General features: G+C 63.1%; 52 protein-coding genes, 1 tRNA gene and 3 pseudogenes (1 of these 56 only partly in view). 35 read left to right on the top strand and 21 right to left on the bottom strand.

Annotated features, from left to right (window positions below):
- Positions 1-8 precede the first annotated feature (8 nt).
- The 9 genes from IVB18_RS45915 to IVB18_RS45875 all read left to right on the top strand — a co-directional run bounded on the left by IVB18_RS45915 (position 9) and on the right by IVB18_RS45875 (position 6037).
- The gene (locus tag IVB18_RS45915; RefSeq protein WP_247986642.1) at positions 9-947 is read left to right on the top strand and encodes an SDR family oxidoreductase; all 939 of its coding nucleotides are present in this window, start codon (positions 9-11) and stop codon (positions 945-947) included.
- Between the two features lie 26 nt (positions 948-973).
- The gene (locus tag IVB18_RS45910; RefSeq protein ID WP_247986641.1) at positions 974-1633 is read left to right on the top strand and encodes an epimerase; all 660 of its coding nucleotides are present in this window, start codon (positions 974-976) and stop codon (positions 1631-1633) included.
- Positions 1634-1718: 85 nt separating this feature from the next.
- Positions 1719-2168 (top strand): DUF2948 family protein, encoded by a 450-nt coding sequence (locus IVB18_RS45905; protein WP_247986640.1) that lies wholly within the window; start codon positions 1719-1721, stop codon positions 2166-2168.
- A 144-nt stretch (positions 2169-2312) separates the two neighbouring features.
- Positions 2313-3608 (top strand): histidinol dehydrogenase, encoded by a 1296-nt coding sequence (hisD, locus tag IVB18_RS45900; RefSeq protein WP_247986639.1) that lies wholly within the window; start codon positions 2313-2315, stop codon positions 3606-3608.
- Complete coding sequence (locus tag IVB18_RS45895; RefSeq protein WP_247986638.1) at positions 3605-4102, top strand: UPF0262 family protein; 498 nt, start codon at positions 3605-3607, stop codon at positions 4100-4102. The genes hisD and IVB18_RS45895 overlap by 4 nt, the downstream gene beginning before the upstream one ends.
- Before the next feature lie 92 nt (positions 4103-4194).
- The gene (locus tag IVB18_RS45890) at positions 4195-4662 is read left to right on the top strand and encodes a low molecular weight phosphatase family protein (RefSeq protein WP_247986637.1); all 468 of its coding nucleotides are present in this window, start codon (positions 4195-4197) and stop codon (positions 4660-4662) included.
- 146 nt (positions 4663-4808) lie between these two features.
- The gene (locus IVB18_RS45885; protein ID WP_247986636.1) at positions 4809-5438 is read left to right on the top strand and encodes a Maf-like protein; all 630 of its coding nucleotides are present in this window, start codon (positions 4809-4811) and stop codon (positions 5436-5438) included.
- A gap of 154 nt (positions 5439-5592) precedes the next feature.
- Entirely contained in the window at positions 5593-5775 is a 183-nt protein-coding gene (gene yacG, locus IVB18_RS45880) for a DNA gyrase inhibitor YacG (protein WP_247986635.1), read from the top strand.
- A 186-nt stretch (positions 5776-5961) separates the two neighbouring features.
- Positions 5962-6037, top strand: a tRNA-Phe gene (locus IVB18_RS45875).
- Positions 6038-6304: 267 nt separating this feature from the next.
- On the opposite strand, the gene chrA is transcribed toward IVB18_RS45875, so the two are convergent.
- Positions 6305-7507, bottom strand: a complete 1203-nt coding sequence (chrA, locus tag IVB18_RS45870) for a chromate efflux transporter (protein ID WP_247986634.1) — start codon at positions 7505-7507, stop codon at positions 6305-6307.
- Positions 7508-7529: 22 nt separating this feature from the next.
- Positions 7530-7832 (bottom strand): PadR family transcriptional regulator, encoded by a 303-nt coding sequence (locus IVB18_RS45865; protein ID WP_247986633.1) that lies wholly within the window; start codon positions 7830-7832, stop codon positions 7530-7532.
- A 154-nt stretch (positions 7833-7986) separates the two neighbouring features.
- Here IVB18_RS45865 and IVB18_RS45860 point away from each other — a divergent pair, with 154 nt between their 5' ends.
- The gene (locus IVB18_RS45860; protein WP_247986632.1) at positions 7987-8463 is read left to right on the top strand and encodes a DoxX family protein; all 477 of its coding nucleotides are present in this window, start codon (positions 7987-7989) and stop codon (positions 8461-8463) included.
- 6 nt (positions 8464-8469) lie between these two features.
- The gene (locus IVB18_RS45855) at positions 8470-9660 is read left to right on the top strand and encodes an MFS transporter (protein ID WP_247986631.1); all 1191 of its coding nucleotides are present in this window, start codon (positions 8470-8472) and stop codon (positions 9658-9660) included.
- On the opposite strand, the gene IVB18_RS45850 is transcribed toward IVB18_RS45855, so the two are convergent.
- Positions 9657-11102 (bottom strand): multicopper oxidase domain-containing protein, encoded by a 1446-nt coding sequence (locus IVB18_RS45850; RefSeq protein WP_247986630.1) that lies wholly within the window; start codon positions 11100-11102, stop codon positions 9657-9659. The two genes, IVB18_RS45855 and IVB18_RS45850, sit on opposite strands and share 4 nt — an antisense overlap.
- 183 nt (positions 11103-11285) lie before the next feature.
- Between IVB18_RS45850 and IVB18_RS45845 the strand changes: the two genes are divergently transcribed.
- Positions 11286-12767: a multicopper oxidase domain-containing protein gene (locus IVB18_RS45845; protein WP_247991889.1), complete on the top strand. Its 1482-nt coding sequence runs from the start codon at positions 11286-11288 to the stop codon at positions 12765-12767.
- 12 nt (positions 12768-12779) lie between these two features.
- Positions 12780-13154: a VOC family protein gene (locus IVB18_RS45840; protein WP_247986629.1), complete on the top strand. Its 375-nt coding sequence runs from the start codon at positions 12780-12782 to the stop codon at positions 13152-13154.
- 717 nt (positions 13155-13871) lie between these two features.
- Here IVB18_RS45840 and IVB18_RS45835 read toward each other — a convergent pair.
- The 3 genes from IVB18_RS45835 to IVB18_RS45825 form a co-directional block, all read right to left on the bottom strand.
- Entirely contained in the window at positions 13872-15623 is a 1752-nt protein-coding gene (locus tag IVB18_RS45835; RefSeq protein ID WP_247986628.1) for a TRAP transporter large permease subunit, read from the bottom strand.
- The gene (locus tag IVB18_RS45830; protein ID WP_247986627.1) at positions 15620-16288 is read right to left on the bottom strand and encodes a TRAP transporter small permease subunit; all 669 of its coding nucleotides are present in this window, start codon (positions 16286-16288) and stop codon (positions 15620-15622) included. Before IVB18_RS45830 ends, IVB18_RS45835 begins: the two co-directional genes overlap by 4 nt.
- 92 nt (positions 16289-16380) lie before the next feature.
- Positions 16381-17520: a twin-arginine translocation signal domain-containing protein gene (locus IVB18_RS45825; RefSeq protein WP_247986626.1), complete on the bottom strand. Its 1140-nt coding sequence runs from the start codon at positions 17518-17520 to the stop codon at positions 16381-16383.
- Between the two features lie 179 nt (positions 17521-17699).
- On the opposite strand from IVB18_RS45825, the pseudogene IVB18_RS45820 reads away from it, so the two are divergent.
- The 3 genes and pseudogenes from IVB18_RS45820 to IVB18_RS45810 all read left to right on the top strand — a co-directional run.
- Positions 17700-17889: pseudogene (locus IVB18_RS45820) on the top strand (transposase); the annotation flags it as partial.
- A 367-nt stretch (positions 17890-18256) separates the two neighbouring features.
- Positions 18257-18889 carry a DUF1326 domain-containing protein gene (locus tag IVB18_RS45815; RefSeq protein ID WP_247986625.1) on the top strand — a complete coding sequence of 211 codons (633 nt, stop codon included), beginning with the start codon at positions 18257-18259 and terminating at the stop codon, positions 18887-18889.
- Between the two features lie 67 nt (positions 18890-18956).
- Positions 18957-19736: a DUF2182 domain-containing protein gene (locus IVB18_RS45810; protein WP_247986624.1), complete on the top strand. Its 780-nt coding sequence runs from the start codon at positions 18957-18959 to the stop codon at positions 19734-19736.
- Positions 19737-19939: 203 nt separating this feature from the next.
- Here the strand turns inward: IVB18_RS45810 and IVB18_RS45805 are convergent, their stop codons facing one another.
- A complete protein-coding gene (locus IVB18_RS45805) occupies positions 19940-20824 on the bottom strand; it encodes an EamA family transporter (RefSeq protein WP_247986623.1) in 885 nt (294 codons plus the stop codon).
- 100 nt (positions 20825-20924) lie between these two features.
- Here IVB18_RS45805 and IVB18_RS45800 point away from each other — a divergent pair, with 100 nt between their 5' ends.
- The 4 genes from IVB18_RS45800 to IVB18_RS45785 all read left to right on the top strand — a co-directional run bounded on the left by IVB18_RS45800 (position 20925) and on the right by IVB18_RS45785 (position 28339).
- Positions 20925-21404, top strand: a complete 480-nt coding sequence (locus IVB18_RS45800; RefSeq protein WP_247986622.1) for an Lrp/AsnC family transcriptional regulator — start codon at positions 20925-20927, stop codon at positions 21402-21404.
- A 473-nt stretch (positions 21405-21877) separates the two neighbouring features.
- Positions 21878-22726 carry a phosphate ABC transporter substrate-binding protein gene (locus IVB18_RS45795; protein ID WP_247986621.1) on the top strand — a complete coding sequence of 283 codons (849 nt, stop codon included), beginning with the start codon at positions 21878-21880 and terminating at the stop codon, positions 22724-22726.
- 7 nt (positions 22727-22733) lie between these two features.
- A complete protein-coding gene (locus IVB18_RS45790; RefSeq protein WP_247986620.1) occupies positions 22734-25247 on the top strand; it encodes an EAL domain-containing protein in 2514 nt (837 codons plus the stop codon).
- Positions 25248-25699: 452 nt separating this feature from the next.
- Entirely contained in the window at positions 25700-28339 is a 2640-nt protein-coding gene (locus IVB18_RS45785; protein WP_247986619.1) for an EAL domain-containing protein, read from the top strand.
- A 116-nt stretch (positions 28340-28455) separates the two neighbouring features.
- On the opposite strand, the gene IVB18_RS45780 is transcribed toward IVB18_RS45785, so the two are convergent.
- Together IVB18_RS45780 and IVB18_RS45775 are read right to left on the bottom strand one after the other, a co-directional pair.
- A complete protein-coding gene (locus IVB18_RS45780; protein WP_247986618.1) occupies positions 28456-29598 on the bottom strand; it encodes a helix-turn-helix transcriptional regulator in 1143 nt (380 codons plus the stop codon).
- Between the two features lie 511 nt (positions 29599-30109).
- On the bottom strand, positions 30110-30334 hold the full coding sequence (locus IVB18_RS45775) for a hypothetical protein (protein WP_247986617.1): 225 nt from the start codon (positions 30332-30334) through the stop codon (positions 30110-30112).
- 265 nt (positions 30335-30599) lie between these two features.
- On the opposite strand from IVB18_RS45775, the gene IVB18_RS45770 reads away from it, so the two are divergent.
- The 3 genes from IVB18_RS45770 to IVB18_RS45760 are packed head-to-tail and all read left to right on the top strand — an operon-like array spanning position 30600 to position 33298.
- On the top strand, positions 30600-31274 hold the full coding sequence (locus tag IVB18_RS45770) for a heme-binding beta-barrel domain-containing protein (RefSeq protein WP_247986616.1): 675 nt from the start codon (positions 30600-30602) through the stop codon (positions 31272-31274).
- Positions 31275-31297: 23 nt separating this feature from the next.
- On the top strand, positions 31298-32017 hold the full coding sequence (locus tag IVB18_RS45765; protein ID WP_247986615.1) for a RibD family protein: 720 nt from the start codon (positions 31298-31300) through the stop codon (positions 32015-32017).
- A gap of 9 nt (positions 32018-32026) precedes the next feature.
- The gene (locus IVB18_RS45760) at positions 32027-33298 is read left to right on the top strand and encodes an NAD(P)/FAD-dependent oxidoreductase (protein WP_247986614.1); all 1272 of its coding nucleotides are present in this window, start codon (positions 32027-32029) and stop codon (positions 33296-33298) included.
- 49 nt (positions 33299-33347) lie between these two features.
- Here the strand turns inward: IVB18_RS45760 and IVB18_RS45755 are convergent, their stop codons facing one another.
- The 7 genes and pseudogenes from IVB18_RS45755 to IVB18_RS45725 form a co-directional block, all read right to left on the bottom strand.
- Positions 33348-33665 carry a hypothetical protein gene (locus tag IVB18_RS45755; RefSeq protein WP_247986613.1) on the bottom strand — a complete coding sequence of 106 codons (318 nt, stop codon included), beginning with the start codon at positions 33663-33665 and terminating at the stop codon, positions 33348-33350.
- A gap of 108 nt (positions 33666-33773) precedes the next feature.
- Positions 33774-34348, bottom strand: a pseudogene (locus IVB18_RS45750) (cysteine hydrolase family protein).
- A gap of 209 nt (positions 34349-34557) precedes the next feature.
- Positions 34558-34905, bottom strand: a complete 348-nt coding sequence (locus tag IVB18_RS45745; RefSeq protein WP_247986612.1) for a DUF3088 domain-containing protein — start codon at positions 34903-34905, stop codon at positions 34558-34560.
- A 36-nt stretch (positions 34906-34941) separates the two neighbouring features.
- Positions 34942-35523, bottom strand: a complete 582-nt coding sequence (locus IVB18_RS45740) for a hypothetical protein (protein ID WP_247986611.1) — start codon at positions 35521-35523, stop codon at positions 34942-34944.
- Positions 35524-35726: 203 nt separating this feature from the next.
- The gene (locus IVB18_RS45735; RefSeq protein WP_247986610.1) at positions 35727-37040 is read right to left on the bottom strand and encodes a tetratricopeptide repeat protein; all 1314 of its coding nucleotides are present in this window, start codon (positions 37038-37040) and stop codon (positions 35727-35729) included.
- Positions 37041-37054: 14 nt separating this feature from the next.
- Entirely contained in the window at positions 37055-38065 is a 1011-nt protein-coding gene (locus tag IVB18_RS45730) for an aldo/keto reductase (protein ID WP_247986609.1), read from the bottom strand.
- 283 nt (positions 38066-38348) lie between these two features.
- On the bottom strand, positions 38349-38774 hold the full coding sequence (locus IVB18_RS45725) for a PaaI family thioesterase (RefSeq protein ID WP_247986608.1): 426 nt from the start codon (positions 38772-38774) through the stop codon (positions 38349-38351).
- A gap of 70 nt (positions 38775-38844) precedes the next feature.
- Between IVB18_RS45725 and IVB18_RS45720 the strand changes: the two genes are divergently transcribed.
- Both IVB18_RS45720 and IVB18_RS45715 read left to right on the top strand, forming a co-directional pair.
- Positions 38845-39471 carry a CoA pyrophosphatase gene (locus tag IVB18_RS45720; RefSeq protein ID WP_247986607.1) on the top strand — a complete coding sequence of 209 codons (627 nt, stop codon included), beginning with the start codon at positions 38845-38847 and terminating at the stop codon, positions 39469-39471.
- A 56-nt stretch (positions 39472-39527) separates the two neighbouring features.
- Positions 39528-40712, top strand: a complete 1185-nt coding sequence (locus tag IVB18_RS45715) for a hypothetical protein (protein WP_247986606.1) — start codon at positions 39528-39530, stop codon at positions 40710-40712.
- A 150-nt stretch (positions 40713-40862) separates the two neighbouring features.
- On the opposite strand, the gene IVB18_RS45710 is transcribed toward IVB18_RS45715, so the two are convergent.
- Positions 40863-41165, bottom strand: coding sequence for a hypothetical protein (locus tag IVB18_RS45710; protein WP_247986605.1), 303 nt, complete (start codon positions 41163-41165; stop codon positions 40863-40865).
- 192 nt (positions 41166-41357) lie between these two features.
- Here IVB18_RS45710 and IVB18_RS45705 point away from each other — a divergent pair, with 192 nt between their 5' ends.
- From IVB18_RS45705 to IVB18_RS45685, 5 genes are all read left to right on the top strand, one after another.
- A complete protein-coding gene (locus IVB18_RS45705; RefSeq protein WP_247986604.1) occupies positions 41358-41837 on the top strand; it encodes a hypothetical protein in 480 nt (159 codons plus the stop codon).
- 209 nt (positions 41838-42046) lie between these two features.
- Positions 42047-42994: a TAXI family TRAP transporter solute-binding subunit gene (locus IVB18_RS45700; RefSeq protein ID WP_247986603.1), complete on the top strand. Its 948-nt coding sequence runs from the start codon at positions 42047-42049 to the stop codon at positions 42992-42994.
- Between the two features lie 162 nt (positions 42995-43156).
- The gene (locus IVB18_RS45695; protein ID WP_247986602.1) at positions 43157-45271 is read left to right on the top strand and encodes a TRAP transporter permease; all 2115 of its coding nucleotides are present in this window, start codon (positions 43157-43159) and stop codon (positions 45269-45271) included.
- On the top strand, positions 45268-45645 hold the full coding sequence (locus IVB18_RS45690) for a DUF1850 domain-containing protein (protein ID WP_247986601.1): 378 nt from the start codon (positions 45268-45270) through the stop codon (positions 45643-45645). The genes IVB18_RS45695 and IVB18_RS45690 overlap by 4 nt, the downstream gene beginning before the upstream one ends.
- Before the next feature lie 92 nt (positions 45646-45737).
- A complete protein-coding gene (locus IVB18_RS45685; protein WP_247986600.1) occupies positions 45738-46544 on the top strand; it encodes a glucose 1-dehydrogenase in 807 nt (268 codons plus the stop codon).
- Positions 46545-46731: 187 nt separating this feature from the next.
- Here the strand turns inward: IVB18_RS45685 and IVB18_RS45680 are convergent, their stop codons facing one another.
- From IVB18_RS45680 to IVB18_RS45670, 3 genes and pseudogenes are all read right to left on the bottom strand, one after another.
- The gene (locus IVB18_RS45680) at positions 46732-47502 is read right to left on the bottom strand and encodes a hypothetical protein (RefSeq protein ID WP_247986599.1); all 771 of its coding nucleotides are present in this window, start codon (positions 47500-47502) and stop codon (positions 46732-46734) included.
- A 369-nt stretch (positions 47503-47871) separates the two neighbouring features.
- Positions 47872-48917: pseudogene (locus tag IVB18_RS45675) on the bottom strand (IS110 family transposase).
- 214 nt (positions 48918-49131) lie between these two features.
- Entirely contained in the window at positions 49132-50676 is a 1545-nt protein-coding gene (locus IVB18_RS45670; protein WP_247986598.1) for a sodium:proton antiporter, read from the bottom strand.
- Between the two features lie 100 nt (positions 50677-50776).
- Between IVB18_RS45670 and IVB18_RS45665 the strand changes: the two genes are divergently transcribed.
- From IVB18_RS45665 to IVB18_RS45655, 3 genes are all read left to right on the top strand, one after another.
- A complete protein-coding gene (locus tag IVB18_RS45665; RefSeq protein WP_247986597.1) occupies positions 50777-51541 on the top strand; it encodes a tetratricopeptide repeat protein in 765 nt (254 codons plus the stop codon).
- 168 nt (positions 51542-51709) lie between these two features.
- Entirely contained in the window at positions 51710-53632 is a 1923-nt protein-coding gene (locus tag IVB18_RS45660; protein ID WP_247986596.1) for a propionyl-CoA synthetase, read from the top strand.
- A gap of 230 nt (positions 53633-53862) precedes the next feature.
- Positions 53863-54132: a hypothetical protein gene (locus IVB18_RS45655; protein ID WP_247986595.1), complete on the top strand. Its 270-nt coding sequence runs from the start codon at positions 53863-53865 to the stop codon at positions 54130-54132.
- Between the two features lie 105 nt (positions 54133-54237).
- Here the strand turns inward: IVB18_RS45655 and IVB18_RS45650 are convergent, their stop codons facing one another.
- Positions 54238-54933: a cell cycle transcriptional regulator TrcR gene (locus tag IVB18_RS45650; RefSeq protein ID WP_247986594.1), complete on the bottom strand. Its 696-nt coding sequence runs from the start codon at positions 54931-54933 to the stop codon at positions 54238-54240.
- A gap of 244 nt (positions 54934-55177) precedes the next feature.
- On the opposite strand from IVB18_RS45650, the gene ispH reads away from it, so the two are divergent.
- Together ispH and IVB18_RS45640 are read left to right on the top strand one after the other, a co-directional pair.
- Entirely contained in the window at positions 55178-56146 is a 969-nt protein-coding gene (ispH, locus tag IVB18_RS45645; protein ID WP_247986593.1) for a 4-hydroxy-3-methylbut-2-enyl diphosphate reductase, read from the top strand.
- 6 nt (positions 56147-56152) lie between these two features.
- Positions 56153-56458, top strand: the 5' portion of a protein-coding gene (locus tag IVB18_RS45640; protein WP_247986592.1) for a homoserine kinase. Its footprint extends 678 nt past the window's final position; 306 of the gene's 984 nt are visible here — the first part of the coding sequence; the start codon lies at positions 56153-56155; its stop codon lies off the right edge, out of view.

Below are 56458 nucleotides of genomic sequence, written 5' to 3'. Positions count from 1 at the left end.
GATATGGAATGACGGACTGGACCACGGCGGACATCCCCTCCCTCAGCGGCAAGACCGCCGTCGTCACCGGGGCCACGGGCGGCCTCGGCTACGAGACGGCACTGGCGCTGGCGGGCGCCGGTGCCATCGTCATACTCACCGGGCGCAACGACGCAAAGGGCCTGCGGGCGATCGAGGGCATTTGCAACCGCTTTCCCAACGCGCTGATCGCCTATGAGCATCTGGATCTCGCAAGTCTCGCTTCCGTGGCCGATTTCGCCAGGCGCTTTGCCGCCGGCAACGAGCAGCTCGATCTCCTCGTCAACAATGCCGGTGTGATGGCGCTGCCGAAACGGCAGCAGACGGAGGACGGTTTCGAGATGCAGCTCGGCATCAACTATTTTGGCCATTACGCGCTGACGGCGCGCCTGTTGCCGCAGCTTCGCCGTGCGAGGGCCGCGCGCATCGTCAATCTGTCCAGCCTTGCCCACCGCTCCGGCGCGATCAATTTCGACGATCTGCAAAGCAAGCATTCCTATCGTCCCTGGCGCGCCTATTGCCAGTCCAAGCTAGCGATGCTGATGTTTTCGCTTGAGTTGCAGCGCCACAGCGACGCCGCAGGCTGGGGTGTGATGAGCCTCGCCGCGCATCCCGGCTACGCGCGCACCGATCTCATTCCGAACGGTCCGGGCGCCAACACCCTGTCGTGGCGGGTCGGCCGGCTGTTGCAACCCTATATCAGCCAGTCCGCCACGGAGGGCGCGCTGCCCACCCTGTTCGCTGCGACCTCTCCGGCCGCGGAGCCCGGCGGCTATTACGGTCCGAACTGGTTCTATGAACTGAAAGGACCGCCGGTGCCGGCGAAGATCATGCCGCAGGCGAAGGATTTCGCCGCCGCCGCGATGCTGTGGGATGTCTCGACGACGCTGACCGGTGTATCCTTCGACGAGATCGTGGCCGCCGCATGAGCCGCGACGCCGTTGGGGACGTCCCGATGCAGGTGATCATCTTCGGCGCGACCGGCATGGTCGGGCAGGGCGTTTTGCGCGAGTGCCTGATCGATCCCGGCATCGACCGCGTGCTCGTGGTCGGCCGCAGCCTGACCGGCGTGCGTAATGCCAAGCTCGTCGAGATCATCCACGACAACTTCCTGGATTATTCGGCGATCGAAGCGCAGCTCACCGGCTTCGATGCCTGCTTCTTCTGCCTCGGCGTCTCCTCGATCGGCATGAGCGAGGAACGCTACCGCCGTCTCACTTACGACCTCACGCTCGCCGCGGCGACGACGCTGGCCAGGCTCAATCCGCAGATGATTTTCACCTACGTTACCGGCGCCGGCACCGATTCCACCGAGCAGGGATCGCGGATGTGGGCGCGGATCAAGGGCAAGACCGAGAACGACCTCCTCAAGCTGCCGTTCAAGGCTGCCTACATGTTCCGGCCCGGCGCGATCCAGCCTTTGCACGGCGCCCGCTCCAGGACCGCCTGGGTGCAGGCCGTCTACGCAGCGACCTGGCCGCTGTGGTCGGTATTGCGCCGTCTCTCGCCCAGGCTCGTCACCTCGACCGAGCAGATCGGCCGCGCCATGATCCATGTCGCCCGGGAAGGCTATCCGCGGAAGATGCTGGAGATGGAGGATATCAATAGCCTCTAGGTAGTTTTCGCGGATATTTCCGCGCTGGCGCGCGTTGAGTCCTATCCGCCACCGAACCCACCGTCTCCGAAAGAGAGTCCCGGCGATGTCTCCCCAGCTCAAACTGATTGCGCTCGACGCCGACGACCTCGCCGTGATCTCCACCCAAGTCCAGGACGCCCGGGTCCAGACCTCGGACATCATCTGGCGGCAGGGCGAGAAGCGGCTGGTGGTCGGCATGAGCCGGCTGGACTGGGAACAGACTCTGGAAGGCGAGGCCGAACCACGCCGGCTGGTCGCAGCGCTCCGCTTCGACCGCGTGCTCGCCTGCAAATCGCGCAATATCGACCTTGCCGCGCCGGACAAGGTCCTGGACCTCGTCGGCATCGAGTTTCACCCCGAGGGCGGCCGCGACGATGAGCCCGGCGGCAGCGCGCTGCTCCTGTTTGCCCAAGGCGGCGCCGTCCGCCTCGACGTCGAGTGCCTGGAATGCGCGCTGACCGATCTTGGGGCGGATGAGCTGGGGACGGGGCTAGGGATCGAGGGGGAGGCATAAGGGGCGCATACCGTATGCCACAATCCAGCCCTGGCCGAGACGACACCTCCCAAGGGTTGACGGCGGAGGGCCGCCGCGCCATTGAGCAGGGGGTCTTGTGACGCCGATCCGCCCCCAAGAAACCAGCCAAAAGACCATTGCAAAATGCCCGTTCGCCTCGACCGCAGCAGCGCCGATTTTGACCAGCGATTTGCGGCCTTCCTCGCCGCCAAGCGCGAGATCTCGGCTGACGTCGAGGCCGCCGCGCGTGCCATCGTCGATGACGTGGCGAAGCGGGGCGATGCCGCCCTGCTCGAGGCGACGCAAAAATTCGACCGGCTGACGCTGGATGCGGCCTCCTTGCGCGTCACGGCCGGCGAGATCGAGGCTGCGGTGAAGGCCTGCGATGCCGCGACGCTGGATGCGCTCAACCTCGCGCGCGACCGCATCGAGACCTATCACGCCCGCCAGCTGCCGAAGGACGAGCGCTTCACCGACCCGCTCGGCGTCGAGCTCGGCTGGCGCTACACTGCGATCGAATCCGCCGGCCTCTACGTGCCCGGCGGCACCGCGGCCTATCCGTCCTCGGTGCTGATGAACGCGGTGCCCGCAAAAGTCGCCGGCGTTGCGCGCCTGGTGATGGTGGTGCCGTCGCCCGACGGCAAGCTCAATCCGCTGGTGCTGGCGGCAGCAAAGCTCGGTGGCGTCACCGAGATCTATCGCGTCGGCGGGGCGCAGGCGGTGGCCGCGCTCGCCCATGGCACCGCGACCATCGCGCCGGTCGCAAAGATCGTCGGCCCCGGCAATGCCTATGTTGCCGCCGCGAAACGGCTGGTGTTCGGCAAAGTTGGCATCGACATGATCGCCGGTCCCTCCGAGGTGCTGGTCATCGCCGACGACACCGGCAACGCCGACTGGATCGCCGCGGATCTGCTGGCGCAGGCCGAGCACGATGCCAGCGCGCAATCGATCCTGATCACCGATTCCGCGCGCCTCGCCGCCGACGTCGAGAAGGCCGTCGAAGCGCAGCTGAAGACGCTGCCTCGCGCCGTGATCGCCGGCGCCTCCTGGGCCGATTTCGGCGCCATCATCATGGTGAAGAATCTTGCCGACGCTATCCCGCTGGCCGACGCCATCGCAGCCGAGCATCTCGAGATCATGACGGCGGATCCGGACGCGCTCGCCGCAAAGATCCGCAACGCCGGCGCGGTCTTCCTCGGCGCGCATACACCGGAGGCGATCGGCGATTATGTCGGCGGCTCCAACCACGTGCTGCCGACGGCGCGCTCGGCGCGGTTCTCCTCGGGGCTCTCGGTGCACGATTTCATCAAGCGTACCTCGATCCTGAAATGCGGCCCGGATCAGCTTCGTGCGCTGGGCCCGGCCGCGATGATTCTCGGCAAGGCGGAGGGGTTAGATGCCCATTCGCGCTCGATTGGATTGCGCCTCAATCTGTCATGACCAAGCCGCCCGAACAGGACGACTCGAACAATCGCATCGTCGCGGTCACTCTCGACGAGGACTCGATCGGCCGTTCCGGGCCCGACATCGAGCACGAGCGCGCGATTGCGATCTACGATTTGATCGAGCAGAACCTGTTCGCGCCCGATGGTGCGGATGGGCAGGGCCCGTTCACGCTTCATATCGGCATCACCGGCAACCGGTTGATGTTCGACATCCGCCGCGAGGACGCTACGCCCGTGGTCGCGCATCTGTTGTCGCTGACGCCGTTCCGGCGGATCGTGAAGGACTATTTCATGATCTGCGACAGCTACTACCAGGCGATCCGCACCGCGACGCCGGACAAGATCGAAGCCATCGACATGGGCCGCCGCGGCATCCATGACGAGGGATCGCGCACGCTGCAGGAGCGGCTGAAGGGCAAGGTGCGGGTCGATTTCGAGACCTCGCGCCGGCTGTTCACGCTCATCACTGTTCTGCACTGGAAGGGCTAGGGCATGGCCGGGACCAGCATGGCCGCGTTAGCGCAAAGTGTGCAGCGGTTTTCCGACAAGGCCATGCCCTCTATTAAAGAAGGCTAAGCGCGATGGCGGGTCCGCCACGCGCACGCGATCCGCAATCGGTGCTGTTCGCCTGCGCGATGAACAGCGTGCGCTCGCCGATGGCCGAGAGCCTGTTGCGGCACATGTTCCCGCAAGGCCTCTACGTGAAGTCGGCCGGCGCCAGGAAGGGCGAGCTCGATCCCTTCGCGGTCACCGTGATGGCCGAGCTCGGTCAGGACATCTCCACCCACAAGGCAATGACCTTCGAGGAGCTGGAAGACTGGGAGGGGCTGAATTTCGACCTCATCATCACGCTGTCGCCGGAGGCGCACCATAAGGCGCTGGAGCTGACCCGCACGCTCGCCGCCGACGTCGAATACTGGCCGACGCAGGATCCGACCGGCATCGAAGGCAGCCGCGACCAGAAGCTCGCCGCCTACCGCGACGTCTGCGACCAGCTCCTGCTGCGCATCCGCAAGCGGTTCGCCAAGGTGGGCGCGGCGAGCGAGTGAAAGCCGTGCCGGCGTCGCAGACGGCAGGCACACGCATCCTGGGCCCGTCGAATCAGTAAAGTCCGGGTTCCCGGGTTGTGAAATCAGCCCCCTTCCGATAGGTTCCGCGCGCAATTCACCCCCTGCTTCATCCCCCAAATCACCTGATGCTTGGCCGCCCCAAATTCGTTCTTGCCTCCGGTTCGCCGCGGCGCCTGTCGCTGCTCAACCAGGCCGGCATCGAGCCGGACGCGCTCCGGCCCGCCGACGTCGATGAGACGCCGAAGCGGGGGGAGCTGCCGCGCGCCTGCGCCAACCGCCTCGCCCGCGCCAAGGCCGACGCGGCGCTGAAATCGGTCCAGCTCGACGACGAGCTGCGCGGCGCCTTCATCCTCTCCTCCGACACTGTTGTGGCGGTCGGCCGCCGCATCCTGCCCAAGGCCAACCTCGTCGACGAGGCCGCGCAGTGCCTGCGACTGCTATCGGGCCGCAACCACCGCGTCTACACCGCGATCTGTCTCGTCACGCCGCGCGAGGCCTTCCGCCAGCGCCTGGTCGAGACCCGCGTGCGCTTCAAGCGCCTCTCGGAAGACGACATCCAGGCCTATATCGGCTCCGGCGAATGGCGCGGCAAAGCCGGCGGCTACGCCGTGCAGGGCATCGCCGGCTCCTTCGTGGTGAAGATGGTCGGCTCCTACACCAACGTCGTCGGCCTGCCGCTCTACGAGACCACCACGCTGCTCGGCGGCGAAGGCTTCCCGATCCGTTTCGGCTGGCTCAACGCCGTCGGCGTGTGAGCGCGAAGCGGCGCCAACAAAAATCTCGAAAACAACCCCATGCAAAGTAGAATTGGCCCGCGGGGAGGCGGCCTCGGATCGATCTGCCGCCGCCCTGGAACCCCTTTGCCGACAGGCGCTTGGACTCCCTCACCTCGTGTACGCTGCCCCGATCATGAACGACCAAGCCAAAACGCCCGCTAGTCCCCTCAAAACCTGCCCGATCTGCGGCAAGCCGCAGGCGCAGGCCACCCGTCCGTTCTGCTCGCCCCGCTGCCGCGACGTCGACCTGAACCGCTGGCTGAAAGGCTCCTACGTCATCCCGGGCCGGGATGACGAGACGGACGACGTTGAATAACTCCGTATTATCATATGGTTATTGGGCCGCAGCGACGCTTCCGGCCACGCCATCCCGGCCCCGCCCCAGCTTGTGCACAGCCGGGCCGCGCCCGGCGAAGCGACAAGCGAAGCGTGGGTGGACAGGCAGCCTTCGGCCCACTATAAACCGCCCGCTCGATGGGCCTTGGCCCCTCTCTTGGAGCACGCCCAGGTAGCTCAGTTGGTAGAGCATGCGACTGAAAATCGCAGTGTCGGTGGTTCGATTCCGCCCCTGGGCACCAAACTACGCTTTTCCACGCCGGAGCACGATCTTGTACGATTAGCGGCTATGGCGTGTTCCGAATAGCCAATGTTCTCGAAGGAGGTCTCTCCCGACTTCGCCGCAGCTTCCCAGACTTCGATTGGGACACGCGTCGCATCTTTTCGATGAGCCGCCTCGAAGCTTGCCGCTTCCCGCAGGTCAAGAACGCGGACCATGCCGAGATCGGGCAGCGCGGCGGGTTCAATCACGGGATCGCTGGCCATGGAATCTCCATTAAGAACGATGTTCAGATGAGCTGCGACAAGGTGCCGGCACCAGCCAGGAGCACCACCACGATCCATGGCGGCAGCTTCCAAACGGTGAGCAGCAGGAAGCCCGTGAGCGCGAGCGCAAAATCGCGCGGGGTCAAGACTGCGCTGGTCCAGACCGGGTTGTAGAGTGCCGCACCGAGAATGCCGACCACGGCTGCGTTGGTGCCGCGCATGGCGGCCTGAGCGGCGGGCCGTGTGCGCATCGCATCCCAAAACGGCAACATGCCATAGACGAGCAGCATGCCCGGAAGGAGCAGCGCGACGAGGGCAATGGCAGCACCGGCAGGACCGTTCGGCGGAGGGCCCATCACTGCCCCAAGATAGGCGGCAAAGGTGAAGAGCGGTCCCGGCACCGCTTGCGCCAGCCCATAACCGGCGAGAAAAGCCTCGTTGCTGACCCATCCCGGCGTAACGACTTGAGCCTGAAGCAGAGGCAGCACAACGTGGCCGCCGCCAAAGACGAGTGCGCCCGAGCGGTAGAATGCATCGAACAGGGCGAGCGCCTGAGAGCCGGTCGCAGTGACGACGAATGGAGGGATCAAGAGAAGCGCTGCGAACAGAAAGAGCGTGATGATGCCTGCTCGCCGGCTGACCGGAAAATTCAAATGTCCGGAAACCGGCGCGACATCTCCCCGGCAGAGCCAAAGACCTAAGCACGCACCAAGCCCGATCGCCGCGATCTGCCCGAACGATCCAGCGAAAAGCATGACGATCGCAACCGCGGCAAGCGCAATGCCAGTGCGGGATCGATCGGGTGTGAGGCTCCGCGCCATGCCCCAGATGGCTTGCGCGACCACTGCGACAGCGACGAGCTTGAGGCCGTGCAGGAAACCTTCGGCGACCGGTCCTGTTAACGCGGCTGCGCCCATCGCAAAGGCGAACAGGATCAGGGCCGAGGGCGTGGTGAAGGCGACCCACGCCGCAAGGCCCCCCAAGATGCCATTGCCGCGCAAAATGCCGAGGGAAAAGCCGACTTGGCTGGAGGCCGGTCCGGGCAGAAACTGACAGAGCGCAACCAGGTCGGCATAGGCCGTCTCGTCAAGCCATTTGCGCCGCACCACCAACTCGTCGCGGAAGTATCCGAGATGGGCGATGGGGCCGCCAAAAGACGTCAGGCCCAGCTTCAGGAATGCTGTGAAGACCTCACTGAGGCGACCTTCGGAAGCGTCACCGCTCATTGCGAAGCACCGACAATGAGCGTCAACGCTTCATTGCTTCGCCCGTAAATTCCCGAACCCGAACCTTTGCAAGCGCAAGTCCCTGCTTGCCCAGTTTGGTTGCTTTGTACAGCTTCCTCGCGACGCGCCCCTCGCGCTGCACGCGCGATGTGAGATACCCCTTGCGTTCCATCCGATGAAGCATCGGGTAGAGGGTTCCGGGGCTGAGCCGGTAGCCATGGCGCGCCAACTCGTCGATCATCCACTGCCCGTAGATTTCCATCTCTGCCGCGTGATGCAGGATGTGAAGCCGGATAAAGCCTGTAAGGAGGTCGTCGAACTTCATTGTCCAGATTCATGCGATTCTTCCCAAATATCGACGGACGATATCGGGAACCGATACTGTAGCCAAGCGTTTCCGCCCTTAGCGTAGACGATATTGGGTTCATTAACCGGCAGAAAAGACCTCTGGCAGTGAAAATCAAATTGCGACATCACGGATGACAATAAAATGGGCTGATATCTTCCACTCCGACGCTTCCGGCTGGACCATCGTGGTGCGGCTTTCGGTCGGTCTTGCCGTCTTCCTGCCGGAAGGCATTCAGAAGTTGGTTTTCCCGGACATCTTGGGAGCGGGACGCTTCGCCAGGATCGGGATTCCCTTGCCCGATTTGATGGGGCCTTTTGTCGGCGTCGTCGAGACCGTATGCGGCTTGCTCATCATCATTGGGCTTTTCACCCGTCTCGCCGCAATTCCACTGATCATCATCATGATCGTGGCGCTGATCTCAACCAAACTTCCGATCCTGCTCGGACACGATGTCTGGATTTTCCATCTGGCCAGCGACATCAATCGCACCGGCTTCTGGAGCATGATGCACGAAGCGCGCGCCGATCTCACCATGCTGCTCGGCTGCATCTATCTTGCCATGGTGGGCGCCGGGCCGTGGTCGATTGATGGGCTAAGGACGGGATAGGGCGCCATGGCCAGATCCCGCCTCTCGATCGGCTCGTCGCCTGCCTTCAACTTCGTGCTGACGATGGGCGTGGTGAACTTGTTCGGCGACATGACCTATGAGGGCGGCGGGGCCATCAATGGCCAATTCATGGCTTCGCTCGGAGCGAGTGCCACCGTCGTCAGCATCACCGCGGGTCTCGGCGAATTTCTGGGCTATGCCTTACGTTCCGTCTCCGGCTACATCGCCGACAGGACCGGGCGCTACTGGCTTGTCACGTTTGTCGGCTACGCCATCAACTTGCTCGCCGTTCCCGCCATGGCGCTCGTCGGCAACTGGCAGGTCGCGGCTCTCCTTGTCCTTGCCGAGCGCATCGGCCGCGCCATCCGCAAGCCCACCGTCGAGGCCATGCTCTCCTATACGACCGGCAAGCACGGCAAAGGATGGGTATATGCGGTCAACACCGCGCTCGATGAGACCGGCGCCACGCTTGGCCCCCTGATCATCGCGCTGGTCCTTTTGTTGCACGGGGACTATCGGACCGGATACGCGCTGCTTTTGACTTCGAGTGTGCTCGCGCTCGGCGCATTGACCGTCGCGCGCATCAACTTTCCGGTCCCATCACGCCTGGAAGAGGGAAGGACGGCGCAGGCGAGCGGATTGAACCGGTCATACTGGCTCTACATGGTCGCGGCAGCATGCTTCGCTGCCGGCCTGATGAGCTACGAACTGGTTGCCTATCACCTGGCCAACGCCAAGGTTGTCGGCGGACCTTCGATACCGGTTCTTCTGGCGTTCTCCACGGGATGCGGCGTGATCGCCAGTCTCGTTCTCGGGAAACTCTACGACAGAGCCCCACTGTCAACCCTGCTGGTCGCCGTCTTTTTGTCTTCGCTCTTTTCGCCCCTTGTGTTCCTCGGCGGCTTCCCGGCGCTCCTCTCAGGCATGGTGTTGTGGGGCATCGGATATGCGACCCAGGACACCTTGTTCAAGGCGGTGGTGGCCAGCGTGCTGCCGGAAGGCAAACGCAACTTTGCTTTCGGTCTCTTTTATACGGGGTATGGAGCGGGATGGCTGATCGGCAGCGTCGCGACAGGGCTGCTCTATGACCAATCGCGTGTGGCGCTGGTCGCATTTGCGGTCTTCGCCCAGCTCATCTCCTTGCCGCTGTTTGTGATCGCCAAACGACAGGAGCCATCGCCGCGCCAAGAGGCTTAGCTCTTCACATAGGTGATCAGTCCTGCAAAACCCTCGTCCATGTGGTCCTGATGATGGCAATGGAACAGGGTATTGCCGGGATTGTCGGCCACAAAGTCGATCTCCGCCGTGGAGTAGCGCTGCATGCTGATCGTGTCCTTCATGAGCCCTGACGTGGATTTGCCGCCAACCTTGGTGACCTCGAAACTGTGCCGATGCAGGTGAACGGGATGCTCATCGCCGCTGTTATTGTTCATGACAAGGCGATAGCGCTTGCCGCGCTGCACGGTGAATAACGGGTTGGTATCCGGCCAGGATTTGCCGTTGATGGTCCAGCGGTTGTAGCCGCCGCGGCCGCCCGGGATCTTCTCGAATTTCAAGTCGATGGTCTCGTCCGGTGCAGCGGCCGGACCGCTTCGACCGAATGTGGTGTAGTCCCAAGCTGTCTTTGGGGGAGGGGACCAGACCGGCCCTCCGCTTCGATTCTGATACTCCACGATGACGCCCATACCCATGTTGCGGTCTTCGTCGTCCGTCGATCCAAAGACCCAAACGCCAGGATTGTTCATTTCCACGATGACGTCCGCACGCTCGGCCACGTCCAGCTTCAAGACGTCGACGGTTGTTGGCGCCGGCACGGGGTTGCCGTCCAGCGCGACAACCGTGAACCAGTGCCCTGACAGCGCAAGTGAAATGCCCATGCTGCCGCTGGCGTTCAGCACGCGGAACAGCACCCGTTCTCCCTGGCGCACGCGAATAGGCTCACCGTGCCCCAGCATCCGGTCCCCGAGAGTAGCCGAACGGTACATAGCCTCCAATCCGTTGTCGGGCGGTGGCCCCTTGTGCATGTCCTGCATACTCACCCAGGAGCCTTCCCAATGATGGGCGGCGAGCATGACCTCACGGTCATATCGACCGGGATCGCCCGCCGCCGGATCGATGATGAGGAAACCGAACTCGCCCGAATACGTGCTGCGATTGAGATCAGTCATCGCCATGGCGTGGCTGTGGTACCATCGCGTGCCGGCCGGTTTCGGTGTGAAGCTGTAAAGCAGCGCTTCCCCCGGCGGGATAATCGGCGAACCCTCTTCTACTGCGCCGTCCTGAAGGGGTGGGACGAACAGTCCATGCCAGTGGATCAGATTAGCATAGCCGGAATCGTTGACCACGTTGATGGCCACCGGGGAGCCTTCCTTGAGACGAAGCGGCGGTCCTGGCACCGTATTGTTGTAGCCTGTGGTCTGGATGACCTTGTTCGGCCCTATTTCCAGCGAGATCGGGGCAATCCGGATGGTGTGGTCGGCAGACGGCGCCGCGGCTTGCGGGTAGCAGGGGCGGTTCATGACCGCTGCGAGACCCGCAGTGCCGGCTCCCAGCAGCAATTCACGACGACTGAAGCGCGTTTCCCGCAAAGAGTCTTGATCAAGAGAGCGCGGCGGCAAGCGGTAAGTCGAAAATGTCATCCTGCTCTCTCCTTTGCCAGGCGAAAAGAACCGCCTGCTGTCATTATCGGTTCCCGATACCGTCGGTCAAAGCACGTGGCGTTTACTGGCCGGTCCCCGGCAGCGGGCCAAAGATACTGACGGCACCTTCTGTGGTACTACGTCAGACCGGTTCGAATGGAATGAAGGCGAGTTTTGCAATCGATGCTGACCCGACGCCAATTTACGAACGGATCCGCCGCAATTGTTTCGGGTGGCCTCGCGGGCAGCCTCATCGGCGCCCACCTCGCGCAAGGCGAGTCGGTGCATTTCACAAGGCGCCTGCCCATCCCTCCGCTGATCGATGCGGCCAAGCAGGGGAACGCGGTAAAATTGAAGGCCGCCTCCGGACGGCACGCCTTCATCAAGGGCAAGCCGACGCATTCCTACGGCTATTCGGGTCCCGTTCTTGGACCGGCCATCCGCCTCCGACGTGGCGATGAGGTGGAGATGACGGTCGAGAATGCGCTTGACGTTGACACGACAGTGCACTGGCACGGGCTTCTGGTGCCAGGAGACGTTGATGGCGGGCCGCATCAGATCATCAAGTCAGGCGGTATGTGGCGCCCGAGACTCAGGATTGAACAGCCAGCTTCAACTGCATGGTTCCATCCTCATCTGCACCATGATACGGCCCGGCAAATCTATATGGGTCTCACCGGACTGATCATTGTCGACGACGGCTCGGACACCAACCTCGGTCTGCCGCGCACGTACGGTATCGACGATCTGCCCATAATCATTCAGGATCGATCGTTCGATACCGACGGGTCGCTTCTGTACGATCGCGCTCCCGATCCCCAAACGATCCAGTATGGCAGCCGGGGCAGCACCATCATCGTCAATGGCGTGGTTCACCCCGTCGCTCAGGTCCCATGCAGTTTGGTGCGGCTGCGAATTCTCAATGCAGCCAACGCGCAAAATTTCGACCTGCGGTTCAGCGATGGTCGCGAGTTTCGCGTCGTAGCGTCAGACGCCGGATTCCTTTCAGCGTCGGTCACGATGAACCAGCTCAGGGCTTCTCCCGCGGAGCGTTTCGAAATCCTTGTCGATTTCGCCGACCGCAAACCAGTCATGCTTGAGACTGGCCCTGACACGCTCATGGGTATCTTTGGTGCGGTGTCGCCGGATGGAAGTGGCGATTTTGTCTCGATCCTGCGTTTTGAACCAACGCCGGCGGTAGGAACAGTAAGAGATTTTCCAGCGCGCCTCGTTGAGCCTGCTACAGCCGATTCAACCAAGGCTGTTCGCCGCCGTCAGTTGGTGCTGGACAGCGGGATATGCGGAGGTCAACGGCCGACGGAAATGGGCATGCTTCCCGGCATGTGCATCAACGGCAAGACCCATGACCTGGCGCGTATCGACGCCGATACCAAGCTTGGCACGCTGGAAGTCTGGGAGATCGTCTCGATCGGCATGGCTCATCCGTTTCATGTGCACGGCGCGTCATTTCGGATTCTGTCGCTCGCGGGCGCGCCACCGCCTGCTCATCTGGCAGGGTGGAAGGATGTGGTTCTCGTCGAGGACAAGGCCGAACTTCTGGTTGCCTTCAATCGTCCCGCGACGCGGGAGCATCCCTTCATGTATCACTGTCACATCCTCGAACACGAGGATGCCGGGATGATGGGACAATATGTGTGCGCCTGAAAGGAGGCCAAAATGACCAACGTAAGCGTCCGCTACATTGTGGAGGATGTCGCCGCGTCGATTGAATTCTACGTCACGCATCTCGGCTTCACGCTCGAGCAGGATGCCCGGCCGGCCTTTGCTTCCGTTACCCGCGAAAGCCTGCGATTGTTGCTGAGCGGTCCGGGCAGTTCCGGGGCGCGCGCAATGCCAGATGGCCGGCATCCGGCCCCCGGAGGCTGGAACCGGATCCTGCTTATGGTCAACGACATTGAGTCGGAAGCAAATCGATTGCGCACAAGCGGGCTGAACTTTCGCAATGAAATACTGAAAGGGGTAGGCGGTTCGCAAATTCTACTTGAGGACCCGTCAGGCAATCCGATCGAGCTGTTTCAGCCGGCGCATTAATGTGTGGCAGGAACACGCTGCATGCGAAAGAACGGCGCGTCAGTACAGATCCGACCTGGCTGCCGCCCGATGGTGGTTCGTGCACCTTTGCCTGTGGTCGGCGTGTCCGCTATCTGAACCTGCAAAATCTGAGCCGAACTGAACCAACGTTAGCCGGGCGCTTCACGATACGAACCACATAGGTGGGAGACGGAGGCGAGTTGGTCTGGCAATGGCGATTGCGCCCCGCGGTACGAGGGCGGCGCCGAAAACGCGCCCTCTTTCGGGTCTCCGCAACGGTTGCTTTCGCCCGACCTAAGGTTCGTGGACTTTCGAGCTGAGCTCGCTCATGGGCTCACGAAATGCTCACGCGAAAGATCGAATGAGGTATCGCGGGTTCGGCTGCCCGAGAGCGCCAATCCAACTTTTTATGGAATCGATCGTTGGTCTTGGGCCAGCGACCTTTCGGCCGACATCGTCAGTTGCCAAGCTTTCTGCACTCGGCGACGATTTTCCTCCATATTGCTTACTCGCTGGAATCAGGCAGTGCCCAAGTCCGAGGGCGCATATCGCGCTCCAAAATAAAGAAAATCTGGCGCACCCGACACGATTCGAACGTGTGACCTTTGCTCGGAGAGCAAACGTCTCGGCTACCAACCGCGTGTCGGTGGTTGCGTGTGATTCCCCTCCTTGGGCAACATTTCCGTGTGACAAGCGCCCGGTGCCCCCCGCTACGCCTCAACTTCCGTACAGATAGTTCGGCAGCCACAGCGTCATGCCGGGCCAGACATACATGATCACCATGCACAGGATGACGATCAGCATGTAGGGCATCATGCCGGCAAAAATCTGGTTGAGCGTGACGTGCTTCGGGGCCACGCCTTTGAGGTAGAACGCCGACATCGCGACCGGCGGCGACAGGAACGCCGCCTGCAGGTTCACGAACACCAGTGTCCCCCACAGGATCGGGTCGATGTTGAAGTGCTTCAGCATCGGCAGGAAGATTGGCACGAAGATGATGATGATCTCGGTCCATTCCAGCGGCCAACCGAGCACGAAGATGATCGCCTGCGACAGGAGCATGAACGACACCGGCGACATGTCGAACGATAGTACCCATCGCTCGAGCAGCGCCTGCCCGCCGAGAATCGCGAACACCGCCGAGAACAGCGCCGAGCCGACGAACAGCCAGCACACCATGGCCGTGGTCTTGGCGGTCAGAAACACCGCCTGCTTGGTGCGTTCCCAGTTGAGCGTGCGGGCTTGCACCGCCAGCAAGAAAGCGCCAAAGGCGCCAACGGCGGCGGACTCGGTCGCGGTGCAGATTCCGAACAGGATTACGGCGAGTACGACGACGGTGAGAATGCCGAGCGGCATGGTCGACGAGGTCAGCAGTTTCACGATCGAGAGCCGCTCGGCGTTGAACCGCCAGTAGTAACGGACCTGCAACAGCGCACAAACCGCCGTGATGCCCCAGAACCAGAGGTAGAATTCGAGTCCTGGTCCCAGTTCAGCGGGCGTGGCCTCGCCCGTAACCAGCTCCGGTGTGCCCAATTGCTGCACGCCGGTTACCGCGAGTTCGATGGGAGCCTGCTGGTGAATGACGACGTACCACCATACGGTGGCCAACGTGCCGGCGACGATCACAAACGGCACCAGCGCGTAACCGAAGCTCGAGAGCAGCATCCAGTAGCTGACCGGACGGCCTTCCGCGTCGATTTGCCTTACCCTCGACGGCGAGAGCAGCCCCTTGATCAGCGAGATCAGGATCGTTTGCGAACGGTAGGTGTCCTCGAACCTCGACAGCCATGCCGGCACCGGAACCTTCGTTTGGTCCTCCGGCAATGGCGGGGCGATCTTCGGATTGATCATCGCCCAGGCGACTATGTAAATGAGATATAGGAACGACAGAAAGAAGCCGGGGAACATCGCCGCCGCGTACAGCTTGACGATCGACTGACCGGCGACCGCAGCATAGACGATGATCATCACAGACGGCGGGATCAGAATGCCGAGCGTGCCGCCCGCCGTGATGACGCCGGAGGCGAGCTTCACGTCGTATCCAGCCTTGAGCATGGGATTAAATGCGATGACGCCCATCAGCACCACCACCGCGCCGACAAGGCCGCTCGCGATCCCCCAAAACGTGCAGACGATCAGGGTCGCGACCGCAAGCGAAGCCGGCACGCGGCGGAACGCGAGCTGGATCGAGTAGAACATCTTGTCGACCAGCGCGCCGCGCTCCATCACGTAGCCCATCAGCACGAACAGCGGGATGGAGATCAGGACGTCGTTGGTCATGGCGCCATAGGTGCGTTCAACCATCAAATCGAACACGCGGTTGTCGGCCCAGGAATGCGTCGGGTCATAGAACGCGATGTAGCCAAAAAATATGCCCAGGCCCATCAGCGTGAACGCTGTCGGGAAGCCCATCATGATCACAACCACGATGAGCGTGAGCATCAAGAGCCCGAGTGCCGGATCGCTCATGTGTTCAGGTCCCCGCCCATACCGCGCTGGCGCGCACTCTCGTCGATTTCATGCGCCCGCTCGATGGCGAGCTTGCGCGACTCTTCATCGACATATTCGCTGTGCGCAAGTTGCTGCTCGATGACGTCGATCTCCGCGACGTCCTTGAGTCGGTTGGGCCATTCGCCGGTCTGCAGGCAGACGACGCAACGCACGATCTCGGCGATGCCTTGCAGCATCACCAGCGCGCCGGCGATGGGGATCATGGACTTGAAGTGATAAACCGGCGGCCCGTCTGCTGTGACATTCGAATGCTCCGCGATCCTCCACGAATCGGCGGCGTAGTCGAAGCCCGCGTATATGAGGGCGGCGATACCAGGGATAAAAAAAACCGCATATAGCACGATGTCCAGCGACGCCTGCATACGCGGTCGCATCGAGCTGTAAAGGAAGTCGCCGCGGACATGGGCGTTCTGCGCCAGCGTGTAGGCGCCGCACAGCATAAACGCGGTTCCGTACAGCATGTTATCGAGATCGAAGATCCACGCCGTGGGCATGTTCATGATGTAGCGCTTGAACACTTCGACGCAGACGACGGCCATCAGCAAGATGATCAGCCAGGCCGCGGCCTTGCCGCACCACGTGCTGATTTCGTCGACAATGAGCAGGAATCTCTGGACCGTCATTGGTCGCCGCCGATCAATCCGAGGAAACATTGAAATGACAAAGCACCATCCGGTCGTCGTCCCGAACGGGGCTTTGCCGGTTCAATATGCCGTCAGGTCTTCTTCGCGGTCCCTTTCGGCCCGAAGTAGTAGTCGAACGCCATCTTGCGGTTGACGACGGTGTCCTGTTCCCATTGAGTCGCCCGGCTGGCAAACGCGATCTGCGATTCGACGATTTCCTTGAACAGCGGATTTGTCGCCGAGTACTTCTTCACGATGTCATCGAAGATCTCAAGCTGCCGTTTGAGGACTGAATCCGGCGTCTTGTAGAACTTCACCTTGTCCTTGGTCTGCAACTCGACATAGTCCTTCGAGTAGCGGTCGATCGCCTTCCACTGCATCTCCTGTGAAGCGGCGGTCACCGCATTGGCAATGATCGCCTTCATCTTGTCTGGCAGCGCATCGTACCTGGTCTTATTGAAGGTGATTTCGAGCTGCTCGGCGTTCTGGTGGTAGCTCTGGAGCATGCAGACCTTGGAGACGTCGGCGAAGCCGAGCAGACGGTCCGACGAGGCATTGTTGAACTCTGCTGCATCAATCAGGCCGCGGTCCATCGCCGACACGATTTCGCCGCCGGGCAGCGCGTTCACCGCGGCGCCCATGGCGGTGAACATGTCGATGGAGATGCCGACGGTGCGGAATTTGATGCCTTTGAAGTCGTCGACGTTGGTGACCGGTTTCTTGAACCAGCCGAGCGGCTGCGTTGCCATCGGACCGTAGGGGAACGAAACCACGTTCAGGCCGAGCGATGCATACAGCTTGGCGAGAAGCTCCTTGCCGCCGCCCCACCTGTGCCAGGCGAGCAGCATGTTGGCGTCCATGGCGTAGCCCGGACCCGAACCCCACAGCGCCAGCGCGTTCTGCTTGCCGTAGTGGTAGACCAGCACGCCATGGCCGCCGTCGAGCGTGCCTTTCGACACGGCATCGATCAGCCCGAACGCGGGCACCACGGCGCCAGCGGGAAGCACCTCGATCTTGAGGTCGCCGCCGGTCATGTCGTTGACCGTCTTGGCGTAGTCGAGTGCGTATTCGTGGAAGATATCCTTCGACGGCCAGGTGCTCTGAAAGCGCATACTGACTGGTCCCTGCGCGCTAGCGATCATCGGCGCGGCTACCGTCGCGGCGGCTCCCGCGGCAGCGACCTTGAGAAAGCGGCGGCGGCTGGAAGTGCTGCCCTTGTTTGATTTGGTCATGGTTTCCTCCTCCACTTGGAATAGCGATCCCTTGCGGATCAGCCCCTTTCTTATTGGGAGAAGTCAAAGACTCGCGCAGAGGTTTGGCAAGGAATGTTCGGGATGATGCGACGCTACGACGCGGATTGCGCTAATGACGCGCCGCACGCACGAAGCGTAGCCGCTTTTCGGAAGAGCAGATCATCGGAATTTTGAAAGACCATGAGGCCGACGTTTCGGTCGCCGATCTGCCGCAAGAGGGCGTCAGCGACGCCGGCATCTACTGATGAAAAGCGAAGTTCGGCGGGATGGAGGTGTCGGAGGCCAAGCGGCTGAAAGACGCTGGAGCACGAGAACACGCGGCTGAAGCGGTTGCTGGCCGACAGCCTCTCGCGAGTGGACTGCTGTTGCAGCCAAGCCATCATGATACCCGCGCACGCAGTTCAGGCGCCGGCGCCTCAAATTATATAGTTACTTCAATGACATGCGAGTTCGTGGTTTTATTCGGAATGGCGCATCATTGCTCTGATTTTCGGACGTCCTCCAGATCCGGCCGCCGTCCCCGCGTGTGTTAGCTGTACGCGCCAGGCTGCGGCTGATATGCTTTTTGCCATTGGGATAGTGAATGGCAGTTCGGCAACGGACCCCCTTGCGACGCCGGCCTTCTGATCGGATTTCGATCCCGCTCGCGCTTTCTTGACGTCGACACGAATTATCAAGCGGCTGCCTCGTCCCTACTCACATTGGGAGATGTACCATGGCTGCTTCGGATTGGCGTCTCGAAGGCGAATGGATGAAGAATTGTAATTGCGCGTTTGGCTGTCCCTGCGACTTCAATGCTCGGCCGACCCAGGGCTATTGCAAGGGAATGGTCGGCATGAGGATCACCAAGGGACATTTCGAGGGGACCAGGCTCGATGGCCTGTGCTTCGCCGTCACCGTCGATTTCCCCGGCGCGCTGCATGAAGGCAACGGCAAAATGCAGCCGATCGTTGATGAGCGCGCAACGCCGGAACAGCGCCAGGCGTTGTTCGACATCTTCTCCGGAAAGCATTCCGCCGAAGGCACGCTGTTCCACATCTTCAGCCTGATCGTGACCACGATTCACGATCCGGTCTTTGCGCCGTTCGAATTTTCCTTCGACAAGGAAGGACGCGTCGCGAAGCTCGTCGCCAAGGGAGTCCTGGAGACGGAGGTCGAGCCGATCAGGAATCCGGTGACGGGTGCTCCTCATCGCATTCAGGTCGTGGTGCCCGAGGGTTTCGAGCACCGAGCTGCCGAGATCGCGTCTGCCGATATCCACTCGACGGGAGCGATCAGGTTCGAGACCAAGGGGACGCACAGCTCGCTTGCGACCGTCGTGCAGACCCCCGAGGGCGTCGCCGCCTGATGTGGCGCCGAAGCTTAGTGATCGACCGGCGACATCCTGATCACGGGAAAGGCGATGAGCGGGTACGATGAGCAGGTACTTGGCGCTTGAACGCCTGCTTCAGCGCGACCGCGCGATCGTGGTGGTCGGGACCGCCGCGGTGGTCGCGCTGGCCTGGGCTTATCTGGCCAGCGGCGCCGGCATGGATACCGAGATGATGGCGGACATGCCGGACATGGCACCGATGCCATGGTCGCCTCCCTATGCTGCGCTGCTGTTCGCGATGTGGTGGGTGATGATGATCGCCATGATGGTGCCGAGCGCGGCACCCGTCATCCTCCTGTATGCGACAATCAAGCGGAGGCAGGAGAACGCGTCCGGCGGCGCGATGGAGACATGGATCTTTCTCGGCGGCTATCTGCTCGCATGGGCGGGGTTCAGCCTCGTTGCGGTCCTGGCGCAGTGGGCGCTCGAGCGCACCGCGTTCTTGTCGATGGCCATGGCAAGTACGAGCCCGATTCTGGGCGGCACTCTCCTGTTGGCCGCGGGGCTCTATCAGTTCACACCGCTCAAGGGGGCTTGTCTTCGCTCCTGTCGAAGTCCGCTCCTGTTCCTTAGCCGGTACTGGCAGGTCGGCAGAAGCGGAGCACTGCGCATGGGACTTCGCCACGGCAGCTACTGCGTTGGCTGCTGCTGGTTCTTGATGGCACTGCTGTTCGTCAGCGGCGTGATGAATCTGGTTTGGGTCATCGCCATCGCGCTCTATGTCGCTTGCGAGAAACTGCTTCCGTTCGGCCGGTCGCTGAGTTATGCGACGGGCGTGACCCTGATCCTGTCCGGCGCGATAATGCTCGTGCGCTCGGTGTGAAGCGTGCCGCTTGCGTCTCCTGATGCGGTGACAGCGCTAGACTGCGCGTTCGAACGGATAGGGCAGTTTGATTGACTGCAAAATCGCTGAATTACGTGCACTGCACCGCAATCGCCATGCTGCCGTTCGCTGCTCTTGGTGCAGGCAATTGATAGTGCAGGCGATCGGCAACGGGACTCTCACGAACCCGTGGATGCCACCTTCTAAACAGGGGTTTCCGCCGCCGTCGGCTTGTGGATTGCAACCCCTGACATGACGAGCAGCACGCCGATCATGTCTTGCCCGCTGGGGATTTGCGCCAGCACCATGACGCCGATTAGGGTTGCCGTCGCCGGCAGCAGCGCGAGCATCAAGGCGAAACTCGCCCGCGGCAGGCGGGACATCGCCAATTGATCGCATACGTAAGGTATGACGGACGAGCAGGCGCCCACGGCGACGCCCGCGAGGACCAGCACGGGCATCGTGAAGGAAGCTGCGGCCTGGACGAACCCGATCGGCATGATGAAGAAGAATGCCATTGTCATCGCCGCTCCGAGTCGCTCGACGCCGCCGCTGGCGCCGCCTTCGGATATCTTGTGCCCCAGCACGATGTAGCCGACGAACAGTGCGCCATTGAGAAACGCCCAGAACAGGCCGAGCGGATCCGTCGACCATTTCACGTCGATCAGGAGAAACACACCGAGCACGGTGAGCGCGAGCGCCGCGAGATTGCGAGCGGTTCGGAGCCCGTACAACGCAACGCCGATCGTCCCGACGAACTCCATCGCCGCAACCAGGCTCATCGGCAACCGGTCGAGCGCCAGATAGAACGACGTGTTCATGATCGCGAGACAGGCGCCGAGGCCGATGAGCAAAAACCGCGTTCGCGGGTCGGCCTCCCTGATGGTCCGCCATGGCTTGGTCCACGGCACAAAGATCGCCGCAGCGGACGCTATTCGCATCCAGGCAACGCCGAGCACGCCGACCGCCGGGAACAACAGGACGGCGAAGGATGGACCCAGATAATGGAATATTGCGCTCACGCCGAACCAGGCGTGCGGTGGGGCGGAATCAGCGATCCTTGTGAACGTCAGGCTGGGGCGCGGCATGCGGTTCCTCCCGCCTAAGTATGAGAGCCTCAGCAGCCTTTCTATATGCCATCCGAAGCAGTAAACTGCCATCATCTTATGCGGATCAAAGGTAATTCCCGTGAAACGCCTTCGATATGAAAATGGCGATCTGGACGCAACCGATGCCCGCATCCTGGATGCCCTGGTCGTCGACGCCCGGATCAGCATCGCCGATCTGGCGCGTTCAGTCGGCCTGTCGTCGCCGAGCGTGTCCGAACGGATCAAGCGCCTGGAGGAAGCCGGCGTGATCGAAAGCTACACCCTGACGATCAATCCGAAGGCCCTGGGTCTGCCAATCGCAGCTTGGTTGCGCATCAGGCCGATTCCCGGACAACTCCCCAAAGTCGCGGAGATCCTGCAAGGACTGCGGGAGATCGTGGAGTGCGATCGCATTACCGGCGAAGACTGCTTTATCGCGCGGGCCCATGTCCAATCCGTCGAAGAATTGGAGAAGCTGATCGACCAGGTGATCCCCTATGCGATGACCAAGACGTCGATCATCCAGTCTTCCCCGGTCAAGCGGCGCTTGCCGCCGATCCAACGTGGCGAATTCCGCTGAAGGTCGGGTATTTGGCGTCCGCCCACCGGGGCGCACCCGCGCCGTGGATTACCCGAACAGCCAGGACCTGGGTAATTACGGTGACTGCACACTCACTGCACGCTCGAACCGATGGGCCAGTTTGATCGACTGCAAAATCGCTGAATTAAGTGCACTGGCACCGTAATCCACCGTAATCCCCGAAGGGCGCCGATCCGGTGCTAAAATGTTCACGCATGGTACGGCGGAAACGCTCGATTAGGCGGAACCGATCTGTATCTGGGCAGCGGCGCGCGCCTTACCGTCCCTCATCGAAAGCCTCACTGCTCTGAAATATCTCTTCCCTTTTTGATTGTTTTTTAAGTTTCGGGAAAGAGTGGCTCAGCGGTATCGAGGAGTTGGCAACACATTCATGCAACTTTAACTAGACTAAAATTGGCTGGATTAGCTTTGTTTTAGATTGCATCGGTGGCGCTATGAACTGGTCATGGAAAATGAATGCCGCCACCCTGTCGGCCGCCGTATTTCTTGTGGCGTCTTCTTTTGGGATCGCTGCCGAAGACGGAACAAGCTCCCGAACGCGACCATCTTCCAATCTGACGGGAAGACTCCTGCTCACCGGCTCCAGCACTATGGCGCCGCTGATGACGGAGATAGCCAAACACTTCTGCACATTGCATCCCGGCGTTGAGATCGAGGTCCAAAGCGGCGGATCAGGACGCGGCATCGCCGACGCGCAAGCGAGCAAGGCCGATATTGGCATGGTCTCTCGCACACTGACGGACACGGAGGCGGATCTTTTTGCCTTCACCATCGCCCGGGACGGCGTGGCGGTTATGCTCCACAAGGATAATCCCGTGCAGGCGCTCAGCAAGCAGCAGGTGAGCGATATTTTTACGGGAAGGACTGCGAATTGGAAGGACGTTGGCGGCCGCGATGCCCCCATAATCGTATTCGCAGCCTCGACCATGGGCGGTTCGACTGAACTGTTTCTCGATTACTTCAAAATTCAGCTGGCCGATGTTAGACCCAATGCCCTTGTGGACCCAAATCCGGCGCGCATCCGGGCCATTACAGAAAATCCAAATGGCATCGTCTATATGTCGGTCGGCGAGGCAGAACGTGGCGCCCGGGTTGGCGCACCGATTAAGCTGCTCCCTGTCGGTCGGGTGTCGGCCACGAGCCGTAGCATTCGCAGTGGAAACTACCCGATTTCTCGTCCACTGGCCCTGGTTACGAAGGATCTGCCCAAAGGGTTGGTCAAGGAGTTCATCAACTTTTCGCTGTCGTCTCAAGTGACCGAGGCCATCGAGAAATTTGATTTCATTCCATATTTGGATTGAACCTCCGATGAACCCGCGCGCGAAAGAAATCAGCAGGGTATTCGATTGGCTGGATCGCCCGAGCTTGCGCGCCAAGCTCTGGGGCGGGTTTGCTGTCCTCGTCGGTCTCACGCTCGTTGTCGGCATGGTTTCGCTGCAAAGCCAACGGAATGCGGGCCTCAAGGTTGAGGACTTTCTCGATAGGGATAGTCAGGTTGCCGATCTGTCCCTGCGGAGCAAAGCCTCCATGCTCGAGGCGCGCCGTGCCGAGAAGGATTTCTTGCTGTTCCAGGATGAGTTCGGCCACAACGAGGCCAGGACGCGCTACGTGACGCTGCTCCGCAACAGCCTGGGCGAAGTCCGCTTCGACGTGCAGGAAATTCGCCAATTGGCCCGCGATTCGGCGATGGTGGAGATAACCCAGGAGGTGATGCGCAGCGTGGGCGAATACGAGACCAAGTTCCTGGAGGTTGTCGCACTATACGGCCAACTCGGGTTTACAGACACCGGCCTCGAAGGCCGGTTGCGCGACAAAGCGCACGAGATGGAAGCCGTCTTGCAGGATGGCCAGCCTGACCGGCTTATGACGGACCTGCTAAGCATACGCCGCAACGAAAAGGATTTCCTGCGGCGCGGTCTCGAACAATATGCCGAGGATCTCGCGAGCGCAGTCGGTCGGTTCAAAGCCGAAGTGATTCAAAGCCCTCTCCCGTTGTCGACGACGGAAAGACTTCGGACTCTGGCCGACGAGTACCTGGCGTTGTTTGAACAGTATTCTCGCACCAAGGCGGACATAAACTCGCGCACCGCAACCTATTTCAGGGCGGCACATCGGGTGGAGCCCCTGTTGGAGGCGCTTCATGCGCGCACGACCGAGAGCGCCATCGCCACCCGGAAATCGCTGGCGGACATTGCCCGAACCACCGTCCGTGTGATCGTCGGCTTCAGCCTGGCGGCCGCATTGTTCGGTATTGCGGTGGCTTTCTTTATTTCACGGAATGTCACCCAGTCGGTCGGGGATTTCCTCCTCCTGGCCGAACGCGTCGCTAGTGGCGACTTGAGTTCGCGCATCACCCCGAGGGGTCGGCAGGAGTTCGGCACTCTGGCCAAGAGCCTGAACCATATGACTGAGTCTATCCAGCGTTATCAGGAGGAGCTGGAGCATCAAGCCAACTACGACACCCTGACCGGGCTTGCCAACCGCAACTTGGTACAGGATCGCATCGCGCTCGCCGGGGCGCGTGCCCGCCAAAGCGGCACTATGGTCGCGGTGGCGATCATCGATCTCGATCATTTCAAGCTGATCAACAACGGTCTCGGCCACCCTGTGGGCGACGAGGTGTTGAAAGCGGTGGCGGGGCGCCTGCGCGCCTGTGTGCGCGAGACGGATACCGTGGCTCGGCTCGGCGGTGATGAATTCGCTCTGGTCCTGGCGGATGTGGCGGATGAGAATGCCGCGGCCGCCGTAGTGGGGCGGGTGGCGGAGACCGCCGTCCCCTATGCTTATCTGGATGAGGTGCTGCAGCGCGTGTTTAAAGCAACGAGGCAGCCTATCGTGGTCGCTGATCAGGAACTCGTGATCAATTGTAGTATCGGCGTGTGCCTTTTCCCCAATGACGGATTGGATGCGCACACCCTCATCAAGAACGCGGACGCGGCCATGTACCAGGCAAAGGCGCGGGGCCGCGACAACGTGCAGTTCTTCAATGTTGAAATGAATGCCCAGATCGGCGCTCGCTTGGTCCTGCACACCATGCTGCGGCGTGCGCTGGAACGGCAAGAGTTCGAGTTGCACTACCAGCCCAAGATTGAACTGGACAGCGGGCGCATCGCAGGAGTGGAGGCGCTGATCCGCTGGAATCGCCCGAACATGGGCATGGTACCACCGTCCGACTTCTTACCAGTGCTGGAAGAAACCGGCATGATCATCGATGTCGGCCGGTGGGTAATGGAAACAGCAGCGGCGGACTATGCCCGCTGGCGTGCCGCCGGGCGCCATCCCTCACGCATTGCGGTCAATGTTTCGCAGATTCAGCTCCGGCAGGACGACTTCACGGCCATAGCGGCGGTTGTACGAACCGGCGCAGGCGGGGCCGGCCTGGATTTCGAGATTACCGAGAGCCTCGTCATGGAGCAAGTCGCGGTCAACAGCCTCAAGCTCAAAGCGCTCCGCGAGATGGGGATCGGCATCGCAGTTGACGATTTCGGCACCGGCTATTCGTCCCTCAGCTACCTTGCCACGCTGCCGGTCAATGCTCTCAAGATCGATCGCGCGTTCGTCATCAACATATCGACCGATCCCGCAAGCTTGTCCATCGTGACCACGATCATCGCGCTGGCGCGTTCGCTGAACCTCAAGGTGATCGCCGAAGGTGTTGAAACGCGCGAGCAGGCACAAATCCTGCGCCAGCTTAGCTGCGACGAGATCCAGGGTTATCTCGTCGCCCGCCCGATGCCGTCGAAAGCCTACCTTGAGTGGGAAGATCGATACCTATCGGCGGCGACGATGCCATGGGACAATGTTGATTTTCCGACTCGGTAACTTCACCCCGGCATCGCGCTGCCGGGAAGGCCTCGGGAATTACGGTGACACTGTCACTGTAATTCCGGAGAAACTGCTTCCGTTCGGCCGATCGCTGAATTATGCGGCGGGCGTGACCCTCATCCTGTCCGGCACGATAATGCTCGTGCGCTCGGTGTGAGAAGCCCCGCGGAACGATAGGCGCTGCGAAAAACACCGCTTCCAAATACGCGGGTACCGACAAACTGCTCAAAACCCGCCGGCCTCCGTGATCTTACGGATGCCGTAAGCCGAGCAATTGATCTTTCCCCCAACCGAAACTTAAGGCTGTCGCCGATAGGCTCGCGACCCGGGATGACGACAGGGCCGGCTTGCGGCCGTGGCCGTCCCCGGGAACCGAGGCGGAGAGAGGCGATGCCATTCTGGACGGCCAGCACTGTTCGGCCCCTGCGGCCGATGCGGGAGCACGCATTGTGATTTTCGTCAGACCAGTTCGCAAGGTCGCGATGACAATTCTGCGCCATGCCCCGCTGCAGATTGCATTGTTCTTCCTGCCCCTGGTCTGGATCGGGTATTTCGCGATCACGTCGTCAGAGCGGGCGGATGCGGTCCAGCAGGCGCGGTCGCACGGCGACAGCGTCGCCGAATTGTTCGAGGAAAACACCGAGCGCATCTTCGAGCGCGTGGATCAGTCGTTGCTGGTGGTGCGCGCACTTTACGCCCAGGATCCACTGACCTTCAGCCTGAAATTCTGGTCCGACAAGGCCCGCATCGCGACCGGCGACGTGGTTCAGTTCTCCCTGATCGGACTGGACGGCTACATGGTCGATACCACGACAGGCTATTCCGGTGCGCCGCTCTATCTCGGCGATCGCGAGCACTTCATCAACGTCATGTCGCAGGCCGACGACCACCTCTACGTTGCGAAGCCGGTGTTGGGGCGGGCCTCGCACAAATGGACCATCCAGCTTGCAAGAAAGCTGTTCGACCTCGCCAGGAATCCGGCGGGCGTGGTCGTCGGCTCGATCAGTGTCGACGTCGTCGGCAGGTTCTACGACACCGCAAAGCTCGGCGCCGGAGGAACGCTGGTTCTCAGAAATGCGAACCATGTCGTGCTCGCCGCGCGGGGCCTGGACCAGCGCACCTTGCTGGGGCTTCGTCCGACGAACCGCGTCGAAGGCGAGTTGCGGGACGGCTTCCATGCACAGTATTGGAACGAAAACCGCCCAGACCGGAGCGACAGGCTGATCACCGCGCGCCGGTCGCGCGCCTTTCCGCTCATCTTCACCGTCGGCATTTCGGAGCAGGAGATCTATTCCCGCTCCGATTTCAGGCAGAAGATCTATCTGGGCGGCGCGCTGCTGCTGACCTTCATCATCCTGACCGTGACGATGTTCCACTGGCGGCGCCAACAGGCGCTCAATCGCGCCCAGCGCGAGCTGCGCGGTTTTGCCAGCAAGTTCGAAGATGCGCTCAGAAATCTTCCCCAGGGCTTAAGCATGTTCGACGGAAGCGACCGTCTGATCGCGTTCAATCAACAATGGCTCGAACTCTATGGGCTTGTACCGGAGGAGATATGGATCGGCATGGATTTCCGGGAGGTGTTCGCAAAACAGACCGCCGTGCTCGACGTCGAGGCTTACCTTCTCGATCTGAAAAACCGGCTCGTCCAGTCGGAGCACATCTCCAACACCGTGCAGTTTCCGGACGGGCGGGTCCTTTATATCTCCTACGGGCGGCGCGAGGACGGCGGCTGGGTGGCCACCCATGAAGACATCACCGAACGCAAGGCGTCCGAAGGCCGTATCGAGAGACTCGCGCATTACGACAGCCTGACCGGCCTTGCCAATCGAAATCTGTTCAAGGAGCGCATCGACGGCGCGCTCGCGAGGTCTCCCCGGCAGGAAGCGCCGTTCGCCGTGCTCCTGCTCGATCTCGACAAGTTCAAGTCCGTCAATGACGCGCTCGGTCACCAATGCGGCGACGCGCTGCTGAAGCAGGTTGCCGGCCGGATCACGGCGCAGATTCGTGACGTCGATACTGCGGCGCGGATCGGCGGCGACGAGTTTGCAGTGATCGTGGCGCCGGGCCGGACAGCGATGCACGAGGGGGCTGCGGCGCTCGCCGCGCGGCTGGTTCAGGCCATCGCCGATCCCTACCACATCGACGGCCACCCGGTCGTGATCGGCTGCAGCATCGGTCTCGCCCTGGTGCCTGAGCATGGCACGCGGGTCGATGAGATCCTTCGCAACGCCGATCTTGCACTCTACAAGTCGAAGGACGCCGGCCGAAGCTGCTTCCATATCTATTCGGCGGAACTCAAGGCTGAAGCGGATCAGCGCAACGTGCTCGAGATCGAGCTTCGTGAGGCGATCTGGCGCGAGGAGATCGAGGTGTTCTATCAGCCCGTGATCGAGCTCGGCACCGGCCGTGTGAAATCGGTCGAGGCTCTGGCGCGCTGGCACCACGGCACCAGAGGCTTCATTCCTCCCGCCGAGTTCATTCCGGTTGCGGAGGCAGGCGGGCTGATCGTCGAGCTCGGCAATCAGGTGCTCGCCAAAGCGTGTCGCGATGCGATGACCATGCCGAGCGATGTCAAGGTCGCGGTCAATCTCTCCGCCCTGCAGTTTGCCGGCACGAACCTTGTCGATACCGTGACGTTCACGTTGGCGCAGAGCGGACTTCCGGAAGCCCGGCTTGAGCTCGAGATTACCGAGAGCGTGTTTCTCGCCGACACCCAGGAAAACCTCAAGACCCTCCAGCGTCTCAAGGCGCTCGGCGTCTCCATTGCCCTTGACGATTTCGGCGTCGGTTACTCGTCATTATCGTATCTGACGGCCTTCCCGTTCAACAAGGTCAAGATCGACAAGTCCTTCATCGACAGGATTGATCGCTGCGAGACCGTCGCCGTGCTGAAATCCATCGTGCAGCTTGCGAAGGCGCTGAAGCTCTCGATCGTCGCCGAAGGCGTCGAGACCTCTGAACAGGTCGGACGGGTCCATTCGCTCGGAATTCCGCTTGGCCAGGGCTTCTTCTTTAGCAAGCCCGTGCCCCTGGCCGACCTGTCATGGCAAAGCCCCGTCCCGCGGCGAAGACGCCAGAGCGCGGCGTAAAATGCGCGGGAGGTAGCGAAGAAGCGTGCCGGATGGACCCGCGGACAGGACCGAGCTCGGCTCGTGAGGAGGAGCTAAGCTCGGTCCACAAGTGCTCAGTCGCCGTAGTCCGCGACCTACACCGGGAAAGTGAGCGACCTTGCGAGCCTGACAAGATCGACCTGGCGGCGGCATCCTGTCTTTTCGAAGACGTGAAACAGGTGGCTTTTTACGGTGCTGAGGGAAATGCCGAGCAAAGCCGAGATGTCGGCTCGCGTCTCGCCTTCGCAAATGAGCTCGAAGATGCGAATCTCGGCCGGCGTCAGATCATAGAGCTGGTTGAGAGCATCGTGAGGTATTCGCGGCGGCCCGGAGGCTGACGCCACGAACAAAGCGGCGGCGGCCCGCTGGTTCAGACCGGATCGCATGTGGCTCCGTCGTAACGGCAGAACGTGGATGACAAGGGGGGCACCGCCGGGGCGAGGGAGCGGGATGCCAATGCCTTTCTGGCCGAGCCGCGCCTCGTCCTTCGTTGCCTGTGCGACGGCCGATTGCAATGTGCTGGTGGTCGTCGTGGATTGAACGGCGATCCGACCCTGTCGAACCACAATTGGATCACCCGCTGCGAGCATGGCTGTGGCCGTGGCGTTGGTGCGAACGATCTTCGAATCCTCGTCCGTTAGGACGACTCCGACCGTCAGGGCCTCCACTGTCGCGGCGAATGTCGTGGCTTCCACCGTCTTCATGTCGAACAGATTGCTGATCGTCACGGCGCGGCGGATGTGAGGGGCCAGAAGGCGCAATCCGCCGACCTGCGCATCGCCAATGGGGCCGGCCGACTGATGCTGACTGAATATCGCATTTCCAACCATCATCCTGTCGCGAACAAGGCCGACGGCAACGGCGTCGAACAAGCCCTTGGGCAGGGCCCACTCGCGGTGATAGCGATTGCTGGAGATGATGTCCTGCGGGACCGCCTGGGATTGAATGATCGGTTCTCCGAGCGGGTATTGCTGAATCCGCTCGACGCCGCCCCAGAGTTCGATGATGTCAGCTCCATACGCGATTCCGTTGTGAGCCATCTGGGCCAAGTCGCTCCCGGAGACCGCGTTGACTCCGGCCCTCATGTTCGTGAGGCTGGCGACCGAGAGCGCGCCGGTGGCAAAGCCGAACTCGGCGCAAATCTCATCCAGCACCCCGGTCCATCGTTCAGGCGTGATCACACAGTCATAGATGGCGCCGATGAGGTCTGAGAACTTTTCGACCGAAGCCTGCTGCATCCTGGATTGCTCGCTTGGAAGTCACTCGCTTCACTTGAAAGTCGCTTTGGGAGCAGCGTCATCCGCCGATGGCGGATGTCACAGCCTGCCAGCCAAGGTCTTATCACTTCAATTTACCGACGCAAAAGGCATGCTGAACACGAACTCTTGGGCAACCTCTTGGGCGGCTGCGATGATTTTCGCGGATGGTGGGACGTTCGCGCCTTTGCTGCTGCAAGCCTGGTCGATATCCGGTGGCCGCAATCCGGTTGTAAGCGGCCGTGGTGCAGCTCGCACCGAGACGTGTTATCCTCCCGTTTCGGGACGGAATTGGCTGTCCCCCGCACTTCGGAGGACATGGCTATGAGGCTCCGTCTCTCTTCCTTGCGCGCTCCGCAGTCGCCGTCTCGTCGGTGGCACTGCTGCTCTGTGGCCTGAGCGGTACGGCAATGTCGCAACCGACACCTTCTGGCGGCGCCGCCACCTCGCTTCCCGGCGTCGTGGTCGAAGCGCCGAAGCAAATGGCGAGGTCTCACAAGCCGACGCAGCGCGCGGTGAGCCGCAGCACCATGTCCTCCCGGACGGCGCCAACCGCTGCAACGGCGTCGCCGATGTCGGAAGCCGCGCAGCTTGCCAGGATCGCGAGCAACACGGGCAGTTGTGTCGGTGGTTGCCAGTCGAGCTTCAAATCAGGCAACGACCCCTGGCACGGATGTTCCATTTCCGGTGGCGTGTATTCGTCGACCTGCCGAAACACAGGCAACTTCAAGACCTATGACGAGTGCAAGGAGGCCGGACGGATCACCGGTTGGAGATCCGGCGAAACCTCTTGGTATTGCAGCAGCCTGGCGTTGAAGTAGGGGGTCGCGGCTGGAGTTGAGGGGGCCTCGGTAGGGCAGGCCGGATTTGCGAGGCGACATTGGGGTTTTGCGGTTAACGCCCATCCCGCATGTCGCTTCGCTCATGCGGGCTACGTGGTCTTCGTGATATGGCTGGCCTCCGCAATCCCCACGAGGTCCCCCATGCTCCCCGTTCCCGCCGACATCTTCACCGAACCCGACGACGTCTCGCCCGACGGCCTTGCCAATCTCGGCCCGCTCCGCCGCCTCGCCGGCGTCTGGCAGGCCGACAAGGGCATCGACATCAATCCGAAGGCGGAGGGGCCGGAGCGGCGGGTGTTCATCGAGCATATCCGGATGGATCCGATCGATCCGCAGGCCAACGGGCCGCAGCTGCTTTATGGGCTGCGCTATCACATCCACATCAACACGCCCGAGGAAGACATCACCTTCCACGACCAAGTCGGCTACTGGCTGTGGGAGCCCGCGACCGGGCTGATCATGCAGACGCTGGCGATACCGCGCGGGCAGGTGCTGCTGGCGTCGGGCAAGGCCAAGCCGGATGATAGGACAATTTCCGTCACCGCGAAGCGCGGCGATACGACTTACGGAATCTGCTCGACCGATTTTCTGGAACAAGCCTTCCGCACCGACAGTTACCGCTGCGACATCACCTTCAACGATGATGGAAGCTGGACCTATCTGATCCAGACCGAGCTCTTTGTGCAAGGCGCGCCCTTCAATCATCGCGACACCAACACGCTCAAGCTGGTCGCGCCGCCAAAACTCAATCCGCTCGCGGTGATCGTGAACGATCGCGCCAAGGACAATGAGAAGGGCGATGGGCCGGCGGCTTGAGAAGCGCAGGTACGGAGAATTGCATGAAACCCTACGTCATCTGCCTGATGGCCTCGAGCGTCGATGGCCGCACGCATCCCAGCCGTTGGCGTCCGAAGGGCACGGGCGCGGACTGGTTCGAGCGGATCCATGACGAACTCGGCGGCGACGCCTGGGTGATCGGCCGCGTCACCGGCTCGGAGTTCGCGAAGGGTAAGCCCTATCCCACGACGACGACCGAGACATTTCCGCGCGAAAACTGGTTCGCGCGGCGCGATGCCAAAACCCCTGATGTCAAGACCTATGGCGTCGTGCTCGACGCGCACGGCAAGATCGGCTGGGGCCGTTCGGATATCGGTGGCGATCCGATCGTCGTGGTGCTGACCGAGAGCGTGCCGGATTCGCATCTCGCCGGGCTGCGCGGCGAGGGCGTGTCCTACATCTTTGCGGGCAAGGCCGAGATCGACCTGGCGCTGACGCTGGACATCCTCAATCGCGAGCTCGGCGTGAAGCGCTTGCTGGTAGAGGGCGGCGGCGTCGCCAATGGCGCGTTCCTGCGCGCCGGTCTCATCGACGAATTCAATCTGATCCTCAGTCCCGCGGTGGATGGCGCGAGCGGCGCAGCCTTCGTGTTCGATTCGACGGAAGCCGACAGCGACCGGCGCGCGCCCCTCACCGCGATGACGCTGGAGAGCACGCGGCCGCTGGGCGGCGGCGTGCTGCTGCTGCGCTATCTGCTCGAGAACGACGCGGCGGGCCAGTAAAGCGCCGACATGTCGGACAAGCCAGAGCACATCGTCATCGTCGGTGCGGGCGCGGCGGGCCTGATGGCGGCGCGCGAGCTTGCGCGTGCGGGGAGAAGAGTAACGATCCTGGAGGCGCGCGAGCGCTGCGGCGGGCGCATCCATCCATTGCCCGCGTCGCAGTTCGGCTACGCTGCCGACGGTGGGGCCGAGTTCGTCCATGGCGAGGCGCCGGTCACGCGCGGCCTCGTGCGCGAAGCGAACCTCTCCCTTCAGGACATCGAGGGCACGCAGTGGAGCTTTGACGGCACAAGACTCTCGCGCGAGGACCGCGATGATCCGCATGAGGCCGAGCTGCACGCCGCGTTGAACGCTCTCAAGGACGACATTCCCGTCGCCGAATTCCTGCGCCGCCATTTTGCCGGCGGCGAATATGCGCGGATGCGCCGCTCCATCGAACGGATGGTCGAGGGATACGACGCGGCCGACCCTGAGCGCGCCTCTACGCTAGCGCTGCGCGAGGAGTGGATGGACGGCGGACACGCCACGCAGGGGCGCGTTGTCGGCGGCTACGGCGCGCTGATCGAATTTCTGGCGGCGGAGTGCCGCAGGCATGGCGTTGCGATTCGCTTCGGTTGCGTGGTGTCGGCGATCGAGGAGGCCGGTGGCGCAATCGCCGTTCGCTGCGCCGGTGGCGATGTGCATGGATGCGATCGCGTGATCCTCACCGTGCCGTTGCCGCTGCTGCGCGAGATCGCACTTCCGCGAGGTGCGCGCGAGAAGGCGGCCGCCGCGGATAACATCGGCTTCGGCAATGTCATCAAGATCCTGCTGCGTTTCCAACGGCCCTGGTGGCGCGACCGGAGGGGCTATCTCGCGGACATGACCTTCCTGCTGTCGGATGAGACGATCCCGGTGTGGTGGACGCAACGTCCCTCCGAGCATCCCGTGCTCACCGGCTGGTTCGGTGGACCGCGGACGGCGGAGCTGTCGACGCTCGATCCGCAGGCGCTCGTCGACGCCGGTCTCGATTCACTCGCGACCGTGTTCGGCCTGTCACGCGAGGACATTGCGCGCGATGTCGTGGCGTCAGCGGCGACCAACTGGGCGCATGATCCCTTCGCCCGCGGCGCCTATTCCTGGGCGACGCCGCAGACGCGCGAGGCGCAAGGTATCCTCGCGCGCGCCGACGGCCCGGTGCTGTTCTCCGGCGAAGCGCTCTATCGCGGCGCCGACATGGGCACGGTCGAGGCGGCGCTGGCGAGCGGTCTGGAGACGGCGGGCATCATCCTGCGCGGATGAGAAAAAGGCCCGCATCGCTGCGGGCCTGTCGTTTTTACCAGCGGCCGTTTTACCAGCGGCCGGAGCCGAAGCTGAACGTCACGCCGGGGCCGCCGCCGCCGTAATATCCGTACGGTCCGCCGCCATAATAGCCATGGTGCCGCGGATAATAGCCGTAGCTCCGGTAGTGCGGCCGGTAGTAGCCGTGATGGCGCCAGTGATGATGGCGGTGTCCGTGCCAGCCGTGATGCCTGTGCTGCGCGCTGATGTCGGTCGATTGACCGGCTTGCGCATTCGGATTCGCCTTTCCGCCGTTAGCCGCGTGCGCCGCGGAACCGCCGGCCAGCGCCGCAGCACCGACAGCCATCGCGACAAAGAGATACTTCATGTCATCACTCCAGTTGAGATGTCGTGTGACAACACATGGGTGTCCGGCGCGTTCCGGCGAGGGCAGGCGTCGAAACGACGCAGACGTGAATGATGAGTGCGCTGAGATTTATTGTCGCAGCGCTGCGAGCGAGGCGATCACATCGTCGGTGGTGACGATGCGGGCGAACTCGCCGCTGAGATTCGACAGCGTCATGGCGTGGATCGCCTCGGCCGAATGCGCATCGCCATCGGGGCCGACCCGATCGAACGTCCATGTCGCGTCGCGCACGAGCCCTGCGTCAAAGCCGAGATTGCCGGCCATTCGCGTCGTCGTCTCGACGCAATGATTGGTGGTGGCGCCGCAGATGACGAGCGTGCCGATGCCGGCTGCGCGCAGCTGGTCCTCCAGGTCGGTGCCGATGAAGGCGCTGTTGACGCGCTTCACGATCACGGGCTCGCCGGCCGCTTCGCGCGCCTCGTCTTGACCGCGTAGCCGGAGCTCGTCGGCAGAAATGACGAGCTCGGCTTCGTCCCCTCATGGCGGATGTGGAAGATCGGTGCGCCGCTTCCCCGGAATGCCTTCAAGAGATCAACGATGCGCGCCACCGCGTCCAGATTGTTGCGCCGCTTCCCTGCCGCCTCCCATTCGTCGAACGCGCGCTGGACGTCGACGACGATCAGGGCGGGGAGAGATTGGGTCATGGACGGCGGCTTCCGGAGTTGTCTTGAAGTGAGTATGCGAGGTCCCGGCTGATGCAGGCAACGCCGAATTTCCCTCGTTTCGAGACGGGAGAGGGCCATTTCGAGCCCCGTAGCCCGGATGGAGCGAAGCGTAATCCGGGACCGCGGCATCAAGCTTGGGGACTTCCCGGATTTCGCTGCGCTCCATCCGGGCTACGGCGCCTTCACTCCTACGGATGCGGATCGGGAAAGCCGTGGCGCTCGGACAGCGCGGCGAGGATTGCGTCCTTGTCAGCGATGAACGCACGGCCTTGATAGCTGCCGGTCTGGTGCGGCGATGTTGTCCCGTCCGCCAACACCAGGAGCGGCAGCGACTGGTTCTCCTCGCCGAGCAGCGCGATCACGGCCTGCCTCGGCCGCTTCCATGCGATGCGCTCGACATCGAGCCTGTCGGCCAGCGCCGGAAACGAGGCGAGCACGCCGTCGATCAGCGCGCAATGCCAGCAATAGAAGCGCCGGCCTGGAAAGGCTGGGTCTTCGAAATCGGGGCGCAGCAGAAACAGTCGGTCACGCGTCATGGGTGGCTCCGAATCTCGACGCGGAGAAAAGCGCTGCTACTTGAACGGATCCTGGATCGACGGCGCCGATTGCCGGATGCGGCGCACGCTCACCGGCTTGCCGTCGGAGACGAACAGCAGCTCGTATCTGCGGCCCTCGCTGTCGGTCGCCGAGCAGGTGACGTCGGAGACCTGCTTGGCGGCGAAATTGCCGGTCTGGCGGCAGATGCCGGTCGAGGTCTGCTCGGCCGGCACCGGCAGGCCGTCGATCTTCGGCCGGTCCTTGGAGTTGAGCAGCATGCGGTCGATCCGCAGCTCGTAGGAATTGTCGTCGGCCCGCTTGCCGTTCTCGCCGGAGAACGACACGACATGGTTGTCGTCGGCAGGATCGTCGACGGCGACCGTAAAATTGACCCGGCCCTTGTCGCCATGGGCGTAGGCCACCGTCCTGCAGGGAAAGGTGCGCCCGGCGACCTTCAGCGTCTTGCAATGGCCGGACATCAGCGCCAGCAGGTCGATCAAGGCGTTCTGCTGCGCGGGCGGATTGTTGACCGGGATGGGGGCGGAAGACTCGGCAAAACAAGGGCTTGCCAAACCCATGATCAAGCCCATGAGGGTCGCTGTTCGGCAGAGGCGCATCGTCAGGCTCGTATGCCGGGGGGCCTTGGAAGCGGCAAAGTTCCGCCCAATAATCATCGAACCGCAAATTGGTTGCGATCCCGTTTGTGCCGCAAAACCCGTCCGGAATACCACCGCGCCACCCATCAGCGATTCGTTCAAATCGCCCCGACCCGTCCCGGCAGGCACTTGCCGTCAGGCCGGTGTTTTTTTCGTGGCGGAGCTTAAGCCATCGCCGCCTGCCAACGCGTATCGCGAAGCGAGGGGCGGCGGTGCAGGCGGGCGTCGAGCAGGGCGCGGGCGCGCGGCAGCTCGCCGCTGCGCATGAGGGCGACGATAAAGGTGTCCTCGATCAGCTCGCGCTGGGCATGGCTGCCGCCGATGCGCACGACCTGGCTGAGGACAGGCGCGAGCGTTTGCGCGCAAGCCGCATAATCTTCGTCCGCAAAGGCTGTCAGCGCGCGGCAGATCGCCGGCACCACGGGGCCGGCCGGCAGCTTGCCGTCGGCGAGCCGCTGCTCGATCGCGGCGAGGCGCGCGGCAAGCGCGTCGCGATTTTGCGTCGCCGCGGCGAACAGCGCCATGTGGACGTCGGCGAAGGGCAGGCTCGATTTCGGAAACAGTTTTTGCGCGACCGTGTCGGCCTCGATCCAGAGCGGCTTCGGCACGGCGTGACCGTAGGCGGACAGGCGCCAGAGCAGCGAGGCGCCGTCGGTGATGACGTTGAGCGGCGGCGCCTGTGTGGCAGAGGGCTGGAGCACGTCCGCATAGATCGCAAGTGCGCGCGCCGCATCGCCGTGCTCCAGCGCGCCGAGCGCCTGGTGCCAGAGGATATGGCCGTGCAGAATTCCGGAACGGTCGTAGGAAGGAATCCAGTCGTCGACGAGACGGTCGGCCTCGTCGATCGAGCCGTCCTCGAACATCGCATGCAGCACCGCGTGCGCGGCGTGAGCGTTCGCGCGCCGCAACGCGAAGCCGTGCTCGGTGACGGTGCGGCCGCGCGCGACATTGCCGTTCTCGGTCATGGCCCAGCCGTAAAGCGTCAAGAACCACCAGTCCTCGCCATAGTGGTGCGCGACGCGCTCGCACAGCTCATGCCGCGCACGGTCGTGATCGGCCATGCCGGAGAAGGCGAACAGACCAAACGCGCCGAGCGGCAGCGACAGCACCACGGCATCGCGCGGCCACGCGTCGATGTGTTTCAGCGCCGCCGTCAGCGCCTCGGGCAGGCGTCCCTCGACCGCGAGCGCCAGTGTCGCGACATGCGAGCGCTCGCGCTCGGTGCCGCGTTTGCTGACGAGCTCGCGCGCCACCGTCGCCTTGGCTCGCGCGAGATCACCCTGTTGGTAGAAAGCATGCAGCCGCGCCCGCGCGATATGGGGAAGCGCAAAGTCGGAGTCGGCTGCGATCGCGCGCTCCAGCGTCTCCGCCGTGCCGGTCCAGCCCGCGAGCATGAGGTCGACGCCCTCGCGGTAGGCGCTTGCCGCTTCGTGCGAAGAGGTGGAGACCGGCAGCCCGTAGCGATCTTCAAACGCCATCGTTGTCTCCGCTCTCATGCCGTCCGCGCGCGGCGTCCCTCGATCGGATAGGCCGGGTCGTTGTAGCCCGGTGTCGAGGGATGACCCGGCGTCACCAAGGCATCGATCAGCGCTTCGTCCTCGGCGGTGAAGTGGTAGTCGAGCGCGCGGATGTAGTCGTCCCACTGCTCCTCGGTGCGGGGACCGGCGATGACGGAAGAGACGAAGGCGGAGTTGAGCACCCAGGCAACCGCGAGCTGGCCGGCGGTGATGCCCTTTTTCTCGGCGTGGTTCTTGATCTCCTGCGCGAGCTTGAGCGATTCCGGCCGCCATTCCGTCTGCATCATGCGGGTGTCGTTGCGGCCTGCGCGCGTTGCCTTGTCCGGGGCTGCGTCGGGCCGGTATTTGCCGGTGAGCACGCCGCGCGCCAGCGGGCTATAGGGCACGATGCCGAGGCCGTAATAGCCGCAGGCCGGAAAATGCTCGACCTCCGGCATGCGGTTCATCGCGTTGTAATAGGGCTGGCTCGCCACCGGCCGGTCGATGCCGAGCCGGTCGCAGATGTTGCAGATCTCGGCGACGCGCCAGGCGCGGTAGTTCGAGACGCCGAAATAGCGCACCTTGCCGGCGCGGATCAGCTCGCCCATCGCGCGCACCGTCTCCTCCAGCGGCGTCGCGTGGTCTTCCTTGTGCAGATAGTAGATATCGATGTGATCGGTGCCGAGCCGCGTCAGACTCTCATCAGCCGCCTGCAGCACCCACCGCCGCGACAGCCCGCCGCGATTGGGATCATCGCCCATGGGATTGGCGAGTTTTGTGGCGAGCACCCAGGCGTGCCGGTTGTTGCCGATCGCGCGGCCGACGACCTCTTCGGAGCCGCCTTTCGAATAGGCATCGGCCGTGTCGATGAAATTGATGCCGGCTTCGTGCGCTTTCGTAATGATGCGCTGTGAGGCCGTCTCATCCGTCGGCCCGCCGAACATCATGGTGCCGAGACAGATCGGCGACACCTTCAGGCCGCTACGGCCGAGCTGGCGATATTGCATGGGCTATCCTTGATGCTGCTGTGCGCACTTAGCATAGCCATCTCACTCCGTCATTGCGAGCGGAGCGAAGCAATCCAGCAATGCCGCCGCCTCTCGTCGTCCCGGACAAGCGCAGCGAAGCGGAGCGCAGATCCGGGACCCATAGCCACAGGATTGTGTTTGGCGAAGACTCGTGGTTGGCAGTTCGCGCCACAACTTCTCCCTGGGGGTATGGGTCCCGGCCTTCGCCGGGACGACAGGGGAGTGTGGGGTGCGCAGCAGTGGCTGCCTCACTGTGCGGGCTCTACTCCGGTCCCTTCAAGATCTTGAACACGCCGTTCGCCATCACCACACAGCGGTCGTCCACGCTGAGCTCCGTGCTCATGAAAATGAGACTGCGCGTCATCCGCACCACCCGGGGGCGGGAGATCAGGATGTCGCCGATCTTGCCGGCCTCGACGAAATGCGTGTCGAGCTGCACGGTCGCCATGTATTGCTTGCCGCTCTCGTAGCGGGCAGTCATGCCGCAGGTACGGTCTGCGAACGTCATCATCACGCCGCCCTGGACCATGCCGCGGCGGTTGTGATGCTTGTCCTGGGTCGCAAGCGCAAACTCGTAGTGGCCGTCGACCTTGCGCTCCCACAGCGGGCCGATCAGGTGGATGAAGCCGCTGGTGTCGACGATCGTCCAGCCGTCTGATTTAAGCTTTGCGGCGGTCTTGTCGATCATCTCTCGGTCCATCCTTGCCGGCGTGTCTCTCCTCGTTTCATCAAGCGCGGTCCTGGTGTAGTCAAGCATCATGAGACCTTTCGACGATGCCACCAGACGGAATATCGCAGACGCCTGTGCGGCATTCGCGCGGCTGCCTGACGCGACCGAACCGTCGACACTGAAGCGCGCTGCGGTGGTGCTGGCGCTGACTGCATCCAGTGACGGCGACGACACCGCTTTCCTGCTCACGCTGCGCGCATCACATCTGCGCGCGCATCGCGGCCAGTGGGCCTTGCCGGGCGGACGCTGCGACGCCGGCGAGACGCCGGTCGAGGCCGCGCTGCGCGAGCTCGACGAGGAGCTTGCGCTCAAGCTCTCGACAAGCGAGGTGCTCGGCCTGCTCGACGACTATCCGACCCGCTCCGGCTACCTGATCACGCCGGTCGTGGTCTGGGCCGCCGACAGTGCCGCGATCAGGCCGAACCCGGATGAGGTTGCCTCGGTCCATCGCATCGCGCTCGCAACCATCGAGCGCGACGACGCCTTCGACTTCACCGCGATTCCCGAAAGCGCGCGCCGCGTGATCCGCTTCCATCACCAGAAAAGTCTGATCCACGCGCCGACGGCGGCGCTGATCTACCAGTTCCGCGAGGTGCTGGCGGGGCGGCCGACCCGCGTGGCCGAGCTGGGACAGCCGGTGTTCGCCTGGAAGTGACGATGGTAAACGGCGTGTTAACGTGACGGTTACCGGATGCCTGCTAAGAGGGCATCATGCATCACCACTCGATTCGACATGCCTTGACGCTGGTTCCACTCGCGCTCGTCCTGCTCGCGCCGGCGGCGCCGGCCCAGGATTCTGCCGCGCTGCCGCCGGCCGTCAGCAACGCGATGGCGCAAGCCTCGCCGCAGGCGATCGCGGAATATCGCCGCAAGCTCGCGGAGTATCAGGAAATCCGTGGCGCTTTCGATGCCGAGGCCGGCGCCTATTGGAGCCAGATCTCGGAGAAGCGGCGCGGCCGTAACGCCAAGCGGCGCAGTGGACAGCAGGTCACGCTCGATGATTACGTGCTGGAGCACCCGCCGCTCTATAACGGGCCGAAGCGGCCGGTGAATCCCGAACCGGAGGAAACGCGTCCGCCGCGAAAGCCGCTTCCCGTGGTCGCCGATCTCCTGCGCGCGGCACAGGACCTCTACCAGTTCACGCCGCAGCGCCCGACGACCGAGGCCGAGTTCAAGCGCGTCTATGCGCGCTACGCACTTGCCTCCGGGCTCACGCGCGAGCAGGCGGTGCGGGTCTATTCGTTCGAGACCGGCGGCACCGGCAGTTACGACGTGCAATCGGGAATTGAACATGGCGGCAAGCGTGCGATCTCGACCGCGATGGGCTACAATCAGCTGCTGACCACCAACAGCGTCGAGCTGCTGGCCGAGCAGGGCCACGAATTCATCCGTGCGCTCGGTGAGAAGACGGCGCAAACTTCGGGGCCGGCACGGAAAGCGCTGGATTACAAACTCAGCGTGCTGAAGCGCATGGTCGCGCATGCCAAGTCCGTGCCGGACACCTGGTCGGAGCACGAGAAGATCGGTGATACCGCACAGGGCTGGGCCATGCATGCCATGGTGCTCGATATCGACGTCGGCCCGATGCTCCAGACCCACAAGCTGCTGACCTCGGTGCTGTTCGCGCGCGCCAAGGGCTACACGCGCCCGCTCACCGCCGCCGAGCTCGAGATGATGAACCTCACCGGCGACGGCACCGGGCTCGACATGGTGACGATGCCTCAGGCGATGCGCGAGCAGGTGCCGACCTCGAACTTCTTCCAGCGTGGCGGCTACGAGCGCAACCCGGTCGCGATCCGCCACAACACGGTGGCCAAGCTGCTGGCGGTGACGGACACCCGGATGGACAGCAACAGCAACAATGCCGGTGCGAGGGAGTTGGCGGGCGCGTTTTAGGTAGCGTCAGACCAGGTCTTCGACATGCCCCGGCTTGACCGGGGCATCCAGTACGCCGCGGCTTCTCCGTATCCCATCACGGCCTCTGGAATACTGGATCACCCGCTTTCGCGGGTGATGACACCGAGTACGCGCCGCCCCCGCCGTCCCTTACTGATCCGACCCGAACTTGAACTTGCCGTCGCCTTCCAGATACGGGCCGCTGCGCATGTAGAGCTGGCCGTTATGGCCGATGAAGAACAGCGTGCCGCGCGGCACCTTCTTGGCGCCCTTCAGCAGTTCGCCGGCATTGCTGGTGCCCATCTTGTAGGAAAAGGTCTTGCCGTCCTTGTCATAGGCATAGCCGGTGTCGGGCTTGAGCTCCCAAGGCGTTGCAGCGGTCTGCGCCAATGCGGGTGCAGCGAACGCGCCGAGCACGGCGGCAACCAAAAATGTCTTTGTTGAAAATGCCATCATCCTATCCTCCCCATTGAGGCGCCCAGCTTGAACAAATCACGAACGGTGCGTCCGGGTCAATTTGCGAAAGCGCCGCATTGCATCACGTCTTGCCCAGCAGTTTGTGATTTTCCCTCGGCCCCCGCGCGACTATGTTCCGCTTTCCGTCTAGAACGCAATTCGACAAAAATATTGGTAGGGATGATTCGGATGAACCATGTCGTTAAAGCCTGCTCGGCCGCCGCGCTGCTGCTGACGGTGCTGGCGCCGGCCGCACGGGCCGATGATTACCAGCTCAGCCACAACCAGCGGATTTCCTGTAGCCGCGGTCTTGCCCCGGGCAAGCTGAACACCGCGACCTGCAAATCCTACACCTACCTCTTCAACACCAAGACCTCGGAATATTTCCGCTGCCAGGTCTCCCTCGCTCTGACCCGTGACAACAAGGAAGTCATCAACGTCCAGACCGACGGCGGCTGCACCAAGAAGCCGCGCATCTTCGAGACCGACGGCCACTACGATTTCGACGCCACCGAAACCGAGCCGCCGAACACCAACTCGTTCTTCGGTCCCGGCGGCTACTCGGTCTGGGCGGCCGACGTCAGCGCGCAGAAGGTCCGCGGCTGCATTATCATCTCCTCCGGCCTGGGCTCCGACATCTCCAAGTGCCTGGACATGACCTTCCAGTAAGGCTTCCCAGTGAGCTGATCGCGCGCTCGAACCTGATGGGGTCAGGCGCGCTCCACGGCCCGGCTGCGCCAAGTCGCCGCACCTGCCAGGTTCCCCAAAAATCGAGCCGAGTCAGCCATTTACCGCAGTCCTGTTTTGACTATTGGATGGGTTGACCCCATCGCCTCATCCGGCCAATTTCCCCGCCGGTTTGGGGAGTAGAAAAAATCATGAAACGGACCATTTTCGGCGCAGCCGCGGCTCTTGCTCTGGCGGCGTCGGCGCCTTGCGCGCATGCGCAATCCTTCATCAACGTGCTGACCGGCGGCACCTCCGGTGTCTACTATCCGCTCGGGGTCGCGATCGGGAAAATCTACGGCGACAAGATTCCGAACGTGAAGACGCAGGTGCAGGCCACCAAGGCGTCGGTCGAGAACCTGATCCTGCTCCAGCAGGGCCGCGGCGAGCTGGCGTTCACGCTGGGTGACTCGCTGAAGGCGGCCTGGGAAGGCGACGAGGAGGCGGGCTTCAAGGCAAAGCTCGACAAGCTGCGCGCCATCGGCGCGATCTATCCGAACTACATCCAGATCGTTGCGACCGCCGAGTCCGGTATCAAGACGCTCGCGGACCTCAAGGGCAAGAGCCTGTCGGTCGGCGCGCCCAAGTCGGGCACGGAGCTGAATTCGCGCGCGATCCTCGGCGCCGCCGGCATGAGCTACAAGGACCTCGGCAAGGTCGAGTATCTGCCGTTCGCCGAATCCGTCGACCTCATGAAGAACCGCCAGCTCGGCGCGACGCTGCAATCGGCCGGGCTCGGCGTGGCTTCGCTGAAGGATCTCTCGACCTCGAGCCCGATTACGGTCGTCTCGGTGCCGAAGGAGACGGTCGACAAGATCGGTCTACCCTTCATCGCGGCGATCATTCCCGCCAACACCTATACCGGGCAGGACAAGGACGTTCCGACCGCAGCCGTGGTCAACTACCTCGTGACCAGCTCTGCGGTGTCGGACGATCTCGCCTATCAGATGACCAAGCTGATCTACGAGTCGCTGCCGGAGCTTGCCAACGCGCATGCGGCGGGCAAGGAGATCAAGCTCGAGACGGCGGCCTCCGGCAGCCCGGTTCCGCTGCACCCCGGCGCGATCCGCTATTACAAGGAAAAGGGGCTGATCAAGTAAGGTCGGCTCTTACTGTCGGACGTCATGGCCGGGCTTGTCCCGGCCATCCACGTTCTACGGCTAGGCGCGAAAGATCGTGGATGCCCGGGACAAGCCCGGGCATGACGGTTTGGATGCCCTGTGCCAGTGCTATAAGCGCTCGACGATTGGGGACGAGTTGAAATGCTGGAAAAGGCAGAGGGCACCGCTGAAGCGCCCATCAAGGTTGAATTCGACAATTTCGAGCACGGCTTTCGGGAAGGTTTTGGTCCGGGCTGGTGGGGCAGTCTCGCCTACTGGATCGGAATCGCCTTCGCCACCTTCCAGCTCTATGTCGCCGCCTTCAACTATCTGCCGAGCCAGGTGGTGCGCGGCGTCCATGTCGGCTTCCTCGTTCTCCTCACCTTCGGCCTGATCGGCAATTTCACTGCCAAGAGCGATCTTGGCCGCGCGCTCGGCTGGCTGATCGGCGGCGCCGGATTTTTCTGCGGGCTCTATCAGTGGATCTTCTACGCCGATTTGATTGCGCGCGACGGCGACCCGACGCGGCTCGATCTCGTTGTCGGCACGCTGCTCGCGGTGCTGATCTTCGAGGGCACGCGGCGGCTGATGGGCGCGGCGCTGCCGCTGATGTGCGGCGCCTGTCTCGTCTACTGGTTCCTCGGGCAATATCTGCCGTCGCCGCTCAACCATCGCGGCTATGATTTCGATCAGATCGTCACGCATCTGTCGTTCGGCACCGAGGGCTTTTACGGCGTGCCGATCTATGTCTCGGCGACCTACATCTTCCTGTTCATCCTGTTCGGCTCGTTCCTGGAGCGCGCCGGCATGATCCAGCTCTTCACGGATGTTTCGCTCGGCCTGTTCGGCCGCACCCGCGGCGGTCCGGCCAAGGTCGCCGTGTTCGCCTCGGGCATGATGGGCACGATCTCCGGCTCCGGCGTCGCCAACGTCGTCACCGTCGGGCAGTTCACGATTCCGCTGATGATCAGGTTCGGCTACCGCCGCGCGTTTGCCGCCGGTGTCGAAGCCACGGCCTCGATGGGCGGGCAGATCATGCCGCCGGTGATGGGCGCGGTCGCCTTCATCATGGCGGAGACGCTCGGCGTTCAGTATTCGGAGATCGTGAGAGCGGCCGCGATCCCCGCGATGCTCTATTTCGCCTCCGCTTTCTGGATGGTGCATCTGGAAGCCGGCAAGCACGGCCTCGTCGGCATGAAGCGCTCGGAGATCCCGAGCGCTTGGAAGGCGCTGGTGACGCGCTGGTATCTCGTGCTGCCGCTCGCGGCGCTGGTCTACATGCTGTTCGAGGGCTTTACGCCGCTCTATGCCGGCAGCATGGGCCTTGCGCTGACGGTAACGCTGATTCTCGGCGCCAGCATCACGGCCGGCGCCTCCTCGATGCTGATCCGCTACATCTTCTGGATCGGGCTTGCGCTCGTCGTCGCCGCGCTCTCGGATGACGGTCTTCAGATCGTGCCGGTTGCAGGCGTTGTCGTCGGGTTGATCGTGATCACGGCGTTCGTGCGCGGCGGATTTGCCGCCCTGCGCGCCTGTCGCGACGCTCTTGCCGAAAGCGCGAAATCCGCCATCACCGTCGGCATGGCCTGCGCCATCGTCGGCGTCATCATCGGCATGATGTCGCAGACCGGCGTCGGCACCATCTTCGGCGGTTGGGTGATCGGGCTCGGCGAGAAGAGCCTGTTCCTGGCGCTGATCATGACCATGCTACTGTCGATCCTGCTCGGCACCGGCATCCCGACAATCCCGACCTACATCATCACCGCCGCGCTTGCCGCGCCTGCGCTGGCAAAGCTCGGCGTTCCCCTGATCGCGAGCCACATGTTCGCGTTCTATTACGGCATCATGGCCGACCTCTCGCCGCCGGTGGCGCTCGCAGCGCTGGCGGCGGCGCCGATCGCGAAGGAGAATCCGGACAAGATCGGCTGGGAAGCGATGCGCATCGCGCTTGCCGGCTACGTCATTCCCTTCATCTTCGTCTATTCGCCGGCATTGATGCTCCAGGCCGGCGATCCCATGGCGGCAAAGCTCGGCTTCTACGGCGCGGTGGTGCTGGCGAGCTTGAAGGCACTGGCGGCAATCGCGCTGTTCGGCATGGTCGCGATCGGCTTCCTGTTCACGCGGCTGACGCTGCTCGAGCGTGTCGTCGCGCTCGGCGCGGCGCTCTGCCTGCTCGGCGACTTCCCCTTCAGCGATACCGCAGGCTTCCTGCTCTCCGCCGCGCTGGTGCTGTGGCAGTGGCGGCAGCGTCCGCCGGTGACGGTCGAGGCGGTGTGAGCCTCTGCTTCGCAACAGCGGGCGGCGTGAAGGCGCTGGCGCTTTCCGCCTTCACGCTGGTCTGGACGCATTCGATCGAGAAGATCGACTGGCAGGAGGACTGGCGCGCCACGCCTGTCGGTCTCGAGTTGGTGCAGGCGCGCGTGAAGGGCACGGGCGCCGGCATGGAGCCGCCGCCCGAAGCGCGGCTCGTCGATGGCTGGTTTCAGTGGCAGCCGAAGCGTCGGCCGATGCAGGAGGTCGTGCTCGGCAACTCCGGCGCGGCCGGGGAGTGGCGGGTGTGTCATGACGGGCAGTGCCAGACATTGTCGGAGATTGTCGGTCACCAGATCGGTGCTAACGTCACCAGGATGAGCGTCTGCAATGATCCGTAGCCCGGATGGAGCGAAGCGCAATCCGGGATCGCCGCCCCGGATTACGCAGCGCTCCATCCGGGCTACAATGATAACAACAAGGGAGAAACGCGATGGATCGGCTCAAGGGCAAGGTTGCGATGGTGGTGGGGGCCGGCTCGATCGGTCCGGGCTGGGGCAACGGCAAGGCTACCGCGGTGACCTTTGCGCGCGAGGGCGCGCAGGTGTTTTGCGTCGATCGCAACGGCGCGGCGGCGGAAGAGACCGCGAAGATCATCGCGGATGAGGGCGGCAAGGCGAGCGCGTTCACCGCCGACGTCTCCCGCGCGAGCGAGATCGAGGCGATGGTCGCGGCATGCCTGAAGGCTTGCGGCCGTATCGACGTGCTCGACAACAATGTCGGCATCGCCGAGATGGGCAGCGTGGTCGAGGTCACCGAGGAGAGCTGGGACCGCGTCTTCAGCGTCAACCTCAAGAGCGCCTATTTCGCCATGAAGCATGTCGTTCCCGTGATGGTGAAGCAGGGCGGCGGCTCGATCATCAACATCTCCTCGATCGCCTCGATCCGCCACATGGGCATCTCCTACGTCACCTACGGCGCCTCGAAGGCCGCGATGAACCAGATGACGCGCACCACCGCGATCGAGTTCGCGCGCCATCATGTGCGCGTCAACGCGATCCTGCCCGGCCTGATGAAGACGCCGATGGTGGCGCATTCTGCCGGCCTTGCCGCCAGCTACGCCAAGGGCGACGTCGATGCGATGTGGCGCGCCCGCGACGCGCAAGTGCCGATGGGCCACATGGGCGATGCCTGGGACGTCGCCAACGCCGCGCTGTTCCTGGCGTCGGACGAATCGAAATATGTAACGGGGATCGAGCTGGTGGTGGACGGCGGGATCACGTGCAAGGCGGGGGCGTAGCTCCAATCTCCGCCGTCGTCCCGGACAAGCGTAAGCGCAGATCCGGGACCCATAGCCACAGGGTGGAGTTGTTTTGCTGAACGGTAACTCCGAGTCTTCGTAACCAAATCCGCCTGTGGCTATGGGTCCCGGATCGGCGCTCCGCTTCGCTACGCTTGTCCGGGACGACAGCGGAGTGTTGCGCAGCTCACTGCGCCAGCGCCAAAATCCCGCCGGCAAACGAATGCCACGCTGTCGTCTCGCTGATCGGCCAGTTCAAGACCTTCACCGCCAGCATCGCGAGCGTGCCGTAGATGTAGACCGGATGCACGCGGCCCTCGATGCGCCAGTCGCGTACCATGGCGACGACGAGCAGCAGCGAGGCGACCACCGCCGGCGCGATCGTGACCGGTACCGGCGGCGGGCCGGGCGGTCCGGGAGGCGCGAGGAAGGTGAGGAACCAGCGCGCGATCGCGGCGTCGAGGATCGAGACCGCGGCGAGCAGCATCAGGCGCTTGTGAAATTCCGGCTTGCGCGTGTTCATGATCGCGAGCACGAACACCACTGCAAAGAATGCGATCCCGCTCATCGGCACGATCGAGAAGGCGATGCCGGGCTCTAGCTGTCCGAGCGCAGCGGAATGCTGCATCACATGCACGGAAGCAAGGAAGCCGAAGATCGTCATCGCGGTCGCGAGCGATACGCCGGCGATGCCGAGCGAACGGTGATTGACCACGCGGCCCGAGGCGGCGAGCCAGGTCTGGAGCACGAAATAGAGCGTCCAGGTGAAGAACAAGAGTCCGTGAAAATGGATCACCGGGCTCGTGGAAAACGTCCGGTTGGCGAGCGGGACCCAATAGGTCGGTGCAAAGCCAAGAAAAGCGGTGGCCGCGCAGGCCAGCGCCATGTGGAGATAAAAATATCGTGCAGGCGCCGCATCACGCGCGCGTACACGACGGTCGTCGATCAAGGTCGTCATCTGGAGTGAGTCTGGGGAGGCGGGGTTTGGTTCAATGCATTGAGACGTTGCTCTCGCTGCCGCCCACCCTCCGGTGTCGTCCCGGACAAGCGTAAGCGCAGATCCGGGACCCATATGTGGACGGCCCCCGTGGCACAAGAGCTTTTTGGTGAGATCGGATCGCTTGCATCCATATGTCCGGCCTGTTGAGTGCGATGGATTAGATCGCTGGCCAAGATGGTTTGCGCGATGCGGGTTCCAAACAACCCGGCGACCTGCTGGCGGCCAATGGGTCCCACGGAATGTCTCGCATCGTTGCTCGATCGATCGCTCCATCTGCTCCTGCAGCTTCCGGGTCGGCTGGCGAACGACCGCCGGCCGGCCAATCTGTTAGGCGGTGACTACCGCGGCGGCATTCAACCGTGCCGCGTCGTAACTCTCGCCGCTGATCATCAGCTTCCAGGCGATGCGGGCCACCTTGTTGGCGAGCGCTACGGCTGCAAGCTTCGGCGGCTTGCGCTGGATCAGTGCCAACAGCCAGCGCGAGTGATGGCCGCGCCCACGTCGGGCCTGCTGGATCACGGCCGTGGCCCCGATCACGAGCAGCCGCCTCAAGTCCTCGTCTCCAGCCCGCGTGATCTTGCCAAGCCTGGTCTTGCCGGCAGTGGAATGGTCCTTGGGCGTGAGGCCGAGCCAGGCCGCAAAGTGACGACCGGAGCGGAACGCACGCGGATCCGGCGTCTTCATCACCAGCGCGGTGGCAACGATCGGGCCGACCGAGGGGATCTGCGCCAAACGCCGGCCCATGGCATCGCCACGGTGCCAGGCCATCAGCCTGGCTTCGATCGCCTCCAGCTCGCTCTCGAGCTTAGCGCATTCGCGGCCCAGCACGACAAACAGCTCGCGCGCCAGGACAGGAAGCGTCTCGTCCTGCGCAATCTGCGCCAGCAACGGCTCGATCTTGTCCAGCCCCTTGGGCGCAATCAGGCCAAACTCCGCCGCATGGCCGCGGATCGTATTGGTCAACTGAGTGCGCCGGGCGATCAGCCCGTCGCGGATGCCCGTCAGCATCAATGCGGCTTGCTGCTCGGCGCTCTTCACCGGCACGAACCGCATGGTCGGTCGGCTCATCGCCTCGCACAGCCCTTCCGCGTCCCGCCCGTCGTTCTTGTTCCGCGACACGTAGGGCTTCACCAGTTGCGGCGCCATCAGCTTCACCTCATGGCCGAGCTTGCGAAGCTCTCGCGCCCAATGTTGCGAAGCCCCGCAGGCCTCCATCCCGATCACGGTCGGCGGCAACTTGGTGAGGTGAAGAACTCGAGCACCTGCTTGCGCGAAAGTTTCTTGCGCAGCACAGGCCGCTCATCCTCATCAACCCCATGCAGCACAAAAATATACTTCGACGTATCCATTCCAATGCGGATAATCTGGTTCACGGGCGGCTCCTGCGAATGAGTTTCTGACAACCTCATTCTGGCACACTGATGCCGTAGGGGGCCGTCCACCCCATCAACCACAGGGCGCGGTTATGGCGCGAGATGTAACCCCGGAGTCTTCGCCAAATTTCTCCCTGTGGGTATGGGTCCCGGATCGGCGCGCGCTTTGGGCGCGCTGGTCCGGGACGACGGTGGAGTTTGCCGATGGAGGGATTTATCCCCCCGCGCTCAATTCTGCGCGATCGAGCTCTTCCTCGATGCGATGAAACGCATCGTCGCCGATCACTTCGGTGGCGCGCAAGCTGAAGATCGATTTTCGCGCCGCTTCGATGGCGCGGCGGCGCAGCGGATCGGCGGGCAACTCGCTGTTGGTGATGCCGCCGTTGGGATCGTCGTCCGCCTGCATCAGGATGGCGCGATATTCGAGCCGGAGGATTTCCGCTTCCTCCGACGGATCGTCCTCGATCGCGTCGAGCGCCGCGCGATATGCGATGGCGCGTGCGCGGGCGACCTCGACGCCGACGGGATCGTCGTCCTTGAGGCCGAACGCCAGGATCAGCGGCCGCAGCGTCAGGCCCTGGATCACCAGCGAGCCCAGCACCACTGCAAACGCGATGAAGACGATGAAGTCGCGATAGGGAAAATTTTCAGGCAGGGCAAAGGCGGTGGCGAGCGTGACCAGGCCGCGCATGCCGCACCATGCGATGATCAGGCCGCCCTTCGGCGAGGCGACGGCCTTCGGATCTTTCGGATGATAGATCCCGTGCGCGATCAGCACGCGCAGCGTCGTGCGGTAGAACGTTACCCAGGCGAGCCGTACCAGGACCACGGTGAGCAGGATCCACGCCGCCGCCACGCAATATTCCCAGCGCACCTCCTGGTCGAGCCGCGTCCAGATCGGCCGCATCTGCATGCCGATCAGCATGAAGGCCAGCACGTTGAGCACGAACACCGTCGTCTCCCACACCGCATAGGACGGCACCCGCAGCCGTGCCGGCATGCTCGCCGGCGCGGTGCGCGCGATGGTGATGGCGTAGACCACGATGGTGAGGATGCCCGACAGCCCGAGATGCTCGGCGGCGATCCAGACCATGAAGGTGGTGGCGAACTGCACGATGATCGCGCTCGGCACCTCGGTCACCCGCCGCATGAACAGCGGGATGATGCGGCCGGCCAGAAGTCCGGCGAGGACGCTGCCGACCAGCCCCAGCGCGATCGTCGGCGCGACCTCGCTCCATTTCAAATGCTCCATGGCGATCGCACCGACCGCGATGCGATAGATCAGCAGCGCACTGGCGTCGTTGAGCAGGCTTTCGCCCTCCAGGACTTTCACCATACGGTAGGGTAGCTTCACCTGGCTCAGGATCGCGACCGCAGCCGCGGCGTCCGGAGGTGCCACGATCGCACCGAGCGCAATCGCGGCGGCCCACGGCAGGTCCGGCATCAGCCAGTGCGCGACCAACGCGACGCCGGCCGTGGTCATGCCGACTGCGGCCACCACCAGGGTCGAGACCGGAACCCAGTTGTTGCGGAGATCGCGCAGCGAGGTGTCGAAGGCGGCGTCGAGCAGCACCGGTGCGACAAAAAGCGCCAATGCGAGGTCGGGCTCCAGCGTCCAGGACGGGCTCGACGGGATGAAGGCGATCAGCGCGCCGCCGATGGCGAGAAAGGTCGGGTAGGGGACCTTGATCCGCCGCGCCAGCGCCGATAATGCAACGGCGCCGAGCAGCAGCGCGATGATCCATTCGAATGTCGACACGTGAGAGCCCTGAAACCGATTTGAGCGACGCCATAAGCTAGCATCAATCCGGCCGTATGATGGATAGTAAGGCCACAAAGCAAGGCTTCCGACTGCAACAATGCGTTCTTCCGTCCTGATCCAAATTTCCGGCGCCGTGCTGCTTTGCGCGCTCTCGCTCGGTACAGCCCATGCGGCGACCGGCGGCGAGCCGGCCGCGGTCCCGCAGGTCGATATCGCGGCGTGCCTCGCGGCGAGCGCGGCCGATGACATCGACAAAGCCGGGCCGGCTTGCGCCGCGGTTATCGACAACGAGAAGACGGCGAAGCCCGACCTGATCAAGGCCCTGATTGCGCGCGGTGCCCTCTATGCGCGGCGAGACCAGATCGACCGCGCGATCGCCGACGACAGCCGTGTGCTGGAGCTCGATCCCGCGCTCGCCGATATCTTCAACGCGCGCGGCGAGCTCTGGCTGAAGAAGGGCGACCGCCCCAAGGCCGTGCAGGATTTTGGCGCGGCGCTGAAGATCGATCCGAACCATGAGAAGGCCAAGGCCAATCACAAGGCGATGGCGCGCGAGCTCGAGCGGATCGGGGCGCAGATGGCGGTCGCCGGCAAGCCCAGCTTCAATTGCGGGAGCGCGCGCCGTGCTGTGGAGAAAGCGATCTGCGCCAACCGCGAGCTCGCCGACCTCGACCGCGAGGTTTTTGCGGCCAACGCGCGCGTGTTGCGCGAAGCCCGCAATGCGAGCGAAGCCAGGACGCTCCAACGCGAGCAGGACGATTTCATCGCCCGCCGCAACGCCGAGTTTGGGCGGCCGGGGTACGATCTGAAGAAGGCGATGCAGGAGCGCTTGGTACGGCTGAACGGGGCGGATGGATATTGAGGCGGTTTTCGCCTCTCTCCGCTCGCAGCGCTCTTTTCAGCTTGAACCGCGGCCCGTTCCCGGGAAGATACCCCTCAAACAAGGCCGGCATTTGATCCTGGTCATGGCGGGACGAATGTCCTGTCGTCAGGGCAAGGCCAGGCCAATAAAGGGAACGGGAGCGCAGGCATGAAAGTCCAGGGAAACTTCGACGGAAAGAGCAGCTATCACGAGATTTACGCGCGCTCGCTGGCCGATCCCGAGGGCTTTTGGGCTGAGGCGGCCAACGAGATCGACTGGATCGCGCCGCCGAAAAAGATCTTCGACCCCTCGCAGGGCGTCTACGGCCGCTGGTTCAGCGGCGGCGTCGTCAACACCTGCTATAACGCGCTCGACCGCCATGTCGAGCGCGGCCGCGCCGACCAGGTCGCGCTGATCCATGATTCGCCGCTGACCAACTCGGTCACCAAATTCACCTATGCCGAACTGCTCGCCGAGGTCCAGGCGCTCGCCGCGATCATGCAGGATTTTGGTGTTACGAAAGGCGACCGCGTCATCCTCTATATGCCGATGGTGCCTGAGGCCGTGGTCGCGATGCTGGCCTGCGCGCGCATCGGCGCGGTGCACTCCGTGGTGTTCGGCGGCTTCGCGGCGAAAGAGCTCGCCACCCGCATCGACGACGCCCAGCCGAAACTGATCCTGTCGGCAAGCTGCGGCATCGAGCCCGGCCGCATCGTGCACTACAAGCCGCTGCTGGACGAAGCGATCAGGCTCGCGGGCGTGAAGCCGAAGGCCTGCATCGTGCTGCAACGTCGGCAGCACATCTGCGACCTCGCGCCGGGCCGTGATTACGATTGGGCGAGCCTGCGCCGCAAGGCGATGAACGACGGCAAGAAAGCCCCTTGCGTACCGGTCGCCGCCACCGATCCGCTCTACATCCTCTACACGTCAGGGACGACCGGCATTCCCAAAGGCGTCGTGCGCGACAATGGCGGCCATCTCGTCGCGGTGAAATGGTCGATGTTCAACCTCTATGGCGTCAAGCCCGGCGAGGTCTGGTGGTGCGGCTCCGACATCGGATGGGTGGTCGGCCACAGCTACATCATCTACGGTCCGCTGCTGCACGGTGCGACCTCGATCATGTACGAGGGCAAGCCGGTCGGCACGCCCGATGCCGGCGCGTTCTGGCGCGTCATCAGCGAGCACAAGGCGGTCGCCTTCTTCACCGCGCCGACTGCGTTCCGTGCCATTCGCAAGGAGGATCCGGAGGGCAAGTTCATCGGGCAGTACGATCTCTCGACATTCCGCACGCTGTTCCTCGCCGGCGAGCGCGCCGATCCGCCGACGGTGGAATGGGCGGAGGCGCAGTTGAAGGTGCCGGTGATCGACCATTGGTGGCAGACCGAGACCGGCTGGTGCATCGCCGGCAATCCAGTCGGCTTGGGCATGCTGCCGGTCAAGCACGGCTCGCCGACGGTGCCGATGCCGGGCTACCAGGTCGACGTGGTGGATGAAGCCGCAAAGCCCGTCGGTCCCAACACAATGGGCTCGATCGTCATCAAGCTGCCGATGCCGCCGGGCTGTCTGCCGACGCTGTGGAATCAGGATGAGCGCTTTAGGGAGGCTTACCTCACTGAATTCCCCGGCTACTACAAGACGTCGGACGCCGGCTACAAGGACGAGGACGGCTATGTCTTCGTGATGGGCCGCACCGACGACATCATCAACGTCGCCGGCCATCGTCTCTCGACCGGCGGCATGGAGGAGATCTTGGCCTCGCACCCGGATGTGGCCGAATGCGCCGTGCTCGGTGTCAAGGACGCGATCAAGGGCGAGGTGCCTTGCGGCTTCCTGGTGCTCAAGGCCGGCGTCAAGCGCACGCCAGCCGAGATCGAGAAGGAGATCGTGGCACTTGTGCGCGACAGGCTCGGCCCCGTCGCCGCCTTCAAGCTCGCCATCACCGTCGGCCGCCTGCCCAAGACGCGCTCGGGAAAAATCTTGCGCGGCACCATCAAGAAGATCGCCGACGGCGAGGCCTGGACCATGCCGGCGACGATCGAGGATCCCAAGGTGCTGGATGAGATTGGCGAGGCGCTGAAGGGGAGGGTGTGAGCCAGAGCGCTCTGCCCGTGGGGCGCGACGCCGTTGCTCCGACTTCCGCTGTCATCGCCCGCGAAGGCGGGCGATCCAGTATTCCAGAGGCGGCGATGCTAGAGCCGAGAGGTCGCGGAGTACTGGATTCCCCGCCTTCGCGGGGAATGACAGCGAGCGCGGAGCGGCGTCTGCGGACTTACATTTTCCTCATTCCGCGCTACACAGTGCCGGCAAATAAGGGACCTTGTATGCCGCTCTCCACTGCGCCGCGCCTGCTCGCAGCCGCATTCCTCGCTATCGCTCTCTCCGCCTGCTCCGCGCGCTACCAGACCCCGGTGGCGATGGGCGGTGACGATGATGACGCGGTCTGCCAGAGCCGCGGCTACGTGATCGGCTCGCCCGAATACGTGGCCTGCCGCAAGGATCGCGACGTCCAGCGCAACGCCGCGATCACCCGCTCCGACCGCCGCCAGCGCGATCTCGGCGAGTACATGCTGAATCATCCGGAGCGGCCGTAGGCGCGCCTCTCGCGATCGTCGTCCGTTACCCGGCCACAAACAAAAACGCGGCGGGTTGGCCCGCCGCGTTTAAATCGGATTCGATAGCGAACGAAGAGAAGAGGATTACTCCTCCTCTTGGTCCTGCTTCTTGCCGCCGAGCGTCTTCAGCTTGGCGAACACGGCGTCGACATTGAGGTCGTCGCTGGATCGCTCCGCCGGCTCGAACTCGTCTTTCTTGGTGGTCTCCGAGGCCGGCAGCAACGTCGCGCCGCCATAGGCTGTGTCGATCGGCTTTTCCTTGGCCGCGCGCGCCACCTCGAAATCGAGCTCGATCTGCGAGCAGAGACCGAGGGTCACGGGATCGATGGGCGTCAACGACGACGTGTTCCAGTGGGTGCGGTCGCGGACGCTCGCGATCGTGCTCTTGGTCGTGCCGACCAGGCGCATGATCTGGGCGTCCTTCAACTCGGCGTGGTTGCGCAGCAGCCAGAGGATGGCGCTCGGGCGCTCATGGCGGCGTGAGACCGGGGTGTAACGCGGGCCCTTGCGCTTGGGCTGGGGCGGCAGCACCACCTTGCTCTCCTGGAGGCGGAGCCGGGCGTCCGGGTTCTTCTCGGCCTTCTCGATCTCCTCGCGGGTAAGCTGGCCGTTGGAAATGGGATCCATGCCCTTGATGCCCTGCGCGGCGTCGCCGTCCGCGATCGCCCGGATCTCCAGGGGGTGCATCTTGGTGAAATCGGCGACCTGGTCGAAGGTCAGCGCGGTGTTGTCGAGCAGCCAGACGGCGGTCGCCTTGGGCATCAGAGGTGCGTTGCTCATGGCAAATCTCCTTTGTGCTTCGCCCACCCCTTTTGGAGGCGAAACCGGTGGTCATCAGCGATGACTGGGAATTCGCGCTATATAAGCCCGGAGGGGGTAGCCACGCAATGGTTCTGCTATAGATAGTGCCTTGACAGCGCCCGAAAGGGGGCCCAATTCCCTGTAAGCCCGTACCTAAGCCCTATTCCATCCATCGACCGCTTCCCGCCCATTTGGCGAGGTGATTCGGTCCCGAGATTGCTCAATGTCAGCCAAACCAGACCTCAAGATCGTGCTTTGTTCTCCACGCGGCTTCTGCGCCGGGGTGGTCCGGGCGATCGACACCGTGGAACGGGCGCTCGATAAATACGGCGCTCCCGTCTATGTTCGTCATGAGATTGTGCACAACAAGTACGTCGTCGACGGGTTGAAGAAGAAGGGCGCCATCTTCGTCGAGGAACTCGCTGAGATCCCGGTCAACACCACGGCCCCCGTGGTATTCTCGGCCCATGGCGTGCCGAAGTCGGTTCCGGCCGACGCCCAGTCCCGCAATTTGTTCTCGCTGGACGCGACCTGCCCGCTGGTAACCAAGGTGCACCGCGAGGCGGCGATCCACTTCAAGCGCGGCCGCGAGATCTTCCTGATCGGCCATTCCCATCACCCCGAGGTGGTTGGCACGCTCGGCCAGCTTCCGACCGGTGCCGTGACCCTGATCGAGACCGCCGAGGACGCCAAGACCATCACGCCGAAGGACCCCAACAACATCGCCTTCGTGACCCAGACCACGCTGTCGATCGACGACACCGCGGAGATCGTGGCACTTCTGAAGGAGCGCTTCCCGAACATCAACGGGCCGCACAAGGAAGACATCTGCTACGCCACCACCAACCGCCAGCTCGCGGTGAAGAAGGTGGCGCCGGTGGTCGACGCGCTGATCGTGGTCGGCGCGCCGAACTCGTCGAACTCGCAGCGCCTGCGCGAAGTCGCCGAGCGCGAGGGCTGCGCGATCGCCGTGCTGGCGCAGCGCGCCGCCGACCTCGACTGGAAGCGGTTCGAAAACATCACCAGCCTCGGCATCACCGCGGGTGCCTCGGCGCCGGAGGTGATCGTCGAAGAGATCATGGACGCCTTCGCCGAGCGCTTCACGCTGCATGTGGAGACGGTCTCGGCCGCGGAAGAGAACGAATTCTTCCCGCTGCCGCGTTCGGTGCGCCCCGAAGCCGCCGCCGAGTAGACCTTTATGGCGGTCTACACCGACGTCGCCGCCGACGAGCTTGCGGATCTCCTGAGCCAGTACGATCTCGGCGAATTGCTCTCCTACAAGGGCATCGCCGAGGGCGTCGAGAATTCAAACTTCCTGCTGCACACCACCAAGGGCTCGTTCATCCTCACGCTCTATGAGAAGCGCGTGGAAAAGAACGATCTGCCGTACTTCCTCGCGCTGATGACCCATCTCGCCGAGCACGGCATCAACTGTCCGCTGCCGGTGAAGGCGAAGGACGGCGAGGCGCTGCGCGAGCTGGCGGGACGCCCGGCTGCGATCATC

This window comes from Bradyrhizobium sp. 186 (assembly GCF_023101685.1).
Classification (GTDB): Bacteria; Pseudomonadota; Alphaproteobacteria; order Rhizobiales; family Xanthobacteraceae; genus Bradyrhizobium.
Note: the sequence above shows the minus strand (reverse complement) of the source record. Positions and strands in the feature narration are given on the sequence as shown.

Coding starts and splice junctions, on each gene's coding strand:
- IVB18_RS45915 (WP_247986642.1), top strand. CDS start 9: ATGACGGACTGGACCACGGCGGACATCCCCTCCCTCAGCGGCAAGACC.
- IVB18_RS45910 (WP_247986641.1), top strand. CDS start 974: ATGCAGGTGATCATCTTCGGCGCGACCGGCATGGTCGGGCAGGGCGTT.
- IVB18_RS45905 (WP_247986640.1), top strand. CDS start 1,719: ATGTCTCCCCAGCTCAAACTGATTGCGCTCGACGCCGACGACCTCGCC.
- hisD (WP_247986639.1), top strand. CDS start 2,313: ATGCCCGTTCGCCTCGACCGCAGCAGCGCCGATTTTGACCAGCGATTT.
- IVB18_RS45895 (WP_247986638.1), top strand. CDS start 3,605: ATGACCAAGCCGCCCGAACAGGACGACTCGAACAATCGCATCGTCGCG.
- IVB18_RS45890 (WP_247986637.1), top strand. CDS start 4,195: ATGGCGGGTCCGCCACGCGCACGCGATCCGCAATCGGTGCTGTTCGCC.
- IVB18_RS45885 (WP_247986636.1), top strand. CDS start 4,809: ATGCTTGGCCGCCCCAAATTCGTTCTTGCCTCCGGTTCGCCGCGGCGC.
- yacG (WP_247986635.1), top strand. CDS start 5,593: ATGAACGACCAAGCCAAAACGCCCGCTAGTCCCCTCAAAACCTGCCCG.
- chrA (WP_247986634.1), bottom strand. CDS start 7,507: ATGAGCGGTGACGCTTCCGAAGGTCGCCTCAGTGAGGTCTTCACAGCA.
- IVB18_RS45865 (WP_247986633.1), bottom strand. CDS start 7,832: ATGAAGTTCGACGACCTCCTTACAGGCTTTATCCGGCTTCACATCCTG.
- IVB18_RS45860 (WP_247986632.1), top strand. CDS start 7,987: ATGACAATAAAATGGGCTGATATCTTCCACTCCGACGCTTCCGGCTGG.
- IVB18_RS45855 (WP_247986631.1), top strand. CDS start 8,470: ATGGCCAGATCCCGCCTCTCGATCGGCTCGTCGCCTGCCTTCAACTTC.
- IVB18_RS45850 (WP_247986630.1), bottom strand. CDS start 11,102: ATGACATTTTCGACTTACCGCTTGCCGCCGCGCTCTCTTGATCAAGAC.
- IVB18_RS45845 (WP_247991889.1), top strand. CDS start 11,286: ATGCTGACCCGACGCCAATTTACGAACGGATCCGCCGCAATTGTTTCG.
- IVB18_RS45840 (WP_247986629.1), top strand. CDS start 12,780: ATGACCAACGTAAGCGTCCGCTACATTGTGGAGGATGTCGCCGCGTCG.
- IVB18_RS45835 (WP_247986628.1), bottom strand. CDS start 15,623: ATGAGCGATCCGGCACTCGGGCTCTTGATGCTCACGCTCATCGTGGTT.
- IVB18_RS45830 (WP_247986627.1), bottom strand. CDS start 16,288: ATGACGGTCCAGAGATTCCTGCTCATTGTCGACGAAATCAGCACGTGG.
- IVB18_RS45825 (WP_247986626.1), bottom strand. CDS start 17,520: ATGACCAAATCAAACAAGGGCAGCACTTCCAGCCGCCGCCGCTTTCTC.
- IVB18_RS45815 (WP_247986625.1), top strand. CDS start 18,257: ATGGCTGCTTCGGATTGGCGTCTCGAAGGCGAATGGATGAAGAATTGT.
- IVB18_RS45810 (WP_247986624.1), top strand. CDS start 18,957: ATGAGCAGGTACTTGGCGCTTGAACGCCTGCTTCAGCGCGACCGCGCG.
- IVB18_RS45805 (WP_247986623.1), bottom strand. CDS start 20,824: ATGCCGCGCCCCAGCCTGACGTTCACAAGGATCGCTGATTCCGCCCCA.
- IVB18_RS45795 (WP_247986621.1), top strand. CDS start 21,878: ATGAATGCCGCCACCCTGTCGGCCGCCGTATTTCTTGTGGCGTCTTCT.
- IVB18_RS45790 (WP_247986620.1), top strand. CDS start 22,734: ATGAACCCGCGCGCGAAAGAAATCAGCAGGGTATTCGATTGGCTGGAT.
- IVB18_RS45780 (WP_247986618.1), bottom strand. CDS start 29,598: ATGCAGCAGGCTTCGGTCGAAAAGTTCTCAGACCTCATCGGCGCCATC.
- IVB18_RS45770 (WP_247986616.1), top strand. CDS start 30,600: ATGCTCCCCGTTCCCGCCGACATCTTCACCGAACCCGACGACGTCTCG.
- IVB18_RS45765 (WP_247986615.1), top strand. CDS start 31,298: ATGAAACCCTACGTCATCTGCCTGATGGCCTCGAGCGTCGATGGCCGC.
- IVB18_RS45760 (WP_247986614.1), top strand. CDS start 32,027: ATGTCGGACAAGCCAGAGCACATCGTCATCGTCGGTGCGGGCGCGGCG.
- IVB18_RS45755 (WP_247986613.1), bottom strand. CDS start 33,665: ATGAAGTATCTCTTTGTCGCGATGGCTGTCGGTGCTGCGGCGCTGGCC.
- IVB18_RS45745 (WP_247986612.1), bottom strand. CDS start 34,905: ATGACGCGTGACCGACTGTTTCTGCTGCGCCCCGATTTCGAAGACCCA.
- IVB18_RS45740 (WP_247986611.1), bottom strand. CDS start 35,523: ATGCGCCTCTGCCGAACAGCGACCCTCATGGGCTTGATCATGGGTTTG.
- IVB18_RS45735 (WP_247986610.1), bottom strand. CDS start 37,040: ATGGCGTTTGAAGATCGCTACGGGCTGCCGGTCTCCACCTCTTCGCAC.
- IVB18_RS45730 (WP_247986609.1), bottom strand. CDS start 38,065: ATGCAATATCGCCAGCTCGGCCGTAGCGGCCTGAAGGTGTCGCCGATC.
- IVB18_RS45725 (WP_247986608.1), bottom strand. CDS start 38,774: ATGATCGACAAGACCGCCGCAAAGCTTAAATCAGACGGCTGGACGATC.
- IVB18_RS45720 (WP_247986607.1), top strand. CDS start 38,845: ATGAGACCTTTCGACGATGCCACCAGACGGAATATCGCAGACGCCTGT.
- IVB18_RS45715 (WP_247986606.1), top strand. CDS start 39,528: ATGCATCACCACTCGATTCGACATGCCTTGACGCTGGTTCCACTCGCG.
- IVB18_RS45710 (WP_247986605.1), bottom strand. CDS start 41,165: ATGGCATTTTCAACAAAGACATTTTTGGTTGCCGCCGTGCTCGGCGCG.
- IVB18_RS45705 (WP_247986604.1), top strand. CDS start 41,358: ATGAACCATGTCGTTAAAGCCTGCTCGGCCGCCGCGCTGCTGCTGACG.
- IVB18_RS45700 (WP_247986603.1), top strand. CDS start 42,047: ATGAAACGGACCATTTTCGGCGCAGCCGCGGCTCTTGCTCTGGCGGCG.
- IVB18_RS45695 (WP_247986602.1), top strand. CDS start 43,157: ATGCTGGAAAAGGCAGAGGGCACCGCTGAAGCGCCCATCAAGGTTGAA.
- IVB18_RS45685 (WP_247986600.1), top strand. CDS start 45,738: ATGGATCGGCTCAAGGGCAAGGTTGCGATGGTGGTGGGGGCCGGCTCG.
- IVB18_RS45680 (WP_247986599.1), bottom strand. CDS start 47,502: ATGACGACCTTGATCGACGACCGTCGTGTACGCGCGCGTGATGCGGCG.
- IVB18_RS45665 (WP_247986597.1), top strand. CDS start 50,777: ATGCGTTCTTCCGTCCTGATCCAAATTTCCGGCGCCGTGCTGCTTTGC.
- IVB18_RS45660 (WP_247986596.1), top strand. CDS start 51,710: ATGAAAGTCCAGGGAAACTTCGACGGAAAGAGCAGCTATCACGAGATT.
- IVB18_RS45655 (WP_247986595.1), top strand. CDS start 53,863: ATGCCGCTCTCCACTGCGCCGCGCCTGCTCGCAGCCGCATTCCTCGCT.
- IVB18_RS45650 (WP_247986594.1), bottom strand. CDS start 54,933: ATGAGCAACGCACCTCTGATGCCCAAGGCGACCGCCGTCTGGCTGCTC.
- ispH (WP_247986593.1), top strand. CDS start 55,178: ATGTCAGCCAAACCAGACCTCAAGATCGTGCTTTGTTCTCCACGCGGC.